The 57,671-nt window shown below is 58.9% G+C and carries 53 protein-coding genes and 2 pseudogenes (2 of these 55 running past the window's edge); 37 read left to right on the forward strand and 18 right to left on the reverse strand.

Features of this window, described 5'->3' with window-relative positions:
- The 12 genes and pseudogenes from FMN63_RS28705 to FMN63_RS28765 all read left to right on the forward strand — a co-directional run.
- A protein-coding gene (locus FMN63_RS28705) for an acetyl-CoA acetyltransferase (RefSeq protein ID WP_148587588.1) crosses the window boundary here: on the forward strand, positions 1-751 show its 3' portion. Its footprint begins 419 nt before the window's first position; the window shows 751 of its 1,170 coding nt (coding positions 420-1,170); its start codon lies off the left edge, out of view; the stop codon is at positions 749-751.
- Entirely contained in the window at positions 748-2,376 is a 1,629-nt protein-coding gene (locus tag FMN63_RS28710) for an acyl-CoA synthetase (RefSeq protein ID WP_148587589.1), read from the forward strand. The genes FMN63_RS28705 and FMN63_RS28710 overlap by 4 nt, the downstream gene beginning before the upstream one ends.
- A complete protein-coding gene (locus FMN63_RS28715; protein ID WP_148587590.1) occupies positions 2,373-3,215 on the forward strand; it encodes a hypothetical protein in 843 nt (280 codons plus the stop codon). The genes FMN63_RS28710 and FMN63_RS28715 overlap by 4 nt, the downstream gene beginning before the upstream one ends.
- 166 nt (positions 3,216-3,381) lie before the next feature.
- A pseudogene (locus FMN63_RS30130) lies at positions 3,382-3,529 on the forward strand (IS6 family transposase); the annotation flags it as partial.
- 929 nt (positions 3,530-4,458) lie between these two features.
- A complete protein-coding gene (locus FMN63_RS28730) occupies positions 4,459-5,655 on the forward strand; it encodes a M24 family metallopeptidase (RefSeq protein WP_148587593.1) in 1,197 nt (398 codons plus the stop codon).
- 267 nt (positions 5,656-5,922) lie between these two features.
- Positions 5,923-6,669 (forward strand): transporter substrate-binding domain-containing protein, encoded by a 747-nt coding sequence (locus FMN63_RS28735; protein WP_148587594.1) that lies wholly within the window; start codon positions 5,923-5,925, stop codon positions 6,667-6,669.
- Between the two features lie 103 nt (positions 6,670-6,772).
- A complete protein-coding gene (locus FMN63_RS28740; protein ID WP_162530147.1) occupies positions 6,773-7,468 on the forward strand; it encodes an ABC transporter permease subunit in 696 nt (231 codons plus the stop codon).
- Positions 7,468-8,160, forward strand: coding sequence for an ABC transporter permease subunit (locus FMN63_RS28745; RefSeq protein WP_162530148.1), 693 nt, complete (start codon positions 7,468-7,470; stop codon positions 8,158-8,160). Before FMN63_RS28740 ends, FMN63_RS28745 begins: the two co-directional genes overlap by 1 nt.
- A 44-nt stretch (positions 8,161-8,204) precedes the next feature.
- Complete coding sequence (locus tag FMN63_RS28750) at positions 8,205-8,954, forward strand: amino acid ABC transporter ATP-binding protein (RefSeq protein ID WP_148587703.1); 750 nt, start codon at positions 8,205-8,207, stop codon at positions 8,952-8,954.
- 88 nt (positions 8,955-9,042) lie between these two features.
- Entirely contained in the window at positions 9,043-10,290 is a 1,248-nt protein-coding gene (locus FMN63_RS28755) for a threonine synthase (RefSeq protein WP_148587597.1), read from the forward strand.
- 65 nt (positions 10,291-10,355) lie between these two features.
- Positions 10,356-11,750, forward strand: a complete 1,395-nt coding sequence (locus FMN63_RS28760) for a M20/M25/M40 family metallo-hydrolase (protein ID WP_148587598.1) — start codon at positions 10,356-10,358, stop codon at positions 11,748-11,750.
- A gap of 39 nt (positions 11,751-11,789) precedes the next feature.
- On the forward strand, positions 11,790-12,794 hold the full coding sequence (locus FMN63_RS28765; RefSeq protein ID WP_148587599.1) for a succinylglutamate desuccinylase/aspartoacylase family protein: 1,005 nt from the start codon (positions 11,790-11,792) through the stop codon (positions 12,792-12,794).
- A gap of 16 nt (positions 12,795-12,810) precedes the next feature.
- On the opposite strand, the gene FMN63_RS28770 is transcribed toward FMN63_RS28765, so the two are convergent.
- Both FMN63_RS28770 and FMN63_RS28775 read right to left on the reverse strand, forming a co-directional pair.
- Positions 12,811-13,581 carry a GntR family transcriptional regulator gene (locus FMN63_RS28770; RefSeq protein WP_148587600.1) on the reverse strand — a complete coding sequence of 257 codons (771 nt, stop codon included), beginning with the start codon at positions 13,579-13,581 and terminating at the stop codon, positions 12,811-12,813.
- Positions 13,582-13,776: 195 nt separating this feature from the next.
- Positions 13,777-14,181 carry a nuclear transport factor 2 family protein gene (locus tag FMN63_RS28775; RefSeq protein ID WP_162530149.1) on the reverse strand — a complete coding sequence of 135 codons (405 nt, stop codon included), beginning with the start codon at positions 14,179-14,181 and terminating at the stop codon, positions 13,777-13,779.
- Between the two features lie 120 nt (positions 14,182-14,301).
- On the opposite strand from FMN63_RS28775, the gene FMN63_RS28780 reads away from it, so the two are divergent.
- Positions 14,302-15,102 carry an AraC family transcriptional regulator gene (locus FMN63_RS28780; protein WP_148587602.1) on the forward strand — a complete coding sequence of 267 codons (801 nt, stop codon included), beginning with the start codon at positions 14,302-14,304 and terminating at the stop codon, positions 15,100-15,102.
- 138 nt (positions 15,103-15,240) lie between these two features.
- On the opposite strand, the gene FMN63_RS28785 is transcribed toward FMN63_RS28780, so the two are convergent.
- Positions 15,241-16,650, reverse strand: a complete 1,410-nt coding sequence (locus FMN63_RS28785) for an aminotransferase (protein WP_148587603.1) — start codon at positions 16,648-16,650, stop codon at positions 15,241-15,243.
- Positions 16,651-16,851: 201 nt separating this feature from the next.
- On the opposite strand from FMN63_RS28785, the gene FMN63_RS28790 reads away from it, so the two are divergent.
- The 7 genes from FMN63_RS28790 to FMN63_RS28820 all read left to right on the forward strand — a co-directional run bounded on the left by FMN63_RS28790 (position 16,852) and on the right by FMN63_RS28820 (position 24,555).
- Entirely contained in the window at positions 16,852-17,760 is a 909-nt protein-coding gene (locus FMN63_RS28790) for a helix-turn-helix domain-containing protein (RefSeq protein WP_148587604.1), read from the forward strand.
- Positions 17,761-18,099: 339 nt separating this feature from the next.
- Complete coding sequence (locus FMN63_RS28795) at positions 18,100-19,131, forward strand: extracellular solute-binding protein (RefSeq protein ID WP_148587704.1); 1,032 nt, start codon at positions 18,100-18,102, stop codon at positions 19,129-19,131.
- Positions 19,132-19,213: 82 nt separating this feature from the next.
- Positions 19,214-20,311, forward strand: a complete 1,098-nt coding sequence (locus FMN63_RS28800; RefSeq protein WP_148587605.1) for an ABC transporter ATP-binding protein — start codon at positions 19,214-19,216, stop codon at positions 20,309-20,311.
- A gap of 8 nt (positions 20,312-20,319) precedes the next feature.
- On the forward strand, positions 20,320-21,225 hold the full coding sequence (locus FMN63_RS28805; RefSeq protein WP_148587606.1) for an ABC transporter permease: 906 nt from the start codon (positions 20,320-20,322) through the stop codon (positions 21,223-21,225).
- Positions 21,218-22,027 carry an ABC transporter permease gene (locus FMN63_RS28810; protein ID WP_148587607.1) on the forward strand — a complete coding sequence of 270 codons (810 nt, stop codon included), beginning with the start codon at positions 21,218-21,220 and terminating at the stop codon, positions 22,025-22,027. Before FMN63_RS28805 ends, FMN63_RS28810 begins: the two co-directional genes overlap by 8 nt.
- Positions 22,028-22,057: 30 nt before the next feature.
- Positions 22,058-23,089: a histone deacetylase family protein gene (locus FMN63_RS28815; protein WP_148587608.1), complete on the forward strand. Its 1,032-nt coding sequence runs from the start codon at positions 22,058-22,060 to the stop codon at positions 23,087-23,089.
- Positions 23,090-23,121: 32 nt separating this feature from the next.
- The gene (locus tag FMN63_RS28820) at positions 23,122-24,555 is read left to right on the forward strand and encodes an aldehyde dehydrogenase family protein (protein WP_148587609.1); all 1,434 of its coding nucleotides are present in this window, start codon (positions 23,122-23,124) and stop codon (positions 24,553-24,555) included.
- Between the two features lie 368 nt (positions 24,556-24,923).
- Here FMN63_RS28820 and FMN63_RS28830 read toward each other — a convergent pair whose 3' ends face one another.
- The 11 genes from FMN63_RS28830 to FMN63_RS28880 form a co-directional block, all read right to left on the reverse strand.
- Positions 24,924-25,409, reverse strand: coding sequence for a MarR family winged helix-turn-helix transcriptional regulator (locus FMN63_RS28830; protein ID WP_286192793.1), 486 nt, complete (start codon positions 25,407-25,409; stop codon positions 24,924-24,926).
- Positions 25,410-25,433: 24 nt separating this feature from the next.
- A complete protein-coding gene (locus FMN63_RS28835) occupies positions 25,434-26,135 on the reverse strand; it encodes an ABC transporter ATP-binding protein (protein ID WP_148587611.1) in 702 nt (233 codons plus the stop codon).
- Positions 26,128-26,901: an ABC transporter ATP-binding protein gene (locus FMN63_RS28840; protein ID WP_148587612.1), complete on the reverse strand. Its 774-nt coding sequence runs from the start codon at positions 26,899-26,901 to the stop codon at positions 26,128-26,130. The genes FMN63_RS28835 and FMN63_RS28840 overlap by 8 nt, the downstream gene beginning before the upstream one ends.
- The gene (locus FMN63_RS28845; protein ID WP_148587613.1) at positions 26,898-28,760 is read right to left on the reverse strand and encodes an ABC transporter permease; all 1,863 of its coding nucleotides are present in this window, start codon (positions 28,758-28,760) and stop codon (positions 26,898-26,900) included. The genes FMN63_RS28840 and FMN63_RS28845 overlap by 4 nt, the downstream gene beginning before the upstream one ends.
- A 97-nt stretch (positions 28,761-28,857) precedes the next feature.
- Positions 28,858-30,060 (reverse strand): ABC transporter substrate-binding protein, encoded by a 1,203-nt coding sequence (locus tag FMN63_RS28850; RefSeq protein ID WP_148587614.1) that lies wholly within the window; start codon positions 30,058-30,060, stop codon positions 28,858-28,860.
- Between the two features lie 99 nt (positions 30,061-30,159).
- Positions 30,160-31,227 carry an aromatic ring-hydroxylating dioxygenase subunit alpha gene (locus FMN63_RS28855; RefSeq protein ID WP_148587615.1) on the reverse strand — a complete coding sequence of 356 codons (1,068 nt, stop codon included), beginning with the start codon at positions 31,225-31,227 and terminating at the stop codon, positions 30,160-30,162.
- A gap of 23 nt (positions 31,228-31,250) precedes the next feature.
- Positions 31,251-31,835 (reverse strand): amino acid synthesis family protein, encoded by a 585-nt coding sequence (locus FMN63_RS28860; RefSeq protein ID WP_148587616.1) that lies wholly within the window; start codon positions 31,833-31,835, stop codon positions 31,251-31,253.
- Complete coding sequence (locus tag FMN63_RS28865) at positions 31,832-32,416, reverse strand: amino acid synthesis family protein (RefSeq protein WP_148587617.1); 585 nt, start codon at positions 32,414-32,416, stop codon at positions 31,832-31,834. Before FMN63_RS28865 ends, FMN63_RS28860 begins: the two co-directional genes overlap by 4 nt.
- A complete protein-coding gene (locus FMN63_RS28870; RefSeq protein ID WP_205514399.1) occupies positions 32,409-33,311 on the reverse strand; it encodes a UPF0280 family protein in 903 nt (300 codons plus the stop codon). Before FMN63_RS28870 ends, FMN63_RS28865 begins: the two co-directional genes overlap by 8 nt.
- Complete coding sequence (locus FMN63_RS28875) at positions 33,308-34,765, reverse strand: aminomethyltransferase family protein (protein ID WP_286192797.1); 1,458 nt, start codon at positions 34,763-34,765, stop codon at positions 33,308-33,310. The genes FMN63_RS28870 and FMN63_RS28875 overlap by 4 nt, the downstream gene beginning before the upstream one ends.
- A gap of 185 nt (positions 34,766-34,950) precedes the next feature.
- Positions 34,951-35,751, reverse strand: coding sequence for a ferredoxin--NADP reductase (locus tag FMN63_RS28880; RefSeq protein WP_502706281.1), 801 nt, complete (start codon positions 35,749-35,751; stop codon positions 34,951-34,953).
- Between the two features lie 227 nt (positions 35,752-35,978).
- Here FMN63_RS28880 and FMN63_RS28885 point away from each other — a divergent pair, with 227 nt between their 5' ends.
- The 4 genes from FMN63_RS28885 to FMN63_RS28900 are packed head-to-tail and all read left to right on the forward strand — an operon-like array spanning position 35,979 to position 43,402.
- Positions 35,979-36,821: an FAD binding domain-containing protein gene (locus FMN63_RS28885; protein ID WP_148587619.1), complete on the forward strand. Its 843-nt coding sequence runs from the start codon at positions 35,979-35,981 to the stop codon at positions 36,819-36,821.
- 2 nt (positions 36,822-36,823) lie between these two features.
- Positions 36,824-39,583 carry a molybdopterin-dependent oxidoreductase gene (locus FMN63_RS28890; protein ID WP_148587620.1) on the forward strand — a complete coding sequence of 920 codons (2,760 nt, stop codon included), beginning with the start codon at positions 36,824-36,826 and terminating at the stop codon, positions 39,581-39,583.
- A gap of 49 nt (positions 39,584-39,632) precedes the next feature.
- Positions 39,633-41,729, forward strand: coding sequence for a hydantoinase/oxoprolinase family protein (locus FMN63_RS28895; RefSeq protein WP_148587621.1), 2,097 nt, complete (start codon positions 39,633-39,635; stop codon positions 41,727-41,729).
- Positions 41,726-43,402, forward strand: a complete 1,677-nt coding sequence (locus FMN63_RS28900) for a hydantoinase B/oxoprolinase family protein (RefSeq protein WP_148587622.1) — start codon at positions 41,726-41,728, stop codon at positions 43,400-43,402. Before FMN63_RS28895 ends, FMN63_RS28900 begins: the two co-directional genes overlap by 4 nt.
- A 73-nt stretch (positions 43,403-43,475) precedes the next feature.
- Here the strand turns inward: FMN63_RS28900 and FMN63_RS28905 are convergent, their stop codons facing one another.
- Positions 43,476-43,787 (reverse strand): hypothetical protein, encoded by a 312-nt coding sequence (locus tag FMN63_RS28905; protein ID WP_148587623.1) that lies wholly within the window; start codon positions 43,785-43,787, stop codon positions 43,476-43,478.
- Positions 43,788-44,065: 278 nt separating this feature from the next.
- On the opposite strand from FMN63_RS28905, the gene FMN63_RS28910 reads away from it, so the two are divergent.
- Complete coding sequence (locus FMN63_RS28910; RefSeq protein WP_162530150.1) at positions 44,066-44,326, forward strand: phosphopantetheine-binding protein; 261 nt, start codon at positions 44,066-44,068, stop codon at positions 44,324-44,326.
- A 126-nt stretch (positions 44,327-44,452) separates the two neighbouring features.
- Here FMN63_RS28910 and FMN63_RS28915 read toward each other — a convergent pair whose 3' ends face one another.
- The gene (locus FMN63_RS28915) at positions 44,453-45,379 is read right to left on the reverse strand and encodes a LysR family transcriptional regulator (protein WP_148587625.1); all 927 of its coding nucleotides are present in this window, start codon (positions 45,377-45,379) and stop codon (positions 44,453-44,455) included.
- Positions 45,380-45,480: 101 nt separating this feature from the next.
- On the opposite strand from FMN63_RS28915, the gene speB reads away from it, so the two are divergent.
- The 4 genes from speB to FMN63_RS28935 all read left to right on the forward strand — a co-directional run bounded on the left by speB (position 45,481) and on the right by FMN63_RS28935 (position 49,128).
- The gene (speB, locus tag FMN63_RS28920; RefSeq protein ID WP_148587626.1) at positions 45,481-46,446 is read left to right on the forward strand and encodes an agmatinase; all 966 of its coding nucleotides are present in this window, start codon (positions 45,481-45,483) and stop codon (positions 46,444-46,446) included.
- Positions 46,447-46,519: 73 nt separating this feature from the next.
- On the forward strand, positions 46,520-47,497 hold the full coding sequence (locus FMN63_RS28925) for an ABC transporter substrate-binding protein (RefSeq protein WP_148587627.1): 978 nt from the start codon (positions 46,520-46,522) through the stop codon (positions 47,495-47,497).
- 45 nt (positions 47,498-47,542) lie between these two features.
- Complete coding sequence (locus FMN63_RS28930) at positions 47,543-48,337, forward strand: ABC transporter permease (protein ID WP_148587628.1); 795 nt, start codon at positions 47,543-47,545, stop codon at positions 48,335-48,337.
- Between the two features lie 11 nt (positions 48,338-48,348).
- Complete coding sequence (locus FMN63_RS28935) at positions 48,349-49,128, forward strand: ABC transporter ATP-binding protein (protein WP_148587629.1); 780 nt, start codon at positions 48,349-48,351, stop codon at positions 49,126-49,128.
- 158 nt (positions 49,129-49,286) lie between these two features.
- Here FMN63_RS28935 and FMN63_RS28940 read toward each other — a convergent pair whose 3' ends face one another.
- Positions 49,287-49,916 (reverse strand): FMN-dependent NADH-azoreductase, encoded by a 630-nt coding sequence (locus tag FMN63_RS28940; RefSeq protein ID WP_148587630.1) that lies wholly within the window; start codon positions 49,914-49,916, stop codon positions 49,287-49,289.
- 475 nt (positions 49,917-50,391) lie between these two features.
- Here FMN63_RS28940 and FMN63_RS28945 point away from each other — a divergent pair, with 475 nt between their 5' ends.
- The 7 genes from FMN63_RS28945 to FMN63_RS28970 all read left to right on the forward strand — a co-directional run bounded on the left by FMN63_RS28945 (position 50,392) and on the right by FMN63_RS28970 (position 54,599).
- On the forward strand, positions 50,392-51,015 hold the full coding sequence (locus tag FMN63_RS28945) for a CGNR zinc finger domain-containing protein (RefSeq protein WP_148587631.1): 624 nt from the start codon (positions 50,392-50,394) through the stop codon (positions 51,013-51,015).
- A 120-nt stretch (positions 51,016-51,135) separates the two neighbouring features.
- Positions 51,136-51,537: an SRPBCC family protein gene (locus FMN63_RS28950; protein WP_148587632.1), complete on the forward strand. Its 402-nt coding sequence runs from the start codon at positions 51,136-51,138 to the stop codon at positions 51,535-51,537.
- The gene (locus tag FMN63_RS28955) at positions 51,534-52,346 is read left to right on the forward strand and encodes an RNA polymerase sigma factor (protein ID WP_148587633.1); all 813 of its coding nucleotides are present in this window, start codon (positions 51,534-51,536) and stop codon (positions 52,344-52,346) included. The genes FMN63_RS28950 and FMN63_RS28955 overlap by 4 nt, the downstream gene beginning before the upstream one ends.
- A gap of 93 nt (positions 52,347-52,439) precedes the next feature.
- A complete protein-coding gene (locus tag FMN63_RS29460) occupies positions 52,440-52,616 on the forward strand; it encodes a hypothetical protein (protein ID WP_153297113.1) in 177 nt (58 codons plus the stop codon).
- 53 nt (positions 52,617-52,669) lie between these two features.
- Positions 52,670-53,020: a BA14K family protein gene (locus tag FMN63_RS28960; protein ID WP_205514401.1), complete on the forward strand. Its 351-nt coding sequence runs from the start codon at positions 52,670-52,672 to the stop codon at positions 53,018-53,020.
- 429 nt (positions 53,021-53,449) lie between these two features.
- On the forward strand, positions 53,450-53,557 hold the full coding sequence (locus FMN63_RS29970) for a BA14K family protein (protein WP_286192798.1): 108 nt from the start codon (positions 53,450-53,452) through the stop codon (positions 53,555-53,557).
- 529 nt (positions 53,558-54,086) lie between these two features.
- Positions 54,087-54,599 carry an invasion associated locus B family protein gene (locus FMN63_RS28970; RefSeq protein ID WP_162530151.1) on the forward strand — a complete coding sequence of 171 codons (513 nt, stop codon included), beginning with the start codon at positions 54,087-54,089 and terminating at the stop codon, positions 54,597-54,599.
- 724 nt (positions 54,600-55,323) lie between these two features.
- Here the strand turns inward: FMN63_RS28970 and FMN63_RS28975 are convergent.
- Positions 55,324-55,726, reverse strand: a pseudogene (locus FMN63_RS28975) (IS3 family transposase); the annotation flags it as partial.
- 591 nt (positions 55,727-56,317) lie between these two features.
- On the opposite strand from FMN63_RS28975, the gene FMN63_RS28980 reads away from it, so the two are divergent.
- On the forward strand, positions 56,318-57,671 hold the beginning of the coding sequence (locus tag FMN63_RS28980) for an autotransporter outer membrane beta-barrel domain-containing protein (protein WP_162530152.1). Its footprint extends 1,691 nt past the window's final position; only the first 1,354 of its 3,045 coding nucleotides appear in the window; it begins with the start codon at positions 56,318-56,320; the stop codon falls past the right edge of the window.

The raw sequence follows: 57,671 nt of genomic DNA on the forward strand, positions 1-57,671 counted from the left end.
AGCCGGCTTCGCGGGAATCTTCGGCAAGATCGCCCAGACCTATTTTCAGGAAAACGGCGATCATTCCCTGGAATTGGCGATGATCGCCGCGAAAAACCATCGCAACGGCTTGCTGAATCCTTATGCGCATATGCAAAAAGCGTTGGACACCGCGTTCTGCAATACCGTGTCCGACAAGAACCCGTTGGTCGCCGGTCCCCTGCGGCGGACCGACTGCTCCCTGATCTCCGACGGGGCCGCGGCCCTGGTCGTCGCCGCGCCGGAAGTTGCAGAAACCATGGAACGGGCAATCGGCTTCCGTGCGCGCAATCAGGTGAATGACGTCCTGGCCCTGTCCCGCCGGGACGTGACTGAGTTCGCCGGGCCGCGAAGGGCATGGAAAGCCTCGCTTGATGAAGCCGGGCTGACCCTGGATGACCTCGATATGGTGGAAACACATGACTGCTTCACCATTGCCGAATTGCTGGAATACGAGGCCATGGGTCTCGCCGAGCGTGGAAAGGGCGGCCGTGTTATCCGCGATGGGATAACTGCGCGAGACGGAAAATTGCCGGTCAACCCATCCGGCGGCTTGAAATCGCGAGGCCATCCCCTGGGGGCGACCGGTGTTTCCCAACACGTCATGGCCGCGATGCAACTGGCCGGCGAGGCAGGCGATATGCAACTGCCCGACGTGGAACTAGCCGGGGTGTTCAACATGGGCGGCGCTGCCGTCGCCAATTATGTTTCCATTCTGGAGCGCGTGAAATGAATTCGGCGACCTGCGAACGGGACCCGGCTTTGCCGTGGTCAACGCGAACATCCAACATTGCTCACTTCCTGACACGGAATGCGGGCCGCCTCGGAGATCGCCCGGCGATCATATGGTCGGAGGAGACCTGGACGTGGCGGCAGCTCGACGCCCGCGTATCGGCCCTGGCCGCAGCCATGCGCGAGAAGTTCGGCATCAAACATGGCGCTCGGGTGCTCGTACAATCGCCGAACAACAACCAGATCATTGAGATCATGCTGGCGTGTTTCCGGCTTGGTGCGGTCTGGGTGCCGTCCAATTTCCGCCAGGGGCCCGATGAGGTCGCCTACCTCGGACAGAAGGCTGAAGTGAGCCTGATGTTCTGCGAAGCCGGATTTCGCGCGCATGCCGAGGCCTGCCGCGCTGCCGTGCCGGATCTGGTGGACGTGATCTCGATCGGCGATGCGGAATTCGGTCCCTCCTACGAAGCACTGATTGATGCCTATCAGGGAACAGACGTGGCCAATGCCGACGTGGATCGGGACGATCCGTGCTGGTTGTTTTTCACCTCCGGCTCCACCGGACGGCCGAAAGCCGTTGTCCTCACCCATGGGCAACTCACCTTCACCATCCTCAATCACCTGAACGATCTCATGCCAGCCTCTACACCGGACGATGTGAGTCTCGTCGTGGCACCACTTTCCCACGGCGCCGGTATGCATCAACTGACCCAGATCGCGGTTGGCGCCGTCAGCGTTCTGCTGCCTTCCGGCCGGTTCGACCCGGCGGTTGCCTGGGACCTGGTGGAACGTTGCAAGGTGACCAACATGTTCACCGTTCCCACCATCGTGAAGATGCTGGTTGAGCATCCGTCCGTCGACGCGCACGACCATTCCAGCCTGCGTTATGTCATCTACGCCGGCGCGCCCATGTACCGGGAGGACCAGAAATACGCCTTGCGGAAACTCGGCCGTGTTCTCGTCCAGTATTTCGGTCTGGGAGAGGTTACGGGTGCGATTACCGTTCTGCCGCGCCACGATCACTATGCCGAAGATGTTCCGGAAGCACGGATCGGCACGTGCGGCATAGAGCGGACCGGTCTTCAGATCAGTATCCAGGATGAAGACGGGAAGCATCTGCCACCGATGGCCACTGGGGAGATCTGCGTTACCGGCCCGGCCGTCTGCGCCGGCTATTACCAGGACGACGAGGCGAATACGAAAGCGTTCCGGGACGGCTGGTTCCGCACCGGCGACCTCGGCCACATGGATGCGGAACGGTATCTTTACATCACCGGCCGAGCCTCGGACATGTACATTTCCGGCGGCTCCAATGTCTATCCGCGTGAAGTCGAGGAACTGCTGCTGACCCATCCCGCTCTCAAGGAAGTGGCCGTTCTCGGGATACCGCATCCCAAGTGGGGCGAGATCGGGCTCGCGGTCTGCGTCGCGGAGGGAGGCGGAAGACTCGATGAGACCTCCTTGCTCGCCACGCTGGAGGGGCGGCTGGCGAAATACAAGCTGCCCAGCCATTTCGTGTTCCTGACGGAAATGCCGAAAACCGGCTATGGCAAGATCACCAAGAAACTCATTCGCGAAGAGCTGATCGCGCGTGGCCTGATGCCGGAACTGGAGGGCGCTTCATGAGCCGCTCGCATTTGATCAAGCACCCGGGCCCTCCCACCACTCCGCGCCGTCACGTGGTGTCAGGCAACGCGGTTTCCTTCGAGTTTGTCCTGCCCAAGGGCATGACGTTCATGACGGCAGTCGCCGCTGCCATGGACAAGGCCGGGTGCGACAGCGCAGTGATCCGGCTCGACGGTTTGAAGATCGGTCCCTACGACTATGTCATGCCGGACCGGTCGCCGGACGACGCACATGCCGCCTGGTACAGCCAGACACATTCGGGCAAGACAGCCACCCTAACCCAGGGCACCGCGATCGTTGGTCGGCGGGACGAGGCATGGTTCCTGCATTGTCATGCGATCTGGGAGGACCCGGAAAACGGGCGTTGTGTCGGCCATCTGCTGCCGGATCAGGTGATGATCGCCGCGTCCTATGAGGGCACGGGTTATGCCTTCCACGGCGGATGTTTCGATGTGACTCAGGACGCGGAAACGAATTTCTCCTTTTTCCGCCCCCGCAAGCTCAGGGAACCTGACCGCGTCAACGCGGCCATCGTTTCCCTGGCCCCGCATGAGGACCTTGCGACGTCCGTGACCGAGCTGATCGAGGAACTCGATTTGAGAGAGCCGGCGCTTCTGGGAATCGGCAGCTTGATCGGGGCCGATTTCGTGGATACGCCTTCCATGGAATCCCCGATTTCCGAGGTGCTGCTTTTGAATGAAGCCAGAGGCAAGGGGGCTGCCGATCCCTATCTGCCGATGTTTTGTGTCGATCCGGATGGTAATTTTTTTTCGGGCGACATTGTTCCCGGTGGCGCGCCGGTGTGTGTCACCTTCGAGTTGCTCCTGGTTTCTACCTGACTTCCCAGCACCTTCAGGGCCTTTCAATCTGACCGTGAAAGGCCTTGGACACATGGCGCATGCCGCACCGAGTGGTGAAGGAGAATCCGTCATTAGACCATTCGGCACCCCTCCTGGCTCCGCCTTTTGAGGTGCCGTTTTTGCATCTCAAGGCGAACGCCGAAAGCTGAATTGCCCAGCGAAAGACAATTTCAATAGGTGGCAATTCGAGGCGCGGCTAATCATTCAAGCCGTGTCATGGTATCGGTGCGACCCAATGAGTTATCAAAGAACGCGGCTTCGACGCTGATCACCACAGCATCAAACGCCGGGTTAGAAGCTAAGCTGTGGTTGCGGAAAGGTTTGAGGTCTTGTGGCGGCTGGACGGATAACGATTAGGATGATCTCATCGCGTGTCTCCTTGGACGTCGAAAGGTGAAAAAGGCATGAAATTGCACTTTGGCGCGAGATAACTGCGACCGCTGTGAAACTTTGCAAAAGCCCCAAAATGGCAGTGATCTGGGTGGCAAGGATTGGCGCTTCCACGACCTCACAAGCCAGAAAACGGGCCATGACCCGTCCCACCGTCAAAATGGCTGTCATCCCATGGCCGTGCAGGAAGGCAGTTCCACGGTGTCGCATGGGCGTACCAGTTCCAAGGCCGGCTCTCGAATTTCACCGACGCCGATACAGTTTTCATTCGGTTACTCGAGCAACATCGACAATTGACTGCCTGACCGGCACTTGCGCGTCCGCATCGGGCTTCAAATGCCGACAAATTGGCCGTCCAGATGATGGGCGAAGCAGACGCAGGTTTGAGCGCAGCTGAATGTCAGCAATGGGCCGCAAACTACAGTGGCTGGTTTCACCCACCAAGTAACCGAACCGGACAATTGGTGGCCGGCTACATGGTGAGGTTCGCTTAGTTGCAAGCACCTTTTTTGGCCTTGTCTCCCCGTGGAGATAGGCCGGGGAAATCAGCGTAAACGAGCACATCTGTCTCAAACCACCTTATTTCCTGGATAGGCCCAAAGACTGTTCTCCACTGTGCTTTCGGGTATCCGATTTGCCTGCACCGTGTGATCGCATATGTTTTTCGAACCTTAGCCTCTCGCAGTCATCAACCCTTCTGGTAGCTTGGATGAGTGCATCAACATCATTTTCGGCATCTCCTATTGACTGACGAAGTGAATGGGCAAGGGATGCACGCTTTGCGATCAGGCTCTGTATTCTCCCACTTGGCGGCGACAGATCTTGAGGATAAATGGCGACAAATGAGTTGGATCAAATGAACGGACCGAAGAGTTTGGTGTCGCTTGCGAAGACGGTGCGGGAGAAGGTCTTTGCGATGCTGCCGGCGGACGTGAGTTTGATTGTTTCCAGCAATCCCCTGAATAAGGCCTATCTATCCGGGTATGTGAGCATTGCTCATGATCTGGCTCCCAATTACCGTTCCGCAGTTCTCGCCCGGCGCGAGGCTACTGAGTTGGTAACCAGCGCGGCAGATGCCGCGCCGGCCTTCGAGGCTTTGGGTCGGGGTGAACTGATTCACAGGTACGGAGAGTTCTATTTCGACCGTGCCGAAAGCATCCCCGGCAACTTGACCCAAACACCATCGGCAAGTTTCGATGAGGCCTTTACCAAAGCATTGGTCTCCCAGTCGACGCAGGGACGTGTCGGGGTCGACATTTCAGATGACAAAACCCTGTGGCGGCTTTGCGCGGAGGCCTTCGGAGAGAACCGACTGATAGATGTAACGCGACAGCTTGAAGCATGCCGGGCTGTAAAGCTGCCGGAAGAAGTTACCAGACTGCGGCGTGCGGCGGAGTGTGTGGAAGCTGGGTTCGCGAGAATTCTGGAGACGGCCCATGCCGGAATGACCGAGCACGATCTCGCCGCGATGATTGCCGAAAAAATGGTTGCCGGGGGCGGCGTCCCCCGCTTTGTCTCTGTCACCTCGGGGCCCCGGTCGGCACTCGCTGACGCCTATCCGACGAACCGCGTGATCGCTCAGGGGGAAACAATACGCATCGATGCTGGTTGTACCTTCGATGGCTACTGGTCGGATATGGGCCGCACGCTGGTGTTCGGAGAGCCGCAGCCGCGGCAGCTTGAACTTTACGAGGCCCTTCTCCGTGGTCTTGAAGCGATGCTTGATCACCTTCGCGAGGGGGTGAAAGCACAGCATTTGTTCAAGATCGGCGTTGATACGGTACGTGCCAACGGTATTCCGTCATACCAGCGACAGCACTGCGGACACGGTATCGGGCTGCGCTCCTACGACACTCCGACGATAAACGCGAGCGACGACACCACGCTAAAGGTGGGGATGTGCCTCTGTCTCGAAACGCCCTACTACAGGCTGGGCGACGAGGGCATGATGGTCGAAGACACGGTGCTGGTCACGGAGCACGGGTACGAGCCAATCACCACGCTGCCGCGCGGGCTGCTCTGCATCTAACGTCGTGCAAATTTTCGCGATGAATTTTTCACCTGCCCTGTGAGGTTCGGAAGCCCTCATGCCGCTTGGCTGCATGGCAGACATTGGCTGCCTGCGCCAGACATCCGCGCGTTTTCTTCCATCTGAAATCGCCGCAAATTATTGAAATTAAAAAGAAAAAATTTCAGTCTCCCTACCCGAAAAATTCGCGCAACTTGGTCATTGACAAAAGTTTCCTTCGGCGACAGTTTATTTGTAACTACAAATGAAAACAGAGGGACTCTGAACATGAACAGCAAGCTCTATACCGCGTTGGCTTTGACCTTGATGGTATCCACCAGCGCCACGTTCGCGACGGCGCGCGACCTCGTTCTGGCCAACGAAGGCGACTTCCCCCCCTACAACATGACCAAGGCGGACGGCACGCTTGAGGGGTTCGACATCGATATCGGCACTTCGATTTGCAAAATCATCGAAGCCAATTGTTCCTGGGTCACGAACGAGTGGAGCGGCATTATTCCGGCGCTGATGGCCAAGAAGTTCGATGTGATAATCGGGGGGATGGGCATCACCGAGGAGCGTCGCAAGACCGTCGTGTTTAGCGAGCCTTATGCCCGCACCTACTCCTTCTTCGGCGTCGTTGAAGGGAAAGAACTTGATGTGACGCCAGCAGGTCTCACCGGCAAGACCGTAGGCGTGCAACAAGGCACGACGAATGCAAAGTATCTTGAAGCCAATTATCCGGACATCAAACTGCAACTTTACCCCTCAATGGACACCCTGACCGCAGATCTGAAAATAGGTCGTCTGGACGCCGTTTTTGGTGACGTTGAGCCGTTTACCGGCGGTGAAGGCGAGGGTCCAACGCTGGTAGAGATCGGAGACGGCGTTGCCGTATCCGAAGGTATCGGAATGGCATTTCGGCCGGAAGACACTGCACTACGGGACGAATTCAATAACGCGCTCAGCCAGATGAAGGCGGATGGGACCTGGAAGGCTCTGGCCGAGAAATGGGGAATTCCGGTCTACGAGTGATCCGATCGCGAACGGCAGTTGTTCGCAAGCGCAGAGATCCTGATCACAGGCGGCAAGCTCGACTGTGATCACGTCTTCCCTCGTTCCGAAAATGGTGAACTTCTTGATCGACTATCTAACGTCCGGCTGGGGACTGCAATTCCTCAGCGCCATCGGCACAAGCCTGATGGTCGCGGCGCTCGGTTTCATCTCTTGCATAGTGATTGGTATTCTCTGCACGCTGTTCGCAAGAAGTGGGTTTCGCGGCAGTGTAGCGCTCGTGAACCTCTACACTTACGTCTTCCGCAGCTTGCCAGACATCCTGCTGTTGATCCTTATCTTTTATACGCTTGACGGGGCAATTCAGGCATTGCTGAACCTGGTCCCGGGCATGTCGGACATGCGGCTCAGTGCCTATGTTCCCGCTGTCATGTCCACTTCGATCGTCCTCGGCGCCTATGCCACCGAGCTGTTCCGGGCGGGATGGGCAGATATTCCCCTGGGCCAGCATGAAGCGGGCCGGTCTCTGGGCTTTTCACCTTTTCAGACGCTTGTGCTGATCATCTTGCCGCAGGTTTATCGCAAGATCATCCCCCATCTGGGGTCGCTCTGTCTCATCAGCATGAAGGAAACTGCGCTGCTGAGCATCATCGGCATTCCCGATATCGTGCGCACTGCCTCGCTTGGTGCGCGATCGACGGGCTCTCCCTTTGTCTTTTACGGCATCGCTATTGCGATCTTTGTCACCTTTGCCATTCTCTGCTCAAGGATCTTCGCGCATCTTGAACGCAGCGCTCGGCAGAACCGGGCAGGTGCATGATGAGTTTGCTTCTTGATTATGCCCGCGAGATCCTCCAGGGGCTTGGAACGACGCTAAGCCTTTTCGTCATCTCCCTGGCCATCGGCTTCGTGCTGGCGTCAGCAGTTGCCGCCTTTCAGATCCGTTTTCCCGGGATCATGGCGCGCTCTGTCTGGAGCCTGATGTTCTGCATTCGCGGGGTCCCGCTGCTTCTCATCCTTTACGTCGTGTACTACGGCTTTCCCCTGTTGTCCTTTATCAGGGAAAGCTTCCTGTGGTCGTTGTTTGCCAGTCCCTACTGGTGCGCGATCATCTGCCTTGCCTTCGTCGAGATGGCATTTACCTCCGAAATCATCCGAGGGGCGTACAACCAGACCCCCAAGGAACAGGTCGAGGCGGCCAAGTCCCTGGGTCTGTCCGGATTTCAAACATTCCGGGTTGCGATCCTGCCGGCGATGCTGCGCAACGGTTTCCCGCCCTACACGACCGAGGTCATCCTGCTGTGCAAATCCACCGCGCTGGCCTTCACGATTACTGTCATGGACATCATGGGCTATGCCAATGAGATCCGGGCACGCACGCTCGACATCTATCACCCCCTTCTCATCGCCGGTGGCATCTACATTTGTATCGTCGTTTTCACACGGCTGATCCTCTCCACGCTTTTCAATCTGGTCGCCGTTGGCGGCACAGAGGCGGAGGATCGGGCATGACCGCGACCGCTTGCTTCCCCATGTCTCACAAGGAAACCGGTTCCATGAACGAAACGTCGCACGCTCCTGCCATCGAGATTACCGGCATGAGCAAGTGGTTCGGGTCCTTTCAGGTTCTCGACAAGATCGATTTTGCGGTGAACCCCGGCGAGCGGATTGTCGTCTGCGGCCCCTCCGGGTCCGGCAAATCGACGATGATCCGATGCATAAACGGCCTCGAGACCTTTCAGGATGGCCGGATAACCGTTCACGGACAGGAGTTAACGCAGAAGACGCGAGCGCTGGACAGTGTCCGAAAGAGTGTCGGCATGGTTTTTCAGCAGTTCAACCTGTTCCCGCATCTGACCGTTCTCGAGAATTGCACTCTGGCACAGCGATGGGTGCACAAGGTTCCAAGGACCGTTGCCGAGGGGATCGCAATGGAACAACTGAAGAAGGTTCGTATCCCCGAACAGGCGCACAAGTATCCGAGGCGACTCTCCGGAGGACAACAACAGCGCGTCGCGATCGCCCGGTCATTGTGTCTTCGGCCAAGGGTCATGTTGTTCGATGAGCCAACCTCCTCCCTGGACCCGGAGATGGTGCGAGAAGTCCTGGAGACGATGGCCGATCTGGCCCGCGAGGGAATGACAATAATCTGTGTCACCCATGAGATGGGTTTTGCCCGAAGCATCGCCGACAGGATTGTTTTCATGGACCAGGGCCGGATCATCGAGGAAGCGCCGCCTGCAGAGTTCTTCGACACGCCCAGGCAGGCACGGACGCAGAAGTTTCTGGAACAGGTCGTCAGATAACGATCCGCAGAGCTCCGAACCGGAACTACTCCAATTCCGCCAGCAGGTCTGGCCGGAAACCAAGAACACAACCCCTGGACATATTTCAATGCAAATTTCTTTCGACACCCGCTCGCTTGCAACCGCGCAACGTTCTCTTGCTGAGGGCGCATCACAGTATCCGTTGCTTCCGGCCCTCCTGCACGGCTGCCCCGACAGTGCAACGAAAGAAATGCAGTACCCGCTGGAGCTGGACTATGATTACGGGCGGGTCAAGGATGTGACGTTCCGGCGTGGTAGCACCTGGACCGATTGGGAGGAGTTGCTCCCACCGAGGCACCCGAAAGCCAGCATGCCTGTTGGCGGCACGCCTCTGGTGGATGTTTCCACTCTTGCCCCCGCTCACTTCCTGGGGCGCAAGATCCTGGTAAAGGATGACAGCCGCAATCCGACCTGGAGCCACAAGGACCGGCTCAATGTGTTCACGATCAGCGCTGCGCTTTGCGAAGGAGCGCAGACAATCATCGTGGCGTCTTCGGGCAATCATGGTGTGTCAGCGGCGGCCATGGCAGCGCGGGCCGGACTAAACTGCATCGTCTTGACCATGCCTGAAGTCAGTGGCGCCATTCGTGACATGATCTTAGGCTATGGCGCGTTCCCGCTGTTTCTTGAGGCTGATGATCGCTGGCCGGCCATGCGAGCGCTGGCGGAACTTCCCGGCACCTATCCTGTCAGCAATCTAACCCCGGCTCATACCGGTCACCCTTGGGGGCCGGAAGGGTACAAGACTATCGCCTACGAGATCCTGTCGGATCTGGACGGTGCCGCACCAGCGGCCGTTGTCGTTCCCACTGGCTACGGAGAGATGCTCTATGGCATCTACAAAGGGTTCCGTGAGGCACTTCTTCTGGGCCATATCGAACGGATGCCCTGGCTTGTCGCCGTTGAACCCGCGTCACGCGGTCCAGTTTACCACGCGCTGCAGAATGGCCGGCATACGGTGACTGTCGACCCCGGCCCAACGATCCAGCTTGGCACCGCCACCACCGTCAACGGCTACCGTCCGCTTGCAGCAATCCAGCAAAGTGGTGGGCTCTCCTTGCTGATCGATGATGAAGAGGCCCTCCAATCTCACAGAAAACTGGCGAAGCAAGGGCTCTGGCAGGAGATCTCCTCCGGAGCTGCCCTGGCTGCGCTGGATCACATAGAGGGGCTCGAGAGCGACGGCCCGATTGTCCTGATGGGCTGTTCCACCGGTCTGAAGGAGCCAATTGCGGCAATGGAGACGCGAGCGACACGTGCCGATCTTCCAACTTTGAGAGCGACACTGAAGCGCGACTACGGCTTTGAACTTTGAGCATTCATGTCCCGCTTACCGCCTGCACGGTGTGATCTCCTCTAGCCGCAAGGATTTTTATTCTCATGGCTGACATTGAAGACGTTCTTGCGCGGATTGAATCCAGCAAGGATCAAACACTCTCCGAACTTCTCGAGCTGCTGAAGATCCCTTCGATATCAAGCGATCCTTCGGACGTGGCAGGCATCGCCGAAGCTGCCAGCTGGCTACAACGTAAACTCTCGGGCATGGGGTTCGAGGCCCGTGTGGTTGCCACCGAAGGCCATCCACTGGTTCTGGCTCATTCCCTTGATGCTGAAAGCGGTTCCGGACCGCGACTGCTTTTCTACGGCCATTACGACGTACAGCCTGAGGGAGACGAAGATCAATGGTCCCACCCACCGTTCACGCCTGAGCTGGTGGAGCAGCCGGACTTGACCCGTATCTACGCTCGAGGTGCTTCGGACAGCAAGAGCCAGCTCTGGAGTTTTATCGAAGCGTTGCGTTGCTGGCGCGAGGCGCACGGACGGTTTCCCGGCCGGATCACTATCCTTTTGGAGGGAGAGGAGGAAGCCGGTTCTGCCAGCCTGCCTGCTTTCATTGACGCACATCGGGGCGATCTGGCCTGCGATATTGCCTTCATTTGCGATTCCGACATGTGGTCGCCAACGCAGCCCGCCGTAACCACCCAATTGAAAGGCTTGCTGCACGAGAAAGTGACGCTGCACAGCCCGAACCCCGACCTGCATTCCGGCTATTTCGGAGCGGTCGCAGCAAATCCGATCCGTATTCTGTCAGAGCTGCTGGCTGCACTGCACGATCATGAGGGTCGTGTGGCAATAGACGGATTTTACGACAATGTCCCGGAAATCCCTGCGGACCTGCGTCAGCAGTGGCAGGCGTTGTCCAGGGACGCGCATCAGTTGGCCTCTGCAGATCTGCGTGGTGGGATCATCGAGCGCGGGTATACCCCGCTCGAGGCGATCTGGGGTCGTCCGACGCTGGATCTCAACGGAATAACCGGCGGCAATCAGGGCCCGGGCGAACGTTCCGTTCTGCCGGCCTCCGCCAGCGCGAGGCTGTCCTTCCGGCTCGTTGCCGGGCAAGATCCCGCAATTGTCCGGAACAGGTTTCGCAGCTTCGTCCAGGCACGGATCCCAGAGGGGTGCCGCGTTGAATTCGAAGGCGGCGCGGGCAGTCGCGCGGTAGCCATGTCACCGGAAAATCCCTTTGTTCAGGCGGTCGCGCGCGGAATGGAACGGGAATGGTCCACCCCGGCAATCCTCAAGGGAAGTGGCGGCTCAATTCCGTTGGTCGAGATGTTCAACGAAATGCTCGGCATCGACTGCATCGTCCTTGGCTTCATCCTCTCAAGTGATGCCATTCATGCGCCAAACGAACACTACGACACGCTACGCCTTCACAAGGGAATCCGCAGTTGGGCACATATTCTTGACGAAGTTCACACTGATCGAAGCTAAGGGACTTGCAAAACAGGAAAAGGGTATCACGGGGGCGAAATGGGTAATCAAGTCTGGACGACAATCGATTTCGACAGGACGGGATTTCAGTCTGACTTTGCCCGTGTACCATGGTCATCCGACAGCTCCGCCTATGGCTGGATCCCGGTGCCGATGCTTTGCTTCAATGGTGGCGATGGCCCCACCGTTCTGCTGACTGCCGGAACGCATGGCGACGAGTACGAGGGACAGATCCTTCTGAGGCGGCTGGTCCAGACCCTTGCCGAAACGCAAGTTCGCGGACGTATCATCATGTTGCCGGCCCTCAACCGCCCTGCGGTTCTGGCAGGACGTCGAACGTCACCTCTGGATGGCGGCAACCTAAACCGACTGTTTCCCGGCAAAGGGGATGCAGGACCGTCCGCGATGATTGCGCAATACGTGACGGAGGTACTTTTTCCGCTTTCGGACTACGCCATCGATTTGCATTCCGGCGGCAGTTCTCTCGACTATCTTCCGGTAGCCTTTGCGCATCGGGGACGCAGTGCGGAACAATCTCAGCGCCTTGACCGGTTGCTGACAAGTTTTTCCGCTCCGAATACGCTCTTGACCGACGGCCGCGGTGGTGGCGGTGAAACGACGCTCTACGCCTGTGCCTCGGCACATGGCGTGGCGGCGATGACGACCGAACTGGGTGGTGGTCCGGGGCTTTCGTGCGAAGGCATGGCAATTGGAGAGGCAGGTTTGCGCCGTGTACTGCGCGATCTCGGCATCGCGCCCGGTCTCGATGCTCCGCCGCAGGAAGAAACACGGCACATGTACATGTTGCCGCCGGCGACCACGATATTTGCCAGAACGGATGGGTTGTTTGAGCCGAAAGTGAGGGTTGGGCAAGAAGTCCATGCCGGGGAGGTTGCCGGGTATCTGCACGGCTTTGAGGACCTCACGCGCGCGCCCGTTACGCTGCATTTTGAAACCGGTGGGATCGTGATCTTTCGTCGGTTTCCCGTATTGACCGCGGCGGGAGATGCGCTGGCTGGACTGGCATTGCCGGTCGACAGCTAATAGGACAGTCACTCTGTCAGCTTGAATTTTCCATCGGTTGTAGCGGATTGAATTCACCTGTGAATTCGTGCCGATAGCCGGGAAAAGACAGACGCACCCAAGTAACGGCATCGTCGTTGGCAAAGCTGCGGCGCTCGGAGATGAGAACAGGCTCGCCGGTTGACAGGCCCAGAGCCTGCGCGATGCGTCGCTCGGGCAGCGCGGCGCGGACGGTGTTGATAAGCCGAGTGCAAGGCAACCGGGCAAGCAACCATTCGTTGGGTAGATCATTCTCGAAGGAAATGTTCTCCACCTCCGGAATAACGGAAATCTGAATCAATCGCTCTTCAAAAACCTCACCGACATCGTTGGCCTTGTGAACGATGGCAAGCCACAGCAGGCGTTCGCTTGCACCGACTTCTGGCCACGCTCCCAATTCACTGTGCGCTGCAATCCGCCGGTCCAACACTTCAAAGCTATATCTCTTCCCTGCACTCTCGATAATCTCGCGTATGTCGATGATCCCGATGACGGCATGATTGTCGCTTCGCTCGCTGACGAATGTGCCGTGCCGGCGGCGGCGAGTGATCACCTTGGCGTTCAGGAGACTTTTGAAAACCTTCACGAGAGGTGATCGAGACACACCCAGATGCGCCGCCAGTTCCTCTTCTGTCGGAAGCCGATGGCCCGGTGGCCACGCGCCGCTCTGGATCTTGTTGCGGATCGCCCGCTCGATCTGTTGATAGGGCGGACCTTTGCCATCCAGGGCCAGGTCTAACGACGAAGTATCGGTGACAGAATGAACCATTCAACCATGTTAAATTGTCTACACTCTCAATTGAAAGTACAAATCGACTTAGTGGTTCACAGCAGTGTACGCAGGCTGCGGCTTCCAGCTTTGAACAGGGTATTTCACATCAGTTCGGAGTGGTTGGCAGCTTGCTCATGCTCTTGACACCGCTCATGCCAGGTCCAGTGGTTTCAACCCGACGATCTGCCGTTCTCATCTAGGCTGTACACGTGATCCCAAATCCAGATCTTCCGGCTCGCCCTTGAGCATGTATGTGAGTTCATCGACCATGCAAACGCGTTTGCCGTGAAACTGGTAATACGCAATCACCTTGAAACGCATTCGTTCGCCCGTGGGTTTCACAGCTTCAGCAATGTGCACGGTTGCCGCCGAAATGCCGTCAGTGACGAAATGTTCGAAACGGATGCTTCCCGACGATATGTTCTCCTTGAGTGACTGGTGATGCTTGAGAAATTCGGAATAGCCGAGATGCTTGCCGTCCACGCGCTGAACGTAATCGGGCGTCAGAAACTCGGCAAAATCCTCCGGAGCCGTCCTTGGGTCAGTGAAAGCGGCAAACATTCGGTGCAGGAGGTTGTAAGTTTCGTCCCGCGTCATTGAAGTGTCGTTCATTTAGGAGCCTCCATAAAGCTGCAATGGATTGAGAGCAGATCGATGCTAGGCTTTTCAAGATTGCGAGACTAACGTATTGAGGCCATTCAATACGGCTTAGAGGCCATGTCTGATTTTCTCGCCGACCCTTTTCACCTTGGTTCTTTCGCAGAGCCGATCATCCGAGCCGTTCGACGCGAGCAGGCGGAACAACGGTCGACGGCGAGACACAGTCACGAGCGAGGCCAGTTACTTGGCAGCTTGCAAGGTGTCGTCAGCATCGGCACCGATCACGGCCATTGGCTCGTTCCGCCCGTCAACGCCATTTGGCTTCCTCCACGCGTCGAACACTGGCTTACCTCCCATGGCGCGTTTCGCGGCTGGAGCGTTTATGTGGCGGAGGTGGCATGTGCAACCTTGCCGGGGTCTGCACGTGTCATTCACCATTCCGCTCTCCTACACGAGGCAGTGGCCCGTGCGGCCACCTGGCCGGAAGGCCTCTTGTCACAGGCGCAGAGCCACATTGCCAGCGTCATCCTGGATGAGATCGCCTCAACACCGGAGGAACCTCTCGGGTTACCGATGCCCGCAGATCCAAGATTGCAGCGCATTGCACGGGCACTCGCGGATGATCCGTCGGAGCGGCGACGCATGGCGGAGTGGGCCGCCTGGGCGGGCATTGCCCCACGCACGCTCAGCCGACGCTTTGGCTTAGAGACGGGGCTCAGTTTCAGCGCTTGGCGTCAACGGTCGCTTTTGCTACGCTCTTTGGAAATGCTGATTGCCGGAAAGTCTGTCACCACGGTTGCCTTCGACCTTGGCTATGAAACCGTCAGCTCATTCATTGACTTGTTTCGCGGTCATTTCGGCACGACCCCTGCACGCTATCTGAACCGAGCCTCCGGCCCCGATCTTCCGAAACGATAGACACGTATTTCCGAGACCTCTCGCGATCGCCCAGTCAACCATCGGTCAAGCAGGTCCGTGCTACCATGCCGAGATTTCCCGCTTCAAGCACTCGACCCGGTCTTGCACCAGGTCGAGCGCATCGCGGCGCGTGCCGGTTTACGCGAGTTCGAAGCCCTCCCGCACCAACTCGTCAGTGGTGCGTGTGATGGCGACACGCAATATTCTTGTCATCTCATCAATGTGATCGCGCTGTATGATCAATGGCGGGGACATGACGCACATGTTGATGAGCGGCCGCAACAGCAGGCCCTCTTCCTGACAATGCTTGTCGATGCGCTGTCCGACCCGCATGTCGAGATTCAGCGGATTGTTGGAAACCCTGTCGGCGACGGCCTCAATACCGGCCATGAGTCCTTGCCCACGGACCTCACCCACCAGAGGAAGATCTTCCAGCGACTTGAGGCTGTCCTGAAAGTACGGGCTGATCTCTCGCACATGCTCCAGAAGGCCGTCTTCCATGAGCTCGATGGTCCGGATCGCAACCGCGCACCCGATGGGATGGCTGGAGTAGGTGAGACCATGCACGAACCCCGCGTCAGGATGATTGGACTTCCGTATCTCCGTGAGCAGCCGATCGGAGACCATCAAGCCGCCAAGCGGGAAATAGCCGGCCGTCACTCCCTTGGCAAAGGCGATCATGTCGGGCTCGATCCCGAAAACATCCTGGGAGGCGAAGGTGTGGCCGAGGCGGCCAAACGCCGTAACGACCTCGTCGGAGATGTAAAGGATATCGTTCTCGCGGCAGAGAGCATGCATCCGCTTGATATAATTGGGGGTCGGCATGAGGACGCCGCCGCTCGCCTGAATAGGCTCGGCGATGAAAGCTCCGATCTTGTCCGCGCCCTCCTTTTCGATGAGGGTCTCGAACTCCTTGATGAGGAAGTCTTCAAATTCATCGACCGTCATATCCTTGGGACGGTGAAAGGGATTTGGGCAAGTCAGCTTGCGGACCATTTCGCTGGCGCCGTCCATCCAGTCGTGGTCTCGTGGCCTGCCGTTCAGCGACGCCGACAGGTAGGTCGAACCGTGGTAGGCCCCATCGCGCGAAACGATCAGCTTTTTCTCCGGCTGCCCTCTGAGATTGTTGTAGAACTGCATGAGGCGCAGTCCGGTTTCAACGGCCGACGATCCGCCAGTGGTCAGGAACACGTGGTTGAGGTCGCCGGGTGCTCGGTCAGCCAGCATTCGTGCCAGTTTCTCGGCAGGTGAGTTGCTGGTGTACCAGGGAGAGGTATAGGTAAGTGAAAGTGCCTGATCTCGAAGAACATTGGCAAGTGTCGGATGCCGATGGCCCAGATTAAGGCACCACATGCCCGCAGGACCGTCAATCAAACGTCGTCCATCGGCATCTGTCACGTAGATGCCGTCGCTTTCGACCATACGGCCTCGCCGCTCCGCGCCCATCTCCTTTGCCACGGGTGCCGGTTGCAGCAGCGCGAAGTCTTCCACGTCATCGGGATTTGCTTCGATATTGTCGGTGGGCGCGGTATTGTTTGTTTGGGACATAGGTCTCTCCCGGATTCATATCGTTCACCATCGTTTAGATGAGAGACATAGCGCCAATCTATCCAGGCACGCGGTATCGCCTGCCTTATTTTTCTGCAGCGGTTGCCGCGCGCCGCACCGGAAGAGATATTGGATGTGGCACTGTTTTCGATAGCAAAGCGAACTGCGCTGTGTCGGGAGGGGTCGAAAAGAGGTAACGCGATGTATTATCGGTACAGTTATAACGATGCAGTTGAACAGGAGTCTGCCCTGCCGCGTTGGCATCAGGAATACAGGCAAATTTCAACCGGCTCCTATGACGGCCAGGTCTTGGCCTTGCGCATGCCGGGCGTCGAAATCTACAGAGAACAGATCAACGTCGCTACAGAACAGGTCTACTCCGCGCCGGAAGGCAGCATGGTCTTCTACTACTACCCCAAAAACGATATGACGCAGCTGATCCAGGGGGAAGAGATGTTGTCGAAGGCGGGCTTCGCCTTCGATTGGGTCGACCGTGTTGGCATCATGGATACGAACAGCGATCTGTTGATGGTGGTCGTCGATCAACCCGACATTGCGAGAAATCCCTCTGCTTTTTCAGGTTTTGTCTGCGGGCCGATGTCGGAGCAGGCCGACTTTCTCGCCGAGTGGCTGAACTCATTGATCCACATCGCGAAAATCACGAGCTGCGACCATCAGCAGATGTCGATGAAGAATGTGCTGCCGGGGTTGATTCAGGATCGACTGGACCTTCTCGCGGAGAATAGCCAACTCATAGAGCCTCCGGCGATCGTCGAGGGCGAACGGATTTACAGGCGTTTGCGCGATCATCTGGAGGATTTCACACCAGAGCACATTCCCAGCGTTCGCTCGCTTGCGAGCGACCTGGGCATCGAAACGCATAAGCTCCGTCAGGTCTGCCGCGAATATGCAGGGCTTCCCCTCGAGCGGATGTTGATCTATTTGCGCCTGAACGGTGCAAGACGGGATTTGATATCGGCCCGGGAACAAGGAAAATCGGTGTCTGAAGTTGCAATGGATTGGGGTTTCATGCATTGGGGCCGCTTCGCAGGGCGCTACAAGTTGCTTTTCGGCGAAACGCCGTCTACGACGTTGCGACAAGGTCGATGATCGCCTCCAGCATCGTGCGTCATTGTTCCTACTGCCAAGGAAAACCCAGAATCACTAAAGGTGGCCGCAAAGCCGGCCGCAGCGATATCGATCGTTCCACCTCTCGGATCTGACCCGACCTGATATTCACCTTGCCTGCTTTCTGTGCAGCAGCCCTCCTGACAGGTGGATAGCGCTCGCCCCATTAGTCCCCCTACAAAAAACGTGACCGCTGGTGTCGTCGTGGAAGTTCAACGTGAACCTGCCGAGCAGTCGACCTTTGACACCCGCTTGCCACCGTCAAGTGGCCCTCGCGGTATCGCGCGTTCAATGAAAACACAAACATGGATTGGGGAACCCATGAAATTGCATTCAATCGCATTTGCAACGTTGGCATTTGCCGTGTCGACCACAGTTGCGTCGGCCGAAGGAAAGCTCAGCATTTACAACTGGGGCAATTACACGAGCCCTGAGCTGATTACCAAGTTTGAAAAAGAGTATGACGTCGACGTCACCATCACCGACTTCGACTCCAACGACACCGCACTGGCCAAAATTCGCCAGGGCTACACCGGATTTGACGTCGTGGTCCCCTCGCAGAGCTTCATGCCCATTTATATCGGCGAAGGCCTGATCGCGGAAACCAATCCTGGTCAGATGGAAAATGGCAAGAACATCGCAGAAGATTGGGCCAATCCCGATTTTGATCCGGGTCGAAAGTACTCGGTGCCGTGGCTCTGGTACACGTCCGGCGTGACGGTGAACACCGAGGACTACGACGGCGATGTGAACACTTGGGGGCTGCTGCTCGACCCACCGGAAAGCCTCAAAGGCAAGATCAATATCGTCCCTGAGATGAACGACATCATGTACGCCGCAATTCGGTATTCGGGTGGCGATTGGTGTTCCAACGACAAGGCGTTGCTGAAAAAGGTACACACGCTCCTCAAAGACGCGAAGCAATATTGGGCCTCCATCGATTACAGCGGGATCGAGAAGATCGGCACGGGTGATATCGCGGCGTCGCTTGACTGGAGTGGGTCCGCGCTCAAGCGCAGGCTCGGCAATCCGAAGATCGCGTTTGGATTTCCCAAGGAGGGCTTCACCTACGGTTCCGACAACATCGTCGTGCTCAAGGATGCTCCAAACATGGAAAACGCAAAGCTTTTCCAGAACTTCCTCATGGATCCCGAGAACGCTGCACTCAACTCCGCCTACACGCGTTATCCCGCAGCTATCGAGGGGGCTGAAGACTTTTATCCGGACGACATGAAGGGTGCGCCCGAACTGTCTATCCCCGAAGCTGTTCGCAGCAATGGAGAACTGCTCCGCCTTTGCGATCCCGATACGACCGCACTGTATGGCCGCATCTGGCTCGACATCCAGAAATAAGCGGTGGCCGGGACGCGGCTAAGGTCCAGCGGCATGTTCGCCGCCGGTCTGGCGGCGTCCCGAAGCTGGTGGAGAAATTGCGATGAACACGACTTCGGCAATCCGTCTTGACGGGCTGTGCAAGACATATGGCGTGGAACCGGTAGCAGTCCATGCCGTCAAAGATGTTTCGATTGAAATCCGGCACAACGAGTTCTTCACTCTCCTCGGGCCGTCAGGCTGCGGAAAGACAAGCCTTCTACGTCTGATCGGTGGTTTCGAATTTCCCACCAGCGGCTCGATACATTTGAACGACGAGCAGGTCGGCGGCATGCCGCCCTACATGCGGTCGATCAACACGGTCTTCCAGAGCTACGCGCTCTTCCCACACATGACGGTTGAACAGAACGTGCGCTTCGGGCTGCGCATGAAACGATATCCTCGCAATAAAACGAATGACAGGGTTCGCGAGATGCTCGAGCTGGTCAAGCTGGATCATCTTGCGAAACGTCACGTCGATGCGCTGTCCGGCGGTCAGCAACAGCGCGTCGCGCTGGCGCGAGCGCTGGCTCCCGAACCCAAAGTCCTGCTTCTGGATGAATCGCTTTCGGCACTGGACTACAAGCTTCGCAAGGAAATGCAGGTCGAGCTCAAGGCACTGCAGGCCCAAACCGGGATCACGTTCATATTCGTGACCCATGATCAGGAGGAAGCCCTCTCAATGTCGGACCGCATCGCCGTCTTGTCCAGCGGCGAGATTGTCCAGATCGGCACTCCGCGGGAGATCTACGACCGCCCGGCAAATCGATTCGTCGCGAGTTTCATAGGCGACACCAATTTTCTCCCTGCCACCGTCGGCGAGCGCTCTGGAGTGCACGTCTCGGTGAAGATCCCTGGACTTGGTACCGTAGAAGTTCGGGAGCCTGACATCGATATCGAAACGGGAGAGGCGACCGCGGCGATACGGCCCGAAAAGGTGCGCATTTTGCAGGCCGACAGCCAATCGTCCGGCCCGAAAGCCACCGTAAAACTGGTCACCTACAACGGCATGGACACGTTCTACACCCTTGTGCTTTCCGATGGTGGCGAGGAATTGAAGGTACGCCAGCAGAATCTTGATGGAGCGGAGACCGACTTCAAGAAAGGGGCTTTGGTGACCCTGGAACTGCTGCCCAATGCCGTCCGGCTGTTGTGGGACTGAACGCGGCCATGGCACAGAATATCAAAGGACGCGGCGCCCCGGGGCGGAAGTGGATGCTGACCGCTCCAGCGTTGATCATCATCCTCGCCGCCGCTGCGGGACCTCTTCTTATCGTCGTCGTCTACTCTTTCCTGACACCAGGGGCATATGGCGGCGTAACCTGGGAGTTTTCCTGGGACAGCTGGGTCAAAGTTCTTTTTGAACGCGACCTGTTCGGCGATGAACTCACCCTGGCGACCGGTAATCTTACCATCTTTGCGAGGTCCATCTGGCTGGCCCTCCTGACGACAATCATCACACTATTGGCGGGATTTCCCACCGCCTATTTTATCGCCACGCGCCCGCGAACGCGCCGCGATCTGTGGCTGTTGCTGATCACAATCCCATTCTGGACCAACCTCGTGATCCGGACCTTCGCTATTCAGGACATCATCAGACAGGAAGGCCTGCTCAACACGGCCTTGATCAAGCTCGGCATCGTGTCGGAACCGCTGCAGATTTTGTATACAGACACTGCAGTCCTCATCGGCATGGTCTATGTTTACCTGCCTCTCATGGTGCTGCCTGTTTACGCCAGCCTGGAAAAGCTCGACAGACGGCTTCTGGAGGCTGCCTCCGATCTCTACGCCAGACCGCGCTCCGTTCTTTGGAACGTGATCCTGCCGTCTTCCCGATCCGGGCTGATCGCTGGAAGTACCCTTGTCTTCATCCCCGCAATCAGCACCTACGTCACACCCATCATGCTCGGTGGCGGAAAAAGGCTGATGATGGGCAACTACATCGAGCTGCTGTTCGGCCAGGGCAAGGACTGGCCCTATGGTTCGGCCGTTTCCATTGTGCTCATGACGATCGTGATGGCCGCTCTTCTGATCTATGCGCGAGCGGGCGGACCCAGGGGAGGCGCTCATGGCTAAGAAATTCTCGGTAACCCGCCAGCGCGGCTTCAACACCATCGCGCTGTTCACCTTCTTCTGCCTTTATGCGCCGTTGCTGATCCTGGTCATACTGGCATTCAATGCCGGATTGAGCTCGGCGGACTGGCAAGGTTTCTCGACCAGATGGTTCTGGAGTGCCATGGAGAACCCCCAAGTCGTCGACGCATCGATCCTGTCCCTTCAGCTGGCCTTAACAGCTGCGTTGATCTCCACGGCAGTCGCCATTCCGGCCGCGATCGCGATGACACGCACAGCCCGTTACAAGGGTTGGATGTTCCAATACGCGCTCATCAGCCTTCCCTTGATGGTGCCGGAGATCGTGACTGCGGTCGCTCTTCTGATCGTTGTCGCGGCGATCAAGTCCTGGACCGGATATATTGGTCTCGGTTACCTCATTATTGCGCATACCGCTTTCTGCATCCCGTTTGCATATCTGCCGATCAGGGCGAGGTTGGAAACGATGGACATCAATCTGGAAGCGGCTGCCAGCGATCTGTACGCCCGTCCCTTCGAAGCTTTTCTCCACATAACCCTGCCGCAGCTTCTGCCTGGCGTCCTCGCAGGGTTCATGCTGGCCTTTGTGATTTCACTCGACGATGTCGTCATCACCGAGTTCGTCAAGTCTCCGGGCCAGGATACGCTGCCGACGTACATGCTTGGCCAGCTTCGCAGAACCGTGACCCCAGAGATCAACGCGATATCAGCAATCTTCCTGCTGCTTTCGATCATGGTCGTCACCGTCTTCTTCATCCTGCAATCGAGCGGTCGCCGACAGCAGTGACACCTCCTTCCAAGGTTATTCGGTCAACACATGAAAACGATCTTTTCGGACAAGCAACTCGGACATCGTGACCATCACGAACTCTATAACGGCGAACTCGTGCCGGGGTTCGAGACGCACGCCAGGTCTGACTTCATCCTGTCGAGCATCCAACGGGCGGGCCTCGGTCAGGTCGTTGAACCAGAGGTACACGACCTCGAAACCGCCAGGCAGATCCACGCGCTCGACTATCTTGAATTTCTCTCCAAGGCCTGGGACATGTGGGAGAGGGACGGCCGCTCAGGGACGGCGCTTCCATACGCTTGGCCAAGCCGCGGACTACGTGGTCGCGTGCGGCCCACGAGCCTTGATGGCCTCCTCGGATATTACTCCTTCGATGCAAGCACCGGGTTCGTTCGCGGGACGTGGGAAGCCATCAAGGCCTCCCACGACACGGTGCTCACAGGCGCCGATTTTGTGAGTGCCAGCAACCTGGCTGCGTTCGCCCTTTGCCGGCCACCTGGACATCATGCCGGTCCAGATTTCGCAGGCGGGTACTGTTTCATCAACAACGCAGCTGTTGCTGCCCAACGGTTCCGCAACTCGGGCGCCGAACGCGTCACGGTCCTCGACATCGACTATCATCACGGCAACGGCACACAGGAAATCTTCTACGAGCGCGCTGATGTTCAGGTCGTGAACCTGCATGCCGATCCCAGCTACGAGTATCCGTTCTATATCGGTGCGGCGGAAGAAAAAGGCGCAGGGCCCGGTTTGGGCTTCAATCTCAACTATCCCATGCCCGCGGGCACGGAATGGTCAGCCTGGTCGCAAACCCTCGCGCACGCACTCAAGGAAGTTCGCTCGTTCTCGCCGGACAGGCTTGTCGTTTCCCTGGGCGTCGACACGTTCGAAGGTGATCCCATCAGCCGCTTCAAACTGCGGAAAGAGCATTTCCATCAGGCGGGGGCCCTTATCGCACAACTGGGACTGCCGACGCTTTTCGTGATGGAGGGTGGTTACGCGGTCGAGGACGTCGGCGAGAACGTGCTCGCCGTGCTTCAGGGCTTCGAGAACGCCTGAAGGCAATGTTTCAACATGGCAAAGTGGATGATATGTACACCAAGAACGACCTGAATTTCTTCATCGACGGCGCGTGGTCGCCGTCCTCGACGGACACCACCCTCGACGTCGTCGACCCCTCAACGGAAAAACCGTTCGCCAAGATCGCACTGGGAGGATTCGCAGATGTGGACCGGGCGATGAAGGCCGCGCGAGCCGCGTTTGAAACCTTTGCCTTCTCTACGAAGGAAGACCGCCTTGCTTTGCTGGAGAGAATTTGCGCCGAGTATGAGAAGCGCGCTGAAGACCTGGCGCAGGCAATCACGCGCGAGCTCGGGTGTCCGATTTCGTTCTCAAGGGACGAGCAGGTGGCCGTTGGCGTCGCACATTTGAATGCGACCATAAAGGTTCTGCGTGACATGAGCTTTGATGAGGTGCGCGGCACATCCTTGATTGCCAGGGAGCCGATCGGCGTCTGCGCGTTGATCACGCCCTGGAACTGGCCGATGAACCAGATCGTCTGCAAGGTCGCCCCGGCTCTGGCGGCTGGTTGCACTGTCGTCCTGAAACCATCGGAGATCGCTCCAATGTCTGGGATCATATTCGCGGAGATTATGGACGCAGCAGGAACGCCACCCGGTGTCTTCAATCTCATCAACGGAACCGGACCGGACGTCGGTCAACTGATGGCAGAACATCCAGATGCCGATATGGTGTCGTTCACAGGGTCCACAAGAGCGGGCGTGGCGGTGGCAAAAGCAGCCGCCGACACCGTGAAGCGGGTTGCCCAGGAACTCGGTGGCAAATCGCCGAACATCATCTTCGATGACGCCGACCTTGAAAGCTCAGTCACCATGGGCGTTCAATCATGCTTCAGCAATTCCGGACAATCATGCGACGCGCCAACCCGCATGTTCGTTCCACACGCCCAGCATGAACGCGCGCTTGAAATCGCGAAACAGGCGGCCGCCTCGTTAAAAGTCGGCGACCCTTCGGATGCATCGAATGACCTGGGGCCCGTCATCAGCCAGGTGCAGTTTGACAAGATCCAGTCCTATATCTCGATCGGCCAGAAGGAAGGCGCTGTCCTGGTGACTGGAGGGCCTGGAAGACCGGACGGGATGCAGACCGGATTTTATGTGAAGCCAACTGTATTTGGCGGCGTTACGGCGGACATGACAATTTCCCGAGACGAGATTTTCGGACCGGTGCTCGCCATCCTGCCTTACGAGACTGACGAAGAGGTCATCGCTCTGGCGAACGACAGCGTCTATGGCCTTGCCGCTTACATCCAGGCCGGTGATATGGAGCGCGCAAAACGCATGGCGCGGAAATTAAGGGCCGGATCAGTCTATATCAATTATCCCGACCACGATCCCATGGCCCCGTTCGGAGGCTATAAGCAATCCGGGAATGGACGGGAATATGCCGATTGGGGCATTCATGATTTCCTTGAGATCAAGGGCATTGTCGGATGGTGTGCGTAAGTCAAAACCGGAGCCCGACCAAAAACAGGACACAATAACCACTCTGGCGGGCAATGGTGGAGACGGTCGCCTGCTGTCTGCGGGAAGCCGGCCTCGGTCAAATCGGTCTGGCACATCTCACGCCCGAGCAAACGGCTGACTGGTTGATGAATTCGTGGAGCGGTGCGCTGACCCCGATGAAGGCAAGCCGCTCCGACGAACCCCTGGCGTTATTTATGCTCACCATTTTCAGGTCTTGAAGGAAAGAGCCATCGCTCGTCTCCCAGACACCGGAATGTCACCGACGCATCGTTGCCTCATATCGATTCATGTAAAGTTTGCGACAGAACCGGATTCTGCGCGTCAGAGAATGCTGCGACAGGCCAGGCTTATTGAAGTTTTTTCAGAATGCGAAAGAGCGACCGCTGTTCCGCCTGGGTGAGCGGTGCGACGGTTTCGGCCGAGATCTCAAGGCCTTTGGGGGCATTCAACAGAAAAAACCGAAAGCCCTCCTCAGTCAGGGAAATCAGCTGCCTGCGCTTGTCGTCCGGATCTTTGCGCCCTTGCAGGAACCCGCGCGCCGTCAGGCGGTCGACGACGCCCTTCGTCGTTGCCACGTCAAGACCGACCAGCCGGCCTAGCCTGTTCTGGGAAACAGGACCACGCTCCGACAACCGTGCCATGACCGCGAACTGGGTCGGCGTCAGATCCCGGACCTTCTCTGAAAAGATGACCGCGTTCCGCTGGTAGGCCTTGCGCAGAAGATAGCCGATCTGATCGTCCAGCACATAGCCGTGGTCCGGCACCGGCGGCGTACCGGGTTCCCGGTTTTCTTCTGACGCCTTTACCTGGGTTTCGTCGGACTTCTGGTTCACTCTGTCTCCTGTCGGCCTCAGCGGCTAAACGGAAAGGTATGCATCGCGGATCTCCGGCTGTTTTTCAAGTTCGGAAAAACTTCCGTCGAATTTCTTTTCACCGCTTTCGATGATGATGGCGCGGTCGGCGACAATCCGGGCGAAATGCAGGTTCTGTTCTGAAATAATGACGGTCAGGCCCTCTTTCTTGAACCTGAGAATTGTCTCGGCCATCTGCTCGACGATCACCGGCGCGATGCCTTCGGACGGTTCATCGAGCAACAGCAACTTGGGATTCCCCATCAGCGTGCGGGCGATGGTAAGCATCTGTTGCTCACCGCCCGACATGGCCTTGCCGCGGTTGTGACGCCGTTCGAACAAGTTGGGAAAGAGCTCGAAAAGTGCGTCGACTGTCCAGGCGGGCGCATCCGCACGGGGTGGCTGGCGTCCGACTTCCAGGTTTTCCAGGATGGTCAGGTCCGAAAAGATGCGGCGTTCCTCGGGAACATACCCAAGGCCAAGACGGGCGATCCTGTGAGAAGGCAGAGCGGTAATGTCCTGTCCGTTGAACTGAACCTTGCCGGACTTGGGGCGCACGAGCTGCATGATGGATTTCATCGTCGTGGTCTTGCCGGCACCATTGCGCCCGAGCAGCGCCACCACTTCCCCCTTGGAAACGGAAAACCCGAGATCGTTCAGAATGTGGGCCTTGCCGTAAAAGCTGTTCAGAGCGGAGATCTCAAGCACCGGTGTTCTCCTGTCCAAAAAGGGTTCCGCCGCCGAGGTAGACTTCCTGAACGTGCGCGTTGTTGCGGACCTCTGCCGCTGTCCCGTCCGCGATCAATTCTCCCCGGTTGAGGACCATGATGTGATGGGCATGGGCAAAGACGACGTCCATGTCGTGTTCGGTGAACAGCACGCTTACGCCGCGCTCCTGAACGATGTCCGCCGTCAACTGCATCAATCTGATGCGTTCCTTGGGCGCCATGCCGGCCGTCGGCTCATCCATCAGCAGCAAGGTCGGTGCGTTGGCCAAGGCAATGGCGAGTTCCAGCCGCTTGAGGTCGCCATAGGCGAGAACGGCACAGGCCCGGTCGGCCTGATCCGCCATCCCGACAATCTCCAGCAACGACAGGGCTTCCTCGCGGTAGAGCTTGTACGCATAGGAAAACACGGAGAACAGACGGCGATGATGCGACATCAGCGCCATCTGCACATTCTCCGCCACCGTCATGCTCTGATAGGTACCGGTGATCTGAAAAGTGCGGCCGACGCCGCGTCGCCAGATGTCCCGGGGAGGCCGTCCGGTTATGTTTTCCCCGTTCAGGAAAACCTGGCCGGACGAAGCAGGTAGCTGGCCCATCAGCATGTTGAAGCAGGTGGACTTTCCAGCACCATTGGGGCCGATCAGAGCTTTCAGTTCCCCGGGGGCGACTTCGAAGGACACCCCGTTCACTGCCTTGATCCCGCCGAAGGTCTTGACCAGGTTTTCGACTTTGAGAACCGCAGTCATCTCATGAACTCCTGTGTCCGGAGCAAGCCGATGCGTTCACCGACGCGGCGCAGAGTTCCCACAATTCCGTCAGGGGCAATGATCACCACACCGATAATCAGCAGTCCGAGGATCAGCCGCCAGTATTCCAGACGTGTCAGCCAGTCCTTGGCACTTTCCATGAAGGCCGCACCGACCACGCCGCCCGACAGGGTTTTGACGCCGCCCAGGAAGACGACAATGAGCGCGTCGAAGCTCTTGCCGATTTCCAGTTCGTTGGGAAAGATCGACCCTTTCGAGAAGACGAACAGCCCGCCGGCCAGACCGGCCATGGCCCCCGCCATGGCGAAGGCGGACCACTGGACCAGCTTGACATTGATGCCGGTGGCTTCCGCCTGGCGGGCGCTGTCGCGGGTCGCCCTGAGCGTGTAGCCGAAGGGCGCGTGAGCGAGCTGGCGCAACAGGATAATGCCGCCGACGCCGACGATCAGCGTGAAGTAGTAATAGGCCGTCGTACCGGACAGCCATTCGGCAGGCCAGATATTGACGAGGCCGTCATCGCCGCCGGTCACGTCGTACCACTGGAAGACCAGCGACCAGACGAGTTGGCTGAAGGCGAGGGTCAGCATGGCGAAATAGACACCGCTCAGGCGGATGCAGAACCAGCCGAAAATGAGCGCCAGCAGCCCGGCGGCAAGGGGCGCGAACAGAAAGGCCAGTTCCATCGGGGTGTCCGCATAGGTCACCAGAAGGGCCGCCGCGTAGGCCCCGCCACCGAAGTAGGCGGCATGGCCGAAGCTCACCAGACCGCCCGTGCTCAGCATGAATTGCAGGGAGGCGGCAAACAGGCAGAAAATAACAATATCGGTGATCAGAACCTGCGTGAAATTTTCACCTACGAGGGGAACGAGCGCAAGAGCGGCGATCAGAGCCGCCACGAACAGGCGTCCCTTTGTGCCCGCCGGACGGATTGGCCGGTCCGGTTCGCCGACCTGGCCATGTTCGCCCGCCTTTTCCTCCCGCCCGAAAAGTCCGTAAGGACGGATCAGCAGGACGACGGCCATGACAACATACATCAGCACCAATGTGCTTTGAGGGATGTAGGAGACGCCGAAGACATTAAGCACCGATATGAGTACGGACGCCACGAAAGCTCCCGGGATGGACCCCATTCCGCCGATAACCACAACAACGAAAACGGCGGAGATGATGTTCAGATCCATCAGCAGATCGGCGCCGCCCTTCGGCAGTTGAAGAGCCCCACCAAGACCGGCCAGCGCCGATCCGAGAAAAAACACACCTGTAAACAGCCAGGACTGGTTGACCCCAAGGGCACCGACCATTTCCCTGTCCTGTGTCGCGGCGCGCACGAGCACACCGACGCGTGTCCTGGCAATCAGCCACCAGAGCGCCAGCAGGATGAAGGGGGTGATCGCGATGAGCGCCAGATCATATTGCGGCACCGGCTCGCCCAGAATACGGACAACGGATTTCAGCCCCGGAGCGCGCGGCCCGAGCCGATCCTCCGCACCCCAGACCATGAGTGTGAGGTCCTGAATGACCAGGATGACACCGAAGGTGGCGACGAGCTGGAAAAGCTCGGGAGCGCGATAGACCGGCCGCAGAACACAGACCTCGATGGCGATGCCGATTACCCCGACGATCAGTCCGGACAACAGGATCGAGGTCCAGAATCCGAAGACCCCCGGCAGGGTATTCATCAGCGTGACGCCAAAATAGGCCCCCAGCATGTAGAGCGACCCATGTGCGAAGTTCACGATACGCGTGACGCCGAATATCAGCGACAGACCGGAGGCGACGAGAAACAGCGCCGCTGCGTTTGCAAGCCCCGTGAGGAGCTGTGCCACAAAGAGACCCATGGCGATTTATCTATCCGAAACGAGATGAGAAGTCCGCGGCCGCCGCGCAGGAGGAAGTAACGCGCGGCGGCGCAGTGGCGGAATGGACCGGAAAGGCTTATTCCGCCGGACGCTTTGCCTTGATGTCGTCGTCGCTCGGCATGTAGGCGACCGGGTTCTTGTATTCCCAGTCCACCATCACGCCCTTGCCGTCCTTGACGGCGGTGGTGCCGACATAGGCGCCCATCGTGGACTGGTTGTCGATGTCGCGATAGACGATCTCACCCATGGGCGTTTCGACTTTCAGGTCCTTGAAGGCAGCAAGAAGCGCGTCCGTGTCCGTCGATCCCGCCTTCTCGATCAGGGCGGCGATGCTCTCCACGGTCATGTAGCCGACGAGGGAACCGATCTTCGGTGTTTCACCCGGGTAGGCGGCGATATAGGCATCGACGAAGTCCTTGGCCGGGCCGTCCTTGACGTCATACCAGGGATAGCCGGTAACAAACCAACCTTCCGGCGCCTCGTCGGCGAGCGGCTCCAGATATTCGGGTTCGCCGGTAAGAAGGCCATAGACGTTCCGGCCGTCAAACAGACCGCGGGTCGTGCCTTCGCGGACGAATTTCTGCAAGTCGGTCCCGAAGGTCACGTTGAAGATGGCGTCCGGTTTGGCCGCTTCGATCGCCTGGACTTCTGCCCCGGCATCGATCTTGAAAAGTGCCGGCCACTGTTCGGTGACGAATTCCACTTCCGGCTTGAGCTTCTTCAGGTTTTCCTTGAAGGCCTCAACGGCGGCTGTGCCGTAGGCGTAGTTCGGCGCGATGGTGGCGTAGCGGACCGCATCGGTTTTGGCAGCCTCTTCCGCCAGCATCGCGGCCTGCACGAAAGTCGAGGTTCTCAGGCGGAACGTGTAAGGGTTGCCGGACTCCCAGACCAGGGCATCGGCCAGCGGCTCGGCTGCCAGATAAATGTACTTCTTCTCGCCGGCCAGCGAGGAAATGGCGAGGCCGACATTGGAGAGGATCGTGCCGGTCAGCATGACCGCGCCGTCCCGCGTCATCAGTTCTTCTGCGATTTTCACCGCATCGCCGGGCTTGCCGTTGTCGTCGCGGAAGATAAATTCCAATGGTCGGCCCAGAACACCACCGGCCTCATTGACTTCGTCTAGCGCCAGTTCGACACCCTTCTTGTAGGGTTCAGCGAAAGCCGCCAGGCGTTTATAGTGGTTGATCTCGCCGATCTTGATGCTGTCGGCGGCAAGAGCTGCGCCAGTGACAGTCAAAAGAGCGGCAGCTGCGGCCACCACTGTCTTTATCTGTTTCATGTTGTCCCTCATTCTGGTCAATGATTACGGCAGCCTTGTCAGCTGCTCTTTATCGGTATTCCGCGAAAACCCGGCCGGTTCATCCGGCTTCTGGTCAGGTCAGTCGTGATAGACGAACGCCGGGGTCGGACTGGACGCCAGGTCCTGAGTCCGTTCCCGTTCGATCATTTCGTTTATGCGCTTGCGATACACCATCGGTCCCTTGTCGATGGCGATACGGATCGGCCTGCGCTTGGACGGCCGGTCTTCCTCACGCTGTATCGCTTCCAGTACGTCCTTGTCCTCCTGGAAGGCGATGCGAAACATGGCATCCATGCTCTCAGAGGCGGTTTCATCGTCGATCGCCGTGTTGCGGATATGCATCCAGCGGTCGATCGAATAGCTCTCTGTGACCGGCGTGATGAAATGCAGTGCGAAGATACGGTTGCCGTCGTTGCGGTCTTCCTCGGCGATATTGTCCTTCGCCGGGGCGCAGCCGAAATCGATCACGGCGGTGCAGGGCGTGTGGAGATAGTAGTAGTGCCAGCGGTCGACGTTCTCGGTGAACCGGCCGAAGGTCTTGAAGAAACCGATCGGCTCGGAGTCCCTGATCCAGCGCCAGGCGACAATGGCCTTGCCCTCGGTGGAGACATGAACAGGCACGTTTTCCGAAGACGCATTTCCGAGCGTTGTCGGATGAACGAAGCTGACGTGGGCGGGGTCGACGAGGTTTTCCGCGACATTGAGGTAGTTGGACTGAAGATGAAGTGCATCGCCCTGATGCACCGCCCAAGCCGGATCATCGAATTCGGGCATGTCGAAGATCTCGTCCGGATCGGCCTTGTCCCTGTCACCCATCCAGATCCAGACGATGTCATAGCGCTCATGGACGGGAAAGGCCTCGACATAGGCGGAGGCGGGGAGGTTGCTCTGACCCGGAATGCGCACGCATTTGCCGCTACAATCGAAGGTCATGCCGTGATAGCCGCACTGGATGTCGTCGCCGATCCGCTTGCCGCGGGAAAGCGGAAGCAGCCGGTGCGGACAGCGGTCCTCGAGGGCGGCGACGGAACCATCGGACGTGCGATACATCACGATGTGCTCACCAAGGATCGTGAAGCGGCGCAGTTCCTCGTCGATTTCCGAGGACCATCCGGCGACATACCAGGCGTTTCGTACGAATTCCATGGCTCTCCCTCTTCAAAAGATGGCTATCTCAAACCATCAGCTCCTGTTGCGTCTTCATGCTTTAGTCCGCCCACGCGTGGCAGCGGTCGGCCCGTCGGTGCCAGGGCAATGGCCACCAGAATTTCTCCGGCTCTCGGCGCGTCATTCACCCGAATAGGCATTCCATCGAAGTGGGACCGCACGTAAGCGGCGTCCTTGTGCCCGAGCGGGACATCCAGCGTGTCACCCGGGCCACCCATCTTTTTAGAGGAGGGCACCAGCGCCTTGCCACCCCCCAGAACATCCCTGAGCGGAGCGCCGAGGCGCGGATGCAACAGGGCGGCGGCATGTTCGATCTCGCCGGCTTCGCCGACCATGGCGGCCTTGCCGAAGCTTTGAATTTCCTCCGGCCGAAGCCCGCTCAGATCCAGGCAGCGCCGCGCCAGAAGATCTCCCATCTGGGCGCCGATATCCATCAGCTCCGACAGGTCTTCGACATAGGTTCCGGCGTAGGGATTGGCGATGACGGCGGCGCAGCAAATCCGGACCGCAGGCGGCGAGACCGGCCTGCCGGCTTCCCGCTGAACGGTTTCCATGAAGGTCAGGATTTTGCGGACGCGCGCGGTCATCTGAGGCCGTCTTCTCCCTTGATTTCGGACGCTTTCAGCCCGCCGACACGTGCGTGGATGCGCGGCCCGGTGGTCATGACCAGCACGAGCAGGATTTCATCCGCCTTGGGTCCGTCGGCAAGCCCCACTTCCATCGCGTCGAAGTGGGAGCGCACATAGGAGGCGTTGCAATGGGTAATCGGAACATCCAGCCGGGTACCCGGTCCACCGAGTTTCTTGGTGGACGGCACAATGGCATTAGAAGACGGCAGGATTTCCCGCATGGAATAGCCGCCGGGCACATGCCACAGGGCTCCGTGTTCCAGTTCGCCCGCAGTGCCGACGATCGCGCCCTTGCCGTAGCCCTCGACGACCCCCGCATCGCCGCCGAGGATATCGACCAGTTTCCTGGCCATATCGACGCCGAGCGGCTTGAGGTCATCCATGAAACCGGCAATGTCCTCGACATAGGCGCCTGCAAAGGGGTTCTTGATGACGCAGAGCATGGCTGCACGCTTCAGTGGAGTTTCCGCCGCCGGTCCGCCTTCGTGGAAAATTTCTTCAAGAATGATTGCGGTTTTGCGCAGGATCGGTTCAGGCACAGACAGCCTCCCTCATATTTCTTATTTCGTATTGGTGAACGCCGGCTCCGGGTGTCGCGGCAACGGTACACCGTTCCCCGGCAAGCGCCAGATAGGCTGCACTGAAAAGGCCGCCTGCCAGATAGCTGTGCGCGGCTTTTACGCCGCCCTCCAGCGCAATCTGAATTTCGTCCGGTGACAACGGACCGACGCCTGTGGTCACGGCAAGATCGCCAAGATCGCTGTCGGGAGAAAGACGGGAGGCGGCTTCGCGCTCGATCTTGACGTTACCGGGAAGATCGACCCTGTTGGCGATCATGGTGGCGGCGGCATCAGCCTCAGCCGCCGTTTTCGCCAGCACGGTCACTGCGTCTGCAATGCCCAGGGAATGGGACCGTCCGCGCCATCCGCTCGTGGCGATCCCGCCGATCCCGTCCTCCGGGCGAAGGTGGACGACACCGCCAGAGACCCCGGTTACCGGATCGTCGCAGATGCCGATCCGGAAGGAGCCCTCGGCCAGATGCAGGGCAATGTCGCCGCCGTTGTTGACATAGGCGCGCCCAAGAGAGCGCCCCTTGAGCAATTCCTTGAGGATATGATCGGCAACGCTGCCGGCGACCGCTGCCATAGGCGTGATGAAGTCCGGGGCGTAGGCGGAGGTTGCCGCCCACATGGCCCTTGCAATCCGCCCCTTCGGCGCTGGCCCGTCCGGCGACCGCAATCGGGATATCTCACCCACCAGGTCCTGCAGGACGGTTTCAAATGCCGCCCGGGCACGGCGATAGGCTTCAGCAACCTCGCCGGGCTCTCCGCAGGCTTCCACGACCAGATCGATCGGGCCGTGCTGCAGGTGCAGCCGGCGTGCATCCGGAAGCAGGTGCGCCGTGGCGGTTTCCAGCTGAATCGCCCTTGTCATCCGCCCCCCCGTTTCCAGGGGTAGTTCCCCGAGCCCGTCGGCCAGGGATTGTCACCGGCTGGCGACACACCGCGCCGGCCTTTCAGAATGTGGTCGTTCTGCCGCCCGGTCTTGCCGGTGAGGGCTTCGGAAAGCGGCATGACAAAGTCCATGTGGCCACCGAGCGCGCGGTAGTCGTCAGCCCGCATGGTGAACTCGATAGGGGCAACCAGGGCAGGGGTGGGCACATAGCCGAAGGCATTTTTCGGCATGCGGGTGACATCTGCCATGAAGGTGATGCCGCCGCCCGGCCAGATATAGACCGGCGCGCCACCACAACTGACATAAGTGAGCGAATTCTGGACCGAGCGGGTCAGGCCGACCGGATGCTCGGTCACGCCCGAACGCAGAGATCCACCGGCCCCCGCCATGAATAGGACCGACGTCAGTGCCGGTTCGCAGTTCTCCTCGATCCGCTTGACCGAAGGCTGCAGACGCTCGGGCATCTCCTTCTGGACCGGAACCAGGTCTTCATCCAGTTCGTAGTAGGCGGAGTGTTCGCCGGTGGTGGAAACCATCAGGAGCGACAGGCCGGGCCTTGCAGACTTCGGGTCGAACTTGTCGATGATCGCAAGAGGATCCTGCAGGTTGGTTCCACCCCAGCCGGTGCCGGGTTCCGCAACCTGGAAATAACGTCCGGGTGTGGAGCGTCGGCCCTTGATCTTAAGGCCCGTCGACTGCCAGCCGATAACCTTGCCTGCCTGGTGCTCCGACATCACGCCGGTGATGTGGTCGTCGACAACAACCACTTCGTCGACCAGACCTTTCCACTGGGCGGCGAACATGCCAACGGTGGCCGAGCCGCAGCCGACGCGCATGCGCTCCTCGAGCTGGCCATTAATGACTGGCGGCTTGCCCGCCTGAACCCGCAGCTCCGTGCCGCCATCGATCTCCAGACCGACTTCCTCGCCGTTGCACAGCGCCAGCATCGTGGAGCAGGTAAGGCGGCCTTCCTTCTTGGAGCCGCCGGTCAGGTGGTGGACACCACCGAGGGAAAGCATCTGGCTGCCGTACTCGGACGTGGTCACATGGCCGACAACTTCGCCGTCCGCCCTGACAGGGGCGCATTCCGTGCCCAGATGCCGGTCCGTATCGATTTTCAGTTTGACGCCGCAGTAGCTGAAAATGCCCTCGGTCACCACGGTGATCATGTCCACGTCGTCAACTTCGGAAGAGACGATGAAGGGGGCGGGCTTGTAGTCCGGATAGGTGGTGCCGGCCCCGATGGCAGTGACGAAATTGTTCTTCGGCGGCAGTATGTCGCCATCCCATTCCTTCTCCAGGAAGGGCACGATCTCGCCACCGGCGGCTTCCGCCTTTTCCAGAATCGTCAGCGGATCGAGGCGGACAAGCTGGCCGTTGTCATTGGCATAGCGGTCACAGGCTCCCGCCCGGCCTTCGGCGATGTAACACATGACCGGACACGCATCACAGCGGATCTTTTCAGGTTTGCCATCGGCGACAGTCAACGTTGTGACTCCTTAAATGCCACGCTGCATTTGTTAGTATGCAAACATGTTTTCAAAAATGGTGTCAATGCGAATTGCACATTGCCTGCGATGATATGCTGAGCAGCCATGCTGCAAAATCCATCAATTCGTCAGTCGACGAAGGCACGTTCCACCACGAACTGCGCGGGCTTGTTGTTCGCCCCTTCCTCCAGCCCATGGCTGAGGCACAGGTCTTTGGTGTCCTTCAGCATGGCCATGGAGCCGCAGATCATGGCGCGGTCTTCTTCCGGCCCCATGCGTGGCAGGCCAAGGTCGGCAAAAAGCTTGCCGGAAGTGATCAGGTCCGTGATCCTGCCCTGACGGGCAAAGTCTTCCCGAGTCACGGTGGTGTAGTGGATCAGCTTGTCCCGCACGAGATCGCCGACCAGCGGATCCTCGCGCAGGCCGGCGACAAGGTCTTCGCCATATTTCAGTTCGGCGATCGTGCGGCAGCCATGGGTGAGCACGACCTGATCGAACTTGTCGTAAGTCTCCGGATCCCTGATCAGGCTGGCAAAGGGGGCGATGCCGGTTCCGGTTGAGAACATCCAGACCCGCTTTCCCGGCAACAGCGCATCGTTGACAAGCGTTCCTGTCGACTTCTTGCGCATAAGCACCGTGTCGCCGGGGCGGATTTTCTGCAAATGTTCGGTCAGGGGGCCATCCGGCACTTTAATGGAAAAGAATTCCAATTCCTCGTCCCAGGAAGGGCTGGCGACGGAATAGGCTCTGAACACCGGTTTTTCGGCATTCGGCAAGCCGATCATGACGAATTCGCCGGACCGGAAGCGGAACTGCTTCGGACGTGTCACCCTGAACCGAAACAGACTGTCCGTGTAATGCTGCACGTCCCGGACTGTGAGGGCGTAACAACCGGCAGGCACGGGAAATGGCGAAGGGTTTCCGGCCAGAATGGGGGTTACAATGTCGAGGGCTTCGGACACGGGTGCGGTCTCCTGACTATTGGAACGCTGGAAAGCGGCTTCTTTATTGTTAGTATACAAACAAACTTTTCAAAGAAAGCAAACAAAAAATGCGTGTTCAGAATTTAATCAGAATTCCGCATCAGTTTGCTTGACAGTGTTCTTCGTTGCAGATCTAATTCGTTTGTATGCTAATGAAATGCATTGAGGACGCGATGCAATTCCATAGACCCGAGACACTCGAAGCCGCCTTGCATTTGTTGTCCGAAGAACCGGTCAGGTTGCTGGCTGGAGGAACGGATTTCTTTCCGGCCCTCGCGGGAAAGACGACGGCGGAACCGGTCGTCGACCTGTGCCGGATCAAGTCTCTCAACGGCATATCAAGATCAGACGGCGCCTGGCGTTTCGGCGCAACGACAAGCTGGTCGGACATCCGCGACGCAGACCTGCCGGCACAGTTCCTTGCCCTGCAGCAGGCCGCGCGGGAGGTGGGGTCCATCCAGATACAGAATGCCGGCACGATCGCGGGCAATCTCTGCAATGCCTCCCCGGCGGCCGACGGCGTACCGCCGCTTCTGGCGCTCGATGCCGACGTCGAGATCGCCGGGCCGGCAGGTGTCCGGCGCGTGCCGCTTGAACGCTTCATCACGGGCGTGCGCCGCACCGTTCTACAGCCCGGTGAAATCGTCACCGCCGTTCTCGTTCCTGAAAAAACGGGGACCCACTCCGCTTTCCTGAAACTTGGTGCCCGGCGCTATCTGGTCATTTCGATTGCCATGGTGGCGGTCGCGCTGGACTGTGCGGACGACGGAAAGATTTCGGAAATTTCAGTTGCCGTCGGATCGTGCTCTCAGGTCGCCCGGCGCCTGCCGTCCGTGGAAGCGGCATTGGCAGGTACACCGGCAGAGCCGACAGAGGTAAAGGCGTGCCTGAAGGACGTCGACCTCGCACCGCTTGCCCCGATAGACGATGTACGGGCTCCGGCGGACTACCGGCTGATCGCTGTTCGTGAATTGATCGGGCGCGCTGTTCTTATGGCGGCGCAGGAGGGGAGATAAGCATGGCTCTGACTGAGTTCGACGAGCTGCAAGGCGTCACTTTCCAACTGAACGGGCACGCGGTTCGCATTGACGGTCCTCCCGCCGAACGGCTCTCCTATGCTCTGCGGGAAAGGGCCCATGCCAAAGACGTCAAGGTCGGCTGTGATGCAGGTGACTGCGGCGCCTGCACCGTACTGATCGACGGAAATCCCGTCTGTGCCTGTACCACTGCACTCGGTCAGGTCGACGGGGCAACGGTCGAGACCCAGGCGGGACTGGTTGCAAACGACGAGACCGGAAAAGCCCTTGCCGCCGCCTTTCAGCGCCATCAGGCCGCGCAATGCGGCATCTGCACGCCCGGCATGATGGTCTCCGCCATCGGGTTGCTTCGCCGGCAGCAGACGCCGACGGAAGAAGCCGTCAAGGATGCGCTCGGCGGCGTTCTTTGTCGCTGCACAGGCTATCGCAAGATCATTGACGCGGTGCTTGATGCCGGCAATTCGGTCGAAGCGCCTGTCGGCGGTGTCGGCACGCCGATGGCCCGGGTCGACGGATTGCCGAAAGTCACGGGCACCGAGAAGTTTGGCGATGATGTCGCCCCGGCAGATACGCTCACCCTGCGCGTGGTGCGTTCGCCTTATCACCACGCCACCTTCGAACTGGGAGACATTGAGGCCTACAGGGCCAATACCGGTGTCGATCTCGTCCTGACGGCCAGGGATGTGCCGGGCACGAACTGCTTCGGCGTGATCCCGGGCTTCGAGGACCAGCCCATGTTCGCCGAGACGGAAACGCGCTTCAAGGGTGAAGCCGTCGCGGCAATCGTCGGGCCGGCCGATCTTGTCAACGGCCTCGACCTGACAGCCTTTCCCGTCAAATTCACGCCGCTCTCCCATGCGCTGGTTCCGGAGGAAGCTGCCGGGATTGCGGATCTCCACGAAGGTCGCGCGCAAAACGTCATGTGCCGCGGTTTTGTCAAACGCGGGGATCCCGGGCCCGCCCTGGCCACTGCCGCCGTCGTGGCGGAAGGGTCGTTTTCAACCGGGTTTATCGAACACGGCTACATCGAGCCGGAAGCGGCCTTCGCCCGCCGCACCGGAGACCGGATCGAGGTGCATTGCTGCACCCAAGCCCCGGTCATGAACAAGGAAGGGCTGGCAATTCTCCTCGGGCTGCCTCCGAATGCGGTGCGTGTCATACCGACAGCGGTCGGCGGCGGCTTCGGCTCCAAGCTCGATCTGACGGCCCAGCCCTTTGTCGCTCTGGCTGCCTGGCTGCTGGACAGGCCGGTGCGCGTCACCTACAGCCGCTCGGAATCCATTGCCACATCCACCAAGCGCCACCCATCCGAAATCACCATGCGGGTTGGAGCGGACGCAGACGGAAACATCGTTGCCGCCGAATTCGACGGCGTCTTCAACACGGGGGCCTATGCGAGCTGGGGTCCGACCGTTGCCAACCGAGTGCCCATCCACGCGTCGGGTCCCTACAAGACACCGAATTATGTCGCCCGCAGTGCCGGAATTCATACCAACACTGCCCCATCCGGAGCCTTCCGGGGCTTTGGCGTGCCGCAATCCGCGCTGGCCCAGGAGCCGCTCTATGACGACCTCGCCAATGCGCTCGGCATCGATCGGCTCGAGTTCCGCCGGAAGAACGCTCTGCGCAACGGCGATCCGACGGTCACGGGACAGGTGTTCGAAACCGGAATGGGCATCGGCGACTGTCTCGATGCGCTCAAAACGCACTGGGATCGAGCGCTCGCGGAGGCAAACGAGGTCAATGCCAAGGGCGGACCCAGGCGCCGCGGTGTCGGCATTGCCGGTGGGTGGTACGGCTGCGGCAACACTTCAATGTCGAACCCTTCCACGATCCGCGCCGGCGTGACGGCTGCCGGTGAAGTCGTTCTTCATCAGGGCGCAACCGATATCGGTCAGGGCTCCAACACCGTGATCACGCAGATTTTTGCGACGGCGCTTGGCGTTCCCGTTCCGCAGATCCGGATTGTGGGACCGGACACCGATCTGACCCCTGATGCCGGCAAGACCTCGGCGAGCCGCCAGACATTCATCACCGGCAATGCCGCCCGCCTCTGCGGCGAAGCGTTGCGTGCGCGGATCCTGCGACTTGCCAATGTTTCCGACGCCGCCGAACTTGAGTTCGGCACGGGCGAAATCCGCGTGAGCGACGCCGCTGGTGAACGCCGGATTTCCCTGCCCATGCTGGAACCCGATAACGGGGACTATGTGCTGGAAGCCGTGGAATCCTACGATCCCCCCACCTTGCCGCTTGATGAAAACGGGCAGGGTTCTCCCTATGCGGTGTTCGGCACGACAGCGCAGATGGTGGAGCTGGAGGTGGATCTTGCATTAGGCACGGTCAATCTCCTGAAAATCACCGCGGCCCATGATCTCGGCAAGGCCATCAACCCGTTGCTCGTGGAAGGCCAGGTTCAGGGCGGTGTTGCCCAGGGCATCGGACTGGCCCTGATGGAAGAATTCCTTCCGGGCCGCACGGAAAACCTCCACGACTACCTGATCCCGACCATCGGAGACGTCCCCCCGATCGAGACGCTTATTCTGGAAACCGGAGACGAACACGGACCCTATGGCGCAAAGGGCCTGGGCGAGCATTGCCTGATCCCGACGGCTCCGGCGATCCTCAACGCGATCAAGGACGCCTGCGGCGCACGGGTTTCTCATCTGCCCGCGACGCCGGACAAGGTCCTGGCCGCTATCCGGTCCCAAACAGCACCCGACAAAGTTAAGGCCGACACTTGACCGCTCTCCGTAACGTCCCTGCCAATCTCTCTATTGGATAGAAATTTCCATGAGCCTGTCCCCGTCAATCGCTCCAGCTCCCGACACACCGGAAAACGTGGAAGCATCGAATGTCGCCGGCATCGATGTGGGCGGAACCTTCACCGATCTTGTCCTATACGACTCCCGCTCCAGGACGGTCCGGCTCGCCAAGACACCGACCACGCTGGACAATCAGGCCTATGGTGTCCTCAAGGCGCTCGAACTGGCGGAGACGGACCTGCGAACGCTGGACCTGATCGTGCACGGCACAACGACCACCACCAATGCCGTGCTGGAACGCACCCTGTGCAAGACAGGCATGATCACCACGGAAGGTTTTCGGGACGTGCTTGAACTGGGCCGCAGGACCCGACCAAATCCCTACGGAATGAAAGGCGAGTTCAAGCCGGTGATCCCGCGCGATCTTCGCCTTGAAGTTCCAGAACGTCTCTACGCGGACGGTACTGTCCGCCTCGCCCTGGACGAAGCGGCTTTCCGGGACGCCGTGAAGCGTCTCCTGGACGAAGGCTGCGAAGCGCTCGTCATTCATTTTCTGCATTCCTACGCCAACCCGGCACACGAACAGCGGGCAGGGGAGATTGCCGCTGAATTCTGGCCAAACGACAATATCACGTTGGGGCATTCCCTCCTGTCCGAAAGCCGCGAGTTCGAACGCGGCGTGACGGCCGCGATCAACGCCTCCGTCCAGCCGCTGCTGCGCCGCTATGTCGACCGGCTGGCAGATCAGCTATCGGAAAAAGGCTATCGCCACGATGTCTTGGTGATGAACGGCAATGGCGGCATGGTGTCGGCCCGGCGCGTGGCGATGGAAGCAGCCAAGACCGTCATGTCAGGGCCGGCCTCTGGGGTCATGGCCGCCGCCTACACCGGCCGGCGGGCCGGAATCCCGAACCTTCTGACCTACGACATGGGCGGCACCTCGACCGATGTTGCACTGATCCGCAATGCCGAACCGGCTGTCTCGAACGAGATTGAAATCGAATATGCCATGCCGATCCATGTGCCCATGGTCGACGTGCGCACGGTTGGCGCCGGTGGCGGGTCCATTGCCCGGATCACCGAAGCGGGCCTCCTCCAGGTCGGACCGGAAAGCGCCGGGTCCACACCGGGTCCGATCTGTTACGGGCGGGGCGGCGAAGACCCGACGATCTCCGATGCCAATCTTCTGCTCGGGCGGATGAACCCGGAAAAGCTCAACTCGGTTTCCGGCACGGTCGTCCTTGCCGATATCGAGGCCATCTTTGCCGAAAAGCTCGGACAACCACTCGGTCTCGGCGCGCGCGAAGCTGCCGCCGCCGTTCTGCGTATCGCCAACACCCGCATGGCGGATGCTGTGCGCATGGTGTCGGTGAGCCTCGGAGAAGACCCACGCGACTACGCGCTGTTTGCCTTCGGGGGTGCCGGTCCTCTGCACGCGACTGCAATCGCGCGCGAGCTTGGTGTTCCGCGCGTGCTCGTCCCCTCCCGTCCGGGCATCACGAATGCTCTCGGCTGTGTCGTGGCGGATCTGCGTCATGACTTTGTGAACACGGTCAACAAACCGCTGGCCGAGCTGGACATCGGCGCGGTGCATGCGCTTTTCGACCAGCAGGCGGCGGAAGGCCGCGCCCTGATCGAAAAGGAAAAGGTCGAGATCGAGGAGCTGCGGGAAATCTACTCCGTCGACATGCAGTTCATCGGCCAGACCCATTTGCTGCGCGTCCCGCTCTCCGGGCCCCGGCCGACGCTCGAGGAGCTGCAGAAACTGTTCGAAGAAGCCTATTTCAACCGCTTCCGGGTGGAACTGCCGGAGATCAAGGCAAGCCTCGTCAACGTCAATTGCTCGGTTATCGGACGGCGCGCCGAAATCGACCTCTCGCTGCTGATCGACCCAGCCGCGCGCAAGAACAGGCTTGAAGAGGCCCTGACCGGCCATCGTCAGGTCTGGTTCAACGGGCCGGTCGAGACGCCCATCTACTGGCGCGACCATCTCCCGCTTGCTGCTAAAATCCAGGGGCCTGCCATCGTGGAGCAGATGGACACAACCATCGTCATCGATCCGGGTGACAAGGCGGTCCAGGACGCCGACGGCAACATCATCATCGAACTGGGAGCAGGGGCATGACCATCGATCCGATAACTCTCAGCGTCATCCAGTCCGGTCTGCAGCAGGTCTGCGACGAGATGGACCTGAGTTTTTCCCGCGCAGCCTTTTCCCCGGTGATTGCCGAGGCCAATGACCGCTCCGACGGCATCTATTCGGCCGAAGACGGATCGCTGATTTCGCAAGGGGCGGGCGGTCTGCCGGTCTTTGTCGGCACCATGCAGTATTCAACCCGAACGCTGATAGAAATGATCGGGGACGGACGGGTGCCGGCACCAGAGCCCGGGGACATCTACATCGTCAACGACCCCTATCTCGGCGGAACCCATCTGATGGATGTGCGTTTCGCCATGCCGTTCTACCGCGATGGCGAAATCTTCTGCTGGCTGTCCAACACCGGCCACTGGCCCGACACTGGCGGCGCCGTGCCCGGCGGGTTCTCGGCCTCCGCGACTTCTGTCGAGCAGGAAGGCCTGAGACTGCCACCCGTTCGTCTCTTCAAAAAGGGCAAACTGGATGGGGAAATCTATTCCATCATCTGCTCGAACATTCGGGTATCCGAACAGCGTATCGGCGACGTGAAGGCACAGGCGGCGGCCCTACTTGTCGGCGAAGAACGGCTCAATCGGATCCTCGACCGCTATGGCGACGGTGTCGTGAAGGAGGCCATTGCCGAGTTGCGCCAGCGGGCGGCAGACCAGATGCGGGCCAATGTCCGCCTCATTCCGGACGGGACCTACACCTCCATCGCCTATGTGGACAGTGACGGGGTAGTCAACGAACCGCTCGAGATCAGGCTGGCGATCACCGCGCAGGACGGTGAACTGACGTTCGATTTTACCGGATCTTCCAAGCCCTGCATGGGGCCGATGAATTCGGTTCTCGCGACAACACTCTCCTCGGTCTATCTCGCCATGCGTCACATCTTCCCGGACGTGCCGATCAGCGCCGGGGCCTTCGAGCCGCTGAAAGTCCTCCGGCCGGAAGGTACTTTTCTGGATGCGCAATATCCGCGGCCGGTGTCCGGCTGCGCCGCTGAAGTCAGTCAGCGCATTGCGGAAGCAGTCTTCGCCGCCCTTGTCGAGGCCCTGCCGGACCGCGTCACGGCAGCGCCGGCCGGCAGCTCCGGCAACTTCGCCCTCGGAGGTTTCGACCCGGCGCACAATCGCAGCTTTGTCATGTACCAGATTTCCGGCGGCGGATATGGCGGCAACTCCGATCACGACGGCCTGTCAAACGGCTGTTCCACCATCGGGATTTCAAAAGCGCCACCGGTGGAGATCATGGAGCAGCAGTTTCCCGTGCTCTATCACCGCTATGCGCTTCGCGAAGGATCCGGTGGGGCGGGCAAGCACCGTGGCGGTTTCGGCCTCGACTACGAGATCGAACTCCTGCGTGGACACGCGACGGCAAGCTTCGTGATGGATCACGGCCGTTTCGGGCCGCAAGGCGCCCTGGGCGGTAAGGACGGAAAACCGAATTCCGTCACCGTCTGGCAAGACGGCAAGGCCATGGTGCCGGAGCATCTCTCCAAGGCTCAGGACATCCCACTGACCCCAGGAGACCGAGTGCGTGTCGGAACACCGGGCGGCGGCGGCTATGGCGACCCCGACCACCGTGATCCCGCGCTCGTCGCCGAAGACGTCAGGCTCGGTCGCTACACCAGCGAAGAGGCAAAATCCCTGTTCGGCTAGGCCCTGATGATGCAGAGGCCCACCGCTGGCTTTGATGTGCGAAGGTGGGATTTTCTCGATCCTGCAGGAAGCGTCAAGATTGCCTGAGCCTTGGTTTCAGAGAAGGGATGTCGCGAAAGATGGTTCGAAGATGCGCTTCACGCGCGAGATGAATACCGACCCGACAATCGGTTTCCGAGCCGTCTGCTGGCCGGAGATTTATGCTGGTGCGTTTTGAAATGTCCGAAACGGCTTCTTTTCCGAATGACGCAGCTGTCACCGGAATAGAAACCTGTCCGGTCTGCGCCTGATTGAAATATCCTATACTGGCTCCGTAGATGGTCGCTGCACTTGTAACGGCAGCTCCAAACAGCGCGCCCAGCAGAGTTCCCCCAGTATCACTCATTTTTGCCTATCGGTTCACACCAGGCGACGCAAACTCCTCACCCTTCAGGGCTTTCAGCGCGTTCGTTGTATTGAACTCGGGCGAGTACCGCTTGCGTTTCGACATCTCCGTTTCCTGTTCGTCAAAAATCGGCGCTCAGCCCATTGTAGCTTATGTCAATGTTAAAATTTCGGAAAATTGGTCGCCACACACCCAAAATGCCCTTGCGTCACTCGCTGTTACTTTGTACCAAGCTACTTCTTTTTGTTTTGAGAGTTCTATTTTAAGACATGCCTGACTTGGAAACGCGCACGAAAACCGTCGTCGCAGAAACCCTTAGACTCGCCCGCTGGGTCATCAAACCAGAGTCTACAATGGCGACACTGGGAGCTGGCAGCCTTGATGTTGTGGGTATTATCATGGCGCTGGAGAGAGAGTTTGACTGCTGCCTTCCGGACGACTTGTTCAGTCCGAACAACAGCGAGAAGGGACAGTTGACGTTCCAGGAGCTGGTCGATGTGATCGAGCGATCAACACAAACGCACGCAGTCGATGCTTGAGCGCAAATCCGACCATCGTCCGGATCGCCGTTGACGACAACTTTCGCTTGGTAAGCGGAAACCGCAACTGACTTGGCAATACCCTGAGCCTTCTGCCGCCGAACGCCGGCAGCTTGTCGAAGACCGTCAGCGGTTCTTCCGGCGCGGCGCATGCATTTCCATGAGGCATGTACGGAAGATCTCGGCGACCTGAGACAGGGTGCTCACAGGGTAGTGGGCGACACACATGCCGATCTGGAAGCTGACGAGATCGGGACGGAGTGCACGCATCTCGCCGCGCTCAACCCATCTTTCCGCATACTGGCAGGGCAGGAAACTGACGAAACGGCCGCTCAGCACGAGATGCGCAAGCCCCTCCATGGAATAGGCGGTGGCCGTCGGCGGGTGGGCGAAGACGGAATTGTAGGCTGTGGCGATCGTATACCCCCTCCGGGCATAGGGAAGCGTCGAAATGCGCTCCAGCGTCACGCTTTTGGGCTCGGCGTGAAACAGCTCGTGACCGGAGCTGCAGAACAGGTTCTGCTCCTCGTGAAAGAGCGTTTCGAGCTGGAGAGCCGCATTCAGCGGCTGGTTCGCCACGATGGCAATCTCGATCTGTTTGTTGATCAGGGCGCTGCCGAGCTGGTTGGGCGAGAGCACCATGACCGTCGGATTGACATCCGGAACGCGATCGTTGAACAGCGCCAGTGTCTCCGATAGGCGGCATTTCGGGTTTTCCACCAGTGCATCCACGGCGCCGATCCTGAGTTCGCCGACGAGCCCGCCGCGCATGACGCCAACCTCCTTGCGAAAATTCTCCAGCGCCGCGAAGCACTTGATCGCCTCGGCGTAGATCTTCTGGCCCTGCTCCGTCAGGGAAAACCCGGAGCGGCCCCTGTGGCAAAGCTTCAGCCCGAGCCGGGTCTCGAGTGCGGCCATCTGGGCACTGATGGTGGAACGGGACAGGCCGAGTTCATCCTGCGCCGCGGTGAAGCCGTTGTGATCGACCACAGCCCGGAAGATGCGCAGCTGACGCAGATCGACATCGCTCAAGGGGGAAACGGATGAAACCATGATACGTTGAAATCTTCGGACGTTTACTCTTGTAATTCGATATTATTGGACGTGATGTTGCATGGCAACATAATCCGGTGACCCAATCAGCGGAGCCGTTCATGTCCGACTTTTTCCAGCCGATTTCCGGCTTCGACCTGCCCAGGTACGCCGGTGTCCCGACCTTCATGCGCCTGCCCCTGCTGGGCCTCGATGACCAGCGCATCGAAGAGGTCGACATCGGCATCGTCGGCGTTCCCTGGGACGGCGGCACCACGAACCGGCCGGGCACGCGCCACGGTCCGCGCCAGCTGCGCGATCTGTCCACGATGATCCGGCGCCTGCACCCGACCAGCGGCGCGGCGCCTTTCGAGATGCGCAATGTAGCCGATCTGGGCGACTCCCCCGTCAATCCGGCTGATGTCGCAGACGCATTGGAGCGGATCACCGGGTTCTATTCGAAACTGAAGCAGCGTGGCATCACGCCGCTCAGCGCCGGCGGCGACCACCTGGTATCCTACCCGATCCTGAAGGCGCTGGCCGCGGACGCGCCGGTTGGCATGATCCATTTCGATGCCCACACCGATCTCTTCGACAGTTATTTCGGCGGCTTCAAATACACCCACGGCACCCCGTTCCGCCGCGCGATCGAGGACGGCTATCTGGACCCGAAACGCGTGGTGCAGATCGGCATTCGTGGCTCCATGTATGACGACGAGGACATCGTTTGGGGCCTCGAACAGGGGGTGCGGATCATCCGCGTCGAGGAACTCGATGATCGGGGCCTCAATGAAGTCATGGCCGAGGCTCGTGCCATCGTCGGCGACAAGCCAACCTATGTCAGCTTCGACATCGACAGCATCGATCCGGCCTTCGCACCGGGAACCGGAACGCCGGAAATCGGCGGCTTCACCACCCGCGAAGCCCAGCGGATGGTGCGGCTGCTGGACGGTCTCAACCTGATCGGCGCCGACCTCGTGGAAGTGTCGCCTCCCTTCGACACGTCCGGTGGAACGGCCTGGGTCGGCGTTTCCATCATGTTTGAACTGCTCTGCGTCCTTGCCGGGGCGCCGGGAACAAAGCGCTGAACCGGCGCAAGTCCGGTTTTCGCAACTAGAGATAACAAGAAAAAAACATCAAACCTTTCAGGAGTTGAACAGCATGAACAGATACCTCTCCCGCTTCAGCGGCGTGGCTCTTGCCCTGTTTGCCGCTTTCTCCGTGTCGCCCGCCAGCGCTGCGGACAAGTTGACCGTCGCCCACTCGACGTGGGTCGGCTACGGCCCGCTCTATATCGCCAGAGACAAGGGGTTCTTCGAAGAAGAAGGGCTGGATGTCGATCTTCTGGTCATGGAAGACGTCAAGACGCGCATGCCGGCCCTTGCCGCTGGCCGCATCGACGTTGCCGTGACCACCATCGACACCGTCTTGACCTTCACGACGCCGAAGCGCCCGCTTGTCTATCTGTTTGCTCTCGACGACAGCGCGGGCGGCGATGGCATCGTCGCCAACAAGGACATCACCTCGGTTGCCGACCTCAAGGGCAAGTCCGTCGCCTACACCGAAGGCTCCGTTTCCCAGTTCTTTCTGAGCGTGCTCCTGAAAAACGAAGGTCTTACGCTTGCGGACGTTGAAACCCAGAACATGACCGCCGGCGATGCCGGCGCCGCCTTCGTGGCCGGCCGGGTTGATGCAGCCGTCACCTGGGAACCGTGGCTGACCCGCGGCAAGGATACCGAGCATGGCACACTGCTGGTCGACAGTTCCTCGACCCCTGGCCTGATCACCGACGTCGCCGTCACGACGGAAAAAACGCTGAGCGAGCGCAAGGACGACCTGAAGGCCTTCTACCGTGCCTGGGTAAAGGCTGTCGATTGGCAGAAGGAAAACGAGGCGGAAGCCGATGAGATCATGGCCAAGGGCGTTGGTGGATGGCTGAAGGACCCGGCGGTCTTTGCCGAAACCCGGGGCGGCATCGTTTTCTACGACGGTGACATGAACGCATCCTTCATGGATCCGGCGAACGAGGATGGCATCCTCGGCACCATCTCGGACGCGAAGGCCCTCGGCGAGGAAGCCGGCCTCTTCAAACTCGAGTCCGACCCGAAGTCGATGGTCGTCCCAGACATCGTCCAGTAAGGCGTTTTCCGAAACATACCGACCCTTGTCAGCAGAGCAGGCACCATGAACACATCTTCGCTGTTTTCGCCGAAAACGGAAATTTCTCGAGGTCTTTACATCGGTCTGAGTATTTCCTCCGTCGTGGCGGTGCTGCTTGTGTGGTGCCTGCTCACTTACGGCGGCTACATGCCGCCGGACTTCCTGGCGACGCCCGTCGAAGTCCTGCGCGCCGGGGTAGAGCAGGTCGGCGACCTCTCTCTCTTCGGCCACATGGGCTCCAGCCTGACGGTCATCCTGTCCGGCTTCCTGCTGGCCTCGGTGCTGGCCGTGCCGCTCGGCATCCTGATGGGCAGCTTTCGCGCGGTTCAGGCGTTGCTTGAGCCGATCACCGGCTTCATGCGCTACATTCCGGTCTCCGCCCTGATCCCGCTTTTGATCCTCTGGGTCGGCATCGGCATCGAGCAGAAGGTGATGGTCATCTTCCTCGGCACCTTCTTCCAGCAGCTCATTCTGATCTCTGACGTGTCCGCGCGGGTCAGCAAGGATCTCATCGACTGTGCCTATACGCTCGGGGCGAGCCGTGGCCAGGTGGTCTGGCGCATCCTGCTGCCGGCCTGCATGCCCGGCGTCATGGACAATCTTCGCGTCACCATGGGCTGGGCCTGGACCTACCTGGTGGTGGCGGAACTCGTCGCAGCCAACAGCGGCCTTGGATACATGATCCTGAACGCCATGCGCGGCCTCTTTACCGACGTCATCCTGCTCGGGGTCTTCACCATCGGCATTCTCGGCCTGATGACCGATTTTCTCTTCAAGTGGCTGCGCCAGCGGCTGCTTCCCTGGTCCGCCGACTTTTGAGGTCCTGCGACATGAGTCTTCTCAGCATCCAAGACGTCACCGTGCGTTTCGAGCCCAAGGGCAAGCCCGTTGTACTCGCACTCGACAATGTGTCGCTCAATGTCGAGCACAACACCTTCTCCGTAATCGTCGGACCTTCGGGCTGCGGAAAGTCGACCCTGCTGCGGCTGGTCGCCGGGCTGGAAACGCCGACCAGCGGCCGGCTCGACCTTGATGGCAAACCAATCCTGGGTCCTTCGGCCGATCGCGGCATGGTGTTCCAGAGCTACACGCTGTTTCCCTGGCTGACGGTGCGTGAGAACGTCATGTTCGGCCCGAAGCTGAAGGGCCTGCCGAAGTCTGAATATGAGGATATCGCCGACAGATTCATTGCCGCTGTCCATCTGAAGGGTTTCGAGAAATCCTATCCGAAAGAGCTTTCGGGTGGCATGCGCCAACGCGTTGCGCTCGCCCGGGCGCTCGCCAACGATCCGCGCATTCTCCTGATGGACGAACCATTCGGCGCTCTCGACAGCCAGACCCGGCAGCTGATGCAGGAGCTGCTTCTGGAAATCTGGCAGGAGCAGCGCAAGACTGTGCTGTTCATTACCCACGATATCGACGAGGCGGTCTTCCTCGGCGACGAGGTGCATGTCATGTCCGCCCGCCCAGGCCGGTTCAAGAAGACCTTGTCCATCGACATCGGGCGCCCGCGCGGGATCGATGTTCTGACGTCGCCGGCGTTCATGGAATACAAGCGCGAGATCCTGTCGCTGATGCACGACGAAGCCCTTCGTGCGCAGATGGCCTGATCCCTCGTCTTCGAGCGCCCAGGCCCTGCATTTCCCGGAATTGCCGAGCGCTCGATTTCGCGATCAAGAAAGATAACCCGGTGCGCGGCGATTACACCGCCGCCCTGCAACGTGCTGCCGCCCCGACGTCGTTGTGCGCCGGGGCGGAGCCTTTGTCATCAGGCCAGTTGCAGGTGAAGATCCTGTGCGCGCTCAAGCGCCTTCATCTGGTCTCCGGCCGGGTCCGCGGTCAGCAGTGAAGGCTGGAACCGGACGGTTTCGATCTCGCTCACGCCGATGAAATCAAGCCACCAGCCCAGATAAGTCGAATGGTGATCGGTTCCATATTTGGCGGGTGCCCCCGGTGCATAAACCCCTGAGGTATAGAAGACCCGCGCCGACTTGCCACTCAGCAACCCGCTGTACCCCGCTTCGGGATCGAAGCCGAACAGCAGGCCGGGCTGGGTGATGATGTCGATATATTGCTTGAGCTTGTAGGGAATGCCGCCGTTCCACATCGGCACCGACAGCACATATTCATCCGCCTCTATGAAGCGATTGGTGACGGCGACCACCTGGTCCCAGGCACTCTGGCGCGGCGCGTCCATGTCGCCCACACCGAAGAAGGTCATCTTCGCCGCCGCCTTGTCGCCGTCGAACTCGGGCAGGTCAGCGTTCCACAGCTCGAGCCGGTCAATGGCAACATCCGGCTGGGCTGCCTGCCGCGCCGCAAGATAGGCCTCGGCAAGCTCGCCGGATTGGGACATCGGGCCGCGCGGCGATGCCGCGATATAGAGAATTTTGGTCATGGCGTCATTCCTTTCGGTTGGGGTCGGTTGGTTGAGGTCAGCTGGTTGAGGTCAGGGGGCAAAGACGTTGCCGATAGCCGCGCCGGTTATCGGGGCGCGGGTTTCCAGTGCGAAATGACCGGCATCGAAGATGCGCGTCTCGGCACCTGGCATCAGCCCGTGCAGGCAGATCACGCCGGCAGGGGTAAGGAGAGATCGCTGGCAGCGCAGGCAATCAACGTCCCGGGCAGCTCACGGGTCAGGTACGCCTGTCAAGAGGGGTAAGATGCGACGGGGCGGCGGTTCGATGATGATCGGTTCATGCTGCACTATTGATAACCAGTCAAATTTGTTTCGACGGTTATTTACTAACCTTTGATTTCGATTTTTGACAGTTACTTTTTTGTGATGACGTTCGCGAATGTGTAACTGGTAAAATCTGGTAATAACGGTTATCAAAGACGATCGTACCGTTGCTATTGAGACGCAGGACCAGATGAAACAGGACCCCAGACCGGCGCCGTTCCTCGTCGGAGAAAATCCCGCGCTGGATTTCCTGAACAGCGTCGCGAAGCCGCGATCCGAACGCTACGACTGGCTGGAGACCGGACCGGATCTGCTGGACTGGCTGGTCGCGACGGGGCTTGCCTCGGAGTCCGAGCTGGCCACCTTCCGCCAAGCGGCCACCGCGCCCGCGCTTGAAGAGGCCCGGCAGGAGATCGTCGCCTTCCGCGACAGGTTCCGGCTCTTCATAGAAGAGGTCTGCGGCAGCCCGCTGACAGATGTGGGCCATCCCGTCATTGCCGAGATCAATACGACCCTCGCGCGCGGACCGCGTTTCCTGCAGATCGCACCTGCCGAGAAATCGGACGCCTCCACCGCGCAGCCCCTTACGCTGCTCGACAGGCACCCGCTGACCGAGCCGCGTGATCTGATCGTCAGGATCGCGTTTGCCGCAGCGCGCCTGATCGCCGAGGCGGATTTCCGCTATGTGCGCAATTGCGAGGGGCCGAGCTGCACGCTTTATTTCCTCGACATCAGCAAGAACCACAAGCGGCGCTGGTGCTCGATGGAGGTCTGCGGCAACAGGGCCAAGGCCGCCGCCTATCGCAAGCGTTGACCGGGCCGCGTACCCGGTCGCCATTTTTTCCAACTTTCTTTGTCACAGTTTCCCGCACCGCCGCCTCTTTCTTTACATGCGGCCGGGACTGGCCCGGCGCAGGTCACTGAGGACGACAAAATGAAAACCCACGACGTGCAATCCATCAGCATCGCGAAACCCCACTCGGAGGTGTTTGCCTATATCGCCAACCCCGAGAATTTGCCCAAATGGACCAACGCGTTCAAATCCGCCGACGCCGAAAGCGCCGAGCTGGTCACACCGAACGGGGCCGTTCCCATCCGGCTGGAAACCCGCGCATCCGCCGAACACGGGACGGTCGACTGGATTATGACCTTTCCCGATGGCTCAAAGGGGGCGGCCTATTCGCGGGTGACCGAGGATGTGAGCGACACGTCGATCTATTCCTTCGTTCTGATGGCACCGCCGGTGCCTCTTGAAATGATGGAGGGAGCACTGGAAGACCAGAAAAAGACCCTGGCCAAAGAGCTGGTGTCCCTTCAGGCACGGCTTGAGGCATGATCATTCTCGATCCCGAACAGGTGAGCGCCGCGCGGCAAGGAGACCGCGCGGCGCTGGCATCGGTGGTGCAGTCCTTGCAGCGCCCGATCTATGGACTTGCCATGCGGATGCTTGCGCATCCCGCCGATGCCGAGGACGCCACGCAGGAAATTCTCATCAAGATCATCACCCATCTCGGCACAATCCGCGACGACCGGGCCGCCGGTGGCTGGGCGCTGAAAGTCGCGTCCCGGCACCTTGTCGGGATGCGCAAGCGCAGCCGCGTGGAGGCCATGCGGATGAGTTTCAAGGATTTCGCCGACGATCTGGAAAGCGGGCTCGCCGCCCCCGACGACGACCAGACCGACAGCACGATCACGGCCATCGCAATCGAAGAGATCAAGATCGGCTGCACGCTGGCGATGCTGACCTGCCTCAACCGAAGCCTGCGCATTGCCTATGTGCTGGGTGACGTGTTCGAGATGTCCGACAGCGAGGCGGCAGAGGCGCTCGAGATCTCCGCCGCCGCATATCGGCAGAGGCTGAGCCGCGCCCGCAAGGAGGTCACCCGCTTCGTGCAGACCACTTGCGGTGTGGTGTCGCAAAGCGCAGCGTGTCGATGTGAAAAGCGCCTGACGGCAGCACAGGACAGCGGCCGGGTCACCCTGGGCGCTCCGGCCTTCGGGCTGGTGGGCCCGGCCACCGACATCCCCAAACTGCGCCGCCAGATCAGAACACTGGAAGAAGGAAGGCGGGCCGCCGCGCTGATGCGGTCGAACCCGTCCTTCCCGACCAATGTCGGCGATCTGATCATGGAAGTCATGAAATAACGCCCCAAACTTTGCGCCCCCCACAGCACTGACCGCACACCGTGGCTGCGGTCGGCGCCAATTGTCGGGCAAAACCGTATGTCGACGACTGGGATGGCGTTTGCCGCTCCGACTGTTACGGCGCGGGCCGTGATGGAGAATGTCAGTGCCGAGAAGCTGAAACACCTCCAGCAAGGCTGCGAAACTGACTATTTTTGGCTGAGTCTGACCGTTGAATTCAATGCAATTGCTAAAAAATATTCAATAAAAATAGATACTTACCTCGACTGATTACTATGCGGTGTCGGTCGTCACAGGTCAAGGACCGGAATCTCACTTAGGTTTTGGTCATCGGCGAAAAACAACTGCCGGTGAAACCCAAGGAGATTGAAATGCTCAAAAAAGCGGTCCTCACGACCATCGCCGCGGTTGCTCTTGCGACAAGCGCATTCGGCTCTTCCGCGTTCGCTGGTGGTTATGGTCCCGGGAATAACCATGGCGGCTACGGTGGCCACAACAATTACAACGGCGGCTACAAGCACCAGCGCAGCTATGTCAATGGTCGCGACGGTAGCTGGAGGCAGCACGTCGACTGGTGCTATGGCCGTTACAACACCTACCGTGATTACGATAACAGCTATCAGCCCCATACCGGTCCTCGCCAGAGGTGTTTCTCCCCGTATTACAAGGGTTAAACGCGACCGACAACAGCCGTTGCGAAGCAACGGGCTTGGTCAGAGCCGTCGCCATGAGTGTCCTCTGGAGACTTTCAAATAGGTAGGGCAGGTCGAACTGCCCAGGCTCCGGAGCTCTGCCAGCCCCTTGAAAGCGACAAAATCAATTTACCGAAGCAAATCAATATTGTAGCAAACAAAAGGAATGTCAAAATGTTCAAGAAATCCATCATCACGGCCATGGCAATCACCGTCCTGGCCTCCGCGACTGCGCTAAGCGGTACAAATGCGGCCTTCGCCGGCGGGCATGGCCACGGTCACAAGCACGGTCATCATCACCGGCACGGCCACGGCCACGGTTTCGGGCATGGCCACGGTTTCGGGCATGGCCATCACTATAATAACAGGCTCATTATCAAGGTGCCTGGCGGTGTCAGCTGGGGGAAACATGTGTCCTGGTGCTACAACCGTTATCGTTCCTATCGCAAAGGGGACAATTCCTTCAAACCGTACCACGGCCCTCGCCGGCAGTGCAGATCGCCATTCTTTCACGGCTGAACAGACTGAACCCTCCCTGGTCAGTCAAACAAAACAAGGTCCAGCAAGACCAGCTTTCTTCACATCCCCTGGCGCCAGCGCCGGGGGTTTGTGGTTTTCAACGCCAGATACTCTTGCCAAAATTCCCTATCAGGAACCCGGATATATCGCGAACAAACAGTCGGGAAACCGGACCGTAGCCTGGAAAGCCGGCGACAATATCGATGCGGCCAGGAACCGGCCGATCACTTCAGTGTTGAACCTCGCGCACAAAACACGCGCACCCCGAAACAGGGCCGAATTTACTTAAGGCGTTTACTGGAAATACTTTTAGACGAACAGTGATGAGCGCCACTATTCTTGGTGCGCAAAGTCTTGTCTGAGCGCGCAAAAGATAGACTTCAGTCTGTTCAATTTGTATTGAAACCCGCTAAAAAGCAGAGCGTTTCGGACTGGATCCAGGAATGCATTTCGCGAAAACAAGTTTCGTAACTTTGCGCTCGCTACTACGGAAACCGGCTTTGCTCTGGTCAACTCTAAGTAATACATGATGAAAAAACTGATAATTTTCCTGGCTGTGACACTTCTCCTTGGCCTGCCAACTGTGGGATCTGCCGCAGGCTTTCGAGCTGGACACGACGCGGCACAGTGGCAGTCGGAGTGTTTCGGTCCGACCCGTAACCCCCAAAGCCTTGTTTGCCGAGTAACCCGGGACATCCGCGAGGAAGGGAGCAATCGCCTCCTCTTCAAGCTCGGATTTGTCTACCCACCGCAACAAAAACCGGTGTTCAAGATAAAGTTTGCTTTAGACCTATTTCTAATTGGAAGACTCCAACTCTATATAGATGACGTACTTTTCCGTGAGTTCTTGATCGATTCATGTATTTCTGAAGGATGTTATCTGACGCCTCAGGATTCTAGTGAATTCGTTGATATGATGGAAGCAGGCGCCAAGGTGAGAATTGACTATACGATACTCAATTCCGCGGCTAACTCCGTTGACGTTCCGATGGACAATTTCGGTCAAACCATGAGCGCTCTGCGAACTTCCGCAAACCCATGATAGCCATTTCCAAGCCCGGCAACCCCTGTCGAGGCGATTAATGGCCGTCAGGCTGGCGATTGAAACAAAACACAAATTATTTCTACTCCGGGCCAAGAAGGTGAGGCACGGCACCTCAAATGCTCTCATAACCGCCTTCATTCAACTTCCAGTGCTCCGCGGGTCCCGCTCCGCGGAGCATTTCTTTACATTTGACACTTTCAGGCAACGAATACTTAAATGAGTTTCACTGGGTAGCAGTGGATTATTTCTCTTTGAGAAGAGAATGCGCAGGCAATCTTGTTCATTTTCGAATTTTTTCGAATGGGTTTGATGCAAGTATTAATTGGTTTCGTCGTGCCGAGATTCACTGATCACGCGGCAATTGTTGAACGCGGACGAGATGGCAATTTCCTTTAAAGACGAGCACTACCCGAAAAACTTCAGTACGTACGCAATCCTCTTTTATCAACACGACTCGGCAACGTATCAAAATCTCTAAAAAGCCTCGTAGAACGCAGCGCAAATGAAACTATCTATGCCGCGCGGTCGACACGTTCGGAACAACGCTGGACCTAATGCTGCCCAGGCGTCGGAAGTCATCAATGACATAAAGGACACGGAACCGTCGGCCGTCGATCAGCGCATCGGAGACGAGGTCGAGAGACCGATTGCGCGGCAGGGCATTCCTTCGCGACGCCCGAAAAGAGGCGGTGATTGGCCGCTTGTCGCGCAGCAAACGGTGCGCCCGTTTCCGGCCGCCGCGTTTGCGCACTGTCAGACGCTCAGACAGGTAGATCCGGTAGACCTTCTTCCCGTTGGCCTCAAAGGCTTGGCGTTTCAGCAGGATGTGCTGCCGTCGATAACCAAACCTCCTGCGCTCTGACGCCAGTTCTCTGAGCCTCTGGCCTAGGTCAGCATCGTCGGACTTCGTGGCCCGATACCGGTAATCGCTCGGATCGATGCCGACCAGCCCGCAGGCACGTCGTTGCGAGTAGCCCCTGGTGTCGATTGGCCAGTTCACGGCACTCCTCCTTGAACCCGGCGTCAGAAGTTTTTCCAAGCATCTCGCGAAGCGTCGACACTTAGATCATCGGCTCCGTGAGTAATTTCTTCAGTTTTGCGCACTCTTCTTCAAGGTATTTCAGAGGAAAGTACAATGTTTTTAAATATTCCTCGCGGCGCTATACACTTTTTGTTCTGATCGACAGTTTAATCTCTGCACGACAATCCAGTCATAATGAAATTGTTCTGAATCTTACTTTCATACGCTCCCGAAGAAGTAACCAGGTATTCAGTCTCGGCATCTGATGGCTCTGAGATAGAAACGCTTTTCAGTTCCAAACATTTTTGAAATGCAAATAGCGAGTGGCAGGTACTTTTTGGAATCTTCATTTTCTATTATTCGACATATCGAATCAAGATCTCCACCACCTTCCAGGTCAAGGCGGCCATTTTTCATCACCGCAGCTTATCTCATTGCGCAAACTCTTGTCTGTGAGTGCAAATCACCGCCGGAGACATGGCGGACATGTGGTGAATTCTACTAATCAGAATGCAACTGGGCGCATGTCTTTGGCTGACCGGAGTGGGTCATCTCGTAGGCGAGCCCCGTCTGAAACAACGCAATCAGATTAAAGGTTCCGACGATGGTTTGGCAGAAGCCTTCACATCTATTGAGATCTCCGGAAAATGCACGTCGATCACACGGCTCGAAAGGAGCCCGCCGTCGCGCGGTCTTGCTTGGGTCGTCCGCTCTGGTCGGCGCAGGCCTTGTGTTTGGCCCGGTTCCGACAGCGCAGGCAGCGTGCGAGAACAATGGCGTGGTGGTCGATCCGGCGGATCCCCTCGTAAACGGAAGCAATCTGGCTTGCGACGATATCGTTATCAACGATACGATTACCGCCAACGATCCTAATGTGAGCGTCACCCTTGGCGATGGCGACAATGCCAACGGGGAGGCGGTGCTGGACATCGATGACGGCGATGGTGTCACGATAGTCGGTGACAGCTCGGTCACGGTCAATGCCGATGGCTCGGTGACATCAGTGGATGATGGCGTATACGGTGCAGACGGCAGCAATACGGTAATATTGAACGGCGGTAGCATCACAGCGGGCGACGACGGCATTTATTTGCACGACGACAACAACACCATAACGCTGAATGGTGGATCGATTGAAGCTGGCGACGAGGGTATTTATGCCTATGGCGACGGCAACACGGTGACCGTGAATAACGGAACCATAGTGGCTGATGACGATCCAATCGATATTTACGGCGACAACAACACGGTGACCATCAACGGCGGGACCATTGAAGCTGGCGAAGACGGCATTGAGTCGGAGGGCAAAAACAACGCCATTACAATCAACGGCGGGACCATCTCGGCGGACGAAGACGGGATTTATGCCGAAGGCGACGGTAACACGGTGACCATCAACGGCGGGACCATCTCGGCGGGCAACGACGGAATTTACGCCGATGGCGACGGCAGCACGGTGACCATCAACAGCGGGACCATCTCGGCGGACGAAGACGGGATTTATGCCGAAGGCGACGGTAACACGGTGACCATCAACGGCGGGACCATCTCGGCGGGCAACGACGGAATTTACGCCGATGGCGACGACAGCAAGGTGACCGTCAATGGCGGGACTTTGACGGGCGTAGACGGCATTGAGGTGACTGGCACGGGCACCATCGTCACAGTGAAGGGCGGGTCAATCACGGGGAAAACCAAAGACGGCATCAACCTCGATAATGGCAGCAACACGGTCATTGTCGAAGGTGGAAGTATCAAGGCGGCCGGCACAGGTATCGCTGCTTCGGACGACAGCAACACGATTACCGTCAGCGGCGGGACCATTGAAGCTGGCGATGACGGTATCAACATAAAAGACACCTCCGGTATCGGCGGCAACACGGTGACAATCAGCGGCGGTACGATAACGGCTGCCGACAACGTTTTCGAAATCAACTCGATAGGTGGAACCAACACGTTCAACCTGTCGACGGATGCGACAGTTTCAGGCGACTTCCTGGCTCTCGACGGCACGACCGCCAATTTCAATCTCGTCGGCACCGGTGACA

Source organism: Stappia sp. BW2, assembly GCF_008107695.1.
Lineage (GTDB): Bacteria > Pseudomonadota > Alphaproteobacteria > Rhizobiales > Stappiaceae > Roseibium.

What these genes read in the sequence shown, in the direction of transcription:
- FMN63_RS28710 (WP_148587589.1), top strand. Translation starts at nt 748, where the DNA reads ATGAATTCGGCGACCTGCGAACGGGACCCGGCTTTGCCGTGGTCAACG.
- FMN63_RS28715 (WP_148587590.1), top strand. Translation starts at nt 2,373, where the DNA reads ATGAGCCGCTCGCATTTGATCAAGCACCCGGGCCCTCCCACCACTCCG.
- FMN63_RS28730 (WP_148587593.1), top strand. Translation starts at nt 4,459, where the DNA reads ATGGCGACAAATGAGTTGGATCAAATGAACGGACCGAAGAGTTTGGTG.
- FMN63_RS28735 (WP_148587594.1), top strand. Translation starts at nt 5,923, where the DNA reads ATGAACAGCAAGCTCTATACCGCGTTGGCTTTGACCTTGATGGTATCC.
- FMN63_RS28745 (WP_162530148.1), top strand. Translation starts at nt 7,468, where the DNA reads ATGAGTTTGCTTCTTGATTATGCCCGCGAGATCCTCCAGGGGCTTGGA.
- FMN63_RS28750 (WP_148587703.1), top strand. Translation starts at nt 8,205, where the DNA reads ATGAACGAAACGTCGCACGCTCCTGCCATCGAGATTACCGGCATGAGC.
- FMN63_RS28755 (WP_148587597.1), top strand. Translation starts at nt 9,043, where the DNA reads ATGCAAATTTCTTTCGACACCCGCTCGCTTGCAACCGCGCAACGTTCT.
- FMN63_RS28760 (WP_148587598.1), top strand. Translation starts at nt 10,356, where the DNA reads ATGGCTGACATTGAAGACGTTCTTGCGCGGATTGAATCCAGCAAGGAT.
- FMN63_RS28765 (WP_148587599.1), top strand. Translation starts at nt 11,790, where the DNA reads ATGGGTAATCAAGTCTGGACGACAATCGATTTCGACAGGACGGGATTT.
- FMN63_RS28770 (WP_148587600.1), bottom strand. Translation starts at nt 13,581, where the DNA reads ATGGTTCATTCTGTCACCGATACTTCGTCGTTAGACCTGGCCCTGGAT.
- FMN63_RS28775 (WP_162530149.1), bottom strand. Translation starts at nt 14,181, where the DNA reads ATGACGCGGGACGAAACTTACAACCTCCTGCACCGAATGTTTGCCGCT.
- FMN63_RS28780 (WP_148587602.1), top strand. Translation starts at nt 14,302, where the DNA reads ATGTCTGATTTTCTCGCCGACCCTTTTCACCTTGGTTCTTTCGCAGAG.
- FMN63_RS28785 (WP_148587603.1), bottom strand. Translation starts at nt 16,650, where the DNA reads ATGTCCCAAACAAACAATACCGCGCCCACCGACAATATCGAAGCAAAT.
- FMN63_RS28790 (WP_148587604.1), top strand. Translation starts at nt 16,852, where the DNA reads ATGTATTATCGGTACAGTTATAACGATGCAGTTGAACAGGAGTCTGCC.
- FMN63_RS28795 (WP_148587704.1), top strand. Translation starts at nt 18,100, where the DNA reads ATGAAATTGCATTCAATCGCATTTGCAACGTTGGCATTTGCCGTGTCG.
- FMN63_RS28800 (WP_148587605.1), top strand. Translation starts at nt 19,214, where the DNA reads ATGAACACGACTTCGGCAATCCGTCTTGACGGGCTGTGCAAGACATAT.
- FMN63_RS28805 (WP_148587606.1), top strand. Translation starts at nt 20,320, where the DNA reads ATGGCACAGAATATCAAAGGACGCGGCGCCCCGGGGCGGAAGTGGATG.
- FMN63_RS28810 (WP_148587607.1), top strand. Translation starts at nt 21,218, where the DNA reads ATGGCTAAGAAATTCTCGGTAACCCGCCAGCGCGGCTTCAACACCATC.
- FMN63_RS28815 (WP_148587608.1), top strand. Translation starts at nt 22,058, where the DNA reads ATGAAAACGATCTTTTCGGACAAGCAACTCGGACATCGTGACCATCAC.
- FMN63_RS28820 (WP_148587609.1), top strand. Translation starts at nt 23,122, where the DNA reads ATGTACACCAAGAACGACCTGAATTTCTTCATCGACGGCGCGTGGTCG.
- FMN63_RS28840 (WP_148587612.1), bottom strand. Translation starts at nt 26,901, where the DNA reads ATGACTGCGGTTCTCAAAGTCGAAAACCTGGTCAAGACCTTCGGCGGG.
- FMN63_RS28845 (WP_148587613.1), bottom strand. Translation starts at nt 28,760, where the DNA reads ATGGGTCTCTTTGTGGCACAGCTCCTCACGGGGCTTGCAAACGCAGCG.
- FMN63_RS28850 (WP_148587614.1), bottom strand. Translation starts at nt 30,060, where the DNA reads ATGAAACAGATAAAGACAGTGGTGGCCGCAGCTGCCGCTCTTTTGACT.
- FMN63_RS28855 (WP_148587615.1), bottom strand. Translation starts at nt 31,227, where the DNA reads ATGGAATTCGTACGAAACGCCTGGTATGTCGCCGGATGGTCCTCGGAA.
- FMN63_RS28860 (WP_148587616.1), bottom strand. Translation starts at nt 31,835, where the DNA reads ATGACCGCGCGCGTCCGCAAAATCCTGACCTTCATGGAAACCGTTCAG.
- FMN63_RS28870 (WP_205514399.1), bottom strand. Translation starts at nt 33,311, where the DNA reads ATGACAAGGGCGATTCAGCTGGAAACCGCCACGGCGCACCTGCTTCCG.
- FMN63_RS28875 (WP_286192797.1), bottom strand. Translation starts at nt 34,765, where the DNA reads ATGTGTTACATCGCCGAAGGCCGGGCGGGAGCCTGTGACCGCTATGCC.
- FMN63_RS28885 (WP_148587619.1), top strand. Translation starts at nt 35,979, where the DNA reads ATGCAATTCCATAGACCCGAGACACTCGAAGCCGCCTTGCATTTGTTG.
- FMN63_RS28890 (WP_148587620.1), top strand. Translation starts at nt 36,824, where the DNA reads ATGGCTCTGACTGAGTTCGACGAGCTGCAAGGCGTCACTTTCCAACTG.
- FMN63_RS28895 (WP_148587621.1), top strand. Translation starts at nt 39,633, where the DNA reads ATGAGCCTGTCCCCGTCAATCGCTCCAGCTCCCGACACACCGGAAAAC.
- FMN63_RS28900 (WP_148587622.1), top strand. Translation starts at nt 41,726, where the DNA reads ATGACCATCGATCCGATAACTCTCAGCGTCATCCAGTCCGGTCTGCAG.
- FMN63_RS28905 (WP_148587623.1), bottom strand. Translation starts at nt 43,787, where the DNA reads ATGAGTGATACTGGGGGAACTCTGCTGGGCGCGCTGTTTGGAGCTGCC.
- FMN63_RS28915 (WP_148587625.1), bottom strand. Translation starts at nt 45,379, where the DNA reads ATGGTTTCATCCGTTTCCCCCTTGAGCGATGTCGATCTGCGTCAGCTG.
- speB (WP_148587626.1), top strand. Translation starts at nt 45,481, where the DNA reads ATGTCCGACTTTTTCCAGCCGATTTCCGGCTTCGACCTGCCCAGGTAC.
- FMN63_RS28925 (WP_148587627.1), top strand. Translation starts at nt 46,520, where the DNA reads ATGAACAGATACCTCTCCCGCTTCAGCGGCGTGGCTCTTGCCCTGTTT.
- FMN63_RS28930 (WP_148587628.1), top strand. Translation starts at nt 47,543, where the DNA reads ATGAACACATCTTCGCTGTTTTCGCCGAAAACGGAAATTTCTCGAGGT.
- FMN63_RS28935 (WP_148587629.1), top strand. Translation starts at nt 48,349, where the DNA reads ATGAGTCTTCTCAGCATCCAAGACGTCACCGTGCGTTTCGAGCCCAAG.
- FMN63_RS28940 (WP_148587630.1), bottom strand. Translation starts at nt 49,916, where the DNA reads ATGACCAAAATTCTCTATATCGCGGCATCGCCGCGCGGCCCGATGTCC.
- FMN63_RS28945 (WP_148587631.1), top strand. Translation starts at nt 50,392, where the DNA reads ATGAAACAGGACCCCAGACCGGCGCCGTTCCTCGTCGGAGAAAATCCC.
- FMN63_RS28950 (WP_148587632.1), top strand. Translation starts at nt 51,136, where the DNA reads ATGAAAACCCACGACGTGCAATCCATCAGCATCGCGAAACCCCACTCG.
- FMN63_RS28955 (WP_148587633.1), top strand. Translation starts at nt 51,534, where the DNA reads ATGATCATTCTCGATCCCGAACAGGTGAGCGCCGCGCGGCAAGGAGAC.
- FMN63_RS29460 (WP_153297113.1), top strand. Translation starts at nt 52,440, where the DNA reads ATGGCGTTTGCCGCTCCGACTGTTACGGCGCGGGCCGTGATGGAGAAT.
- FMN63_RS28970 (WP_162530151.1), top strand. Translation starts at nt 54,087, where the DNA reads ATGAAAAAACTGATAATTTTCCTGGCTGTGACACTTCTCCTTGGCCTG.